Origin of the sequence: Xanthomonas sp. NCPPB 2922 (genome assembly GCF_041520885.1) — a bacterium.
Lineage (GTDB): Bacteria > Pseudomonadota > Gammaproteobacteria > Xanthomonadales > Xanthomonadaceae > Xanthomonas > Xanthomonas campestris.
Map to the genome: position 1 here is coordinate 1 of NZ_JBGOFY010000009.1, position 57671 is coordinate 57671.

Sequence of the window (57671 nt, forward strand, 5' to 3'; positions counted from 1 at the left end):
GCCGTCAGCCTGGCCGATGTAGTTGGGCTCATCCTCCGACGCCGTTGATCAGACCATCCTTAGGTCGCTTGAGACTTCAACATCATGACAACCGCGAGATAGAATAAGGTCATTGATTAATCTAATTTTTCCGCGCTTTCGCTCACTTCCCATCCAGCAATTTTCGCTGTCAATCCACGTCAAAGGACGGTGAATTATATGAATGGACTTCCCATACCGACTGTCCAGCTCATAATTTATTTCATCAACCCGCTTCGAAAGCTTTTCGAACAGTGCATATTCATCCGGATCTTGGAAATCTCGGAAACGATCAGGAAAATCGGATAAAATCACTAGAAAAACATTTGAATCGTTTGCCATCCGCACGTTCCACGCGGCGGTTTCTACAACGGCTTCGATTTGCTCCATAGAATGAAGCTGTACAGGCACAGCAATAACCACCTTAGATGAGTCTGGAAGTCCGGACTCATCGTAGTTCTTGACCTTTGGCACGTAATCACAAGTGAAACCACGGAGCATCAACTCACTAAGAGACACGAACACTTCGAGGATAACTATTGCAGATACTATCGCTAGTGCGCTTGCATGCTTAAATCCAGCGTATTGAAAGGCTAACTTCGCAATGAAAGCAAAGATGCCCGCACATAAGGAAACTGCGGCAACTTGTACCGTAATTCGTCGGCCAACTTTCAGCCCAACGCTATCATTTAAAAAATCCATTTTTAATTAGATCTCCCGACTTGAGACGGCGTTTTATCCCAACACCGAACACATAAGCACATCAACTAATTTCACGCAAGCTCTCTTTCACAATGGGCTCAATGCCCACCACCAGCCGCCGCACCACCGGCACCCGCACCAAACGGCGGCTTGGCCAGCCACAGGAAGAAGATGATCGCCAGGAACGTCCAGCCGAGCAGGTAGAAGATGTCGTTGAAGCCCATCTGCGAGGCCTGGTGATTGATCATGTTGTTGAGCGATGCCGCGCCGCGTTGCAGGTCGCCCTGCCCCATCGCGGCGACCTGCTCCTGCATGCCCGGCGTGTATACCGAGATGTGTTCGGTGATGTGCGCGTGGTGCACCTGGGTGCGCCGTGCCCATAGATACGTGGTCAACGATGCGGCGAAACTGCCGCCCAACGTGCGCAGGAACGTGGCCAGGCCGGAACCTGCCGCGATCTCGCGACCGTCCAGGTCCGAGAGCAGGATCTGCAGCACCGGCATGAAGAACAAGGCAACGCCCACGCCCATCACCAACTGGATGGTGGCCACATGGCTGAAGTCCACCTGCAGGTTGAAGTTGGAACGGAAGAAGCTGGTGAACGACATGAAGATGAAGGCAATGGTGGCGAGCATGCGCAGATCGAAACGCAACGCATACTTGCCCACGAACGGCGTCATCAACACCGGCAGGATGCCGATCGGTGCGGTGGCCAGGCCCGCCCAGATCGCGGTGTAGCCCATGTCGCGCTGCAACCACTGCGGGATCAGCAGGCTGACGCTGAAGAACGCCGCGTAGGCCACCACCATGGCGAGCGTGCCGGCGCGGAAGTTGCGGTGCCGGAACAGCTTGAGATCGACGATGGGGTCCTTGTCGGTGAGCTCCCAGATCACGAACACCACCAGCGCCACGGCCGCGACACAGGCCAGCACCACGATCTTGTCGGAAGAAAACCAGTCTTCGTCGTTGCCCAGGTCCAGCACCAGCTGCAGCGCGCCCACGCCGACCACCAGCAGGATCAGGCCGATGTAATCCATGCGCGGCCGTTCCAGCTGTTCCGGGCGATGCCGCAACTGCGAACCGACGATGCTGCTGGCGATGATGCCCAGCGGCACGTTGATCAGGAAGATCCATTCCCAGCTGTAGTTGTCGGTGATCCAGCCGCCCAGGATCGGGCCGGCGATCGGCGCCACCACCGTGATCATGGCCAGCAAGGCCAGCGCCTGCCCGCGTTTTTCGCGCGGATAGATCGACACCAGCAAACTCTGCGTGATCGGGTACATCGGCCCGGCCACGAAGCCCTGCAGCGCGCGCGCCACCACCAACATGCCCATGCTCTGGGCGAGGCCGCACAGCAACGAGGCAATGGTGAAGGCCAGCGTGGACCACACGAACAGCTTGGTTTCGCCGAAGCGACGGCTCAGCCAGCCGGTCAGCGGCAACGCGATCGCGGTGCTCACCGCGAACGAGGTGATGACCCAGGTGGCCTGCTGCGAACTGGCGCCGAGATTGCCGGCGATGGTGGGCAGTGAGACGTTGGCGATGGTGGTGTCCAGCACCTGCATGAACGAGGCCATCGCCAGGCCTACGGTGCACAGCGCCACGCTCGCCGGGCGAAAGCCCGCGGCGGGCGCCGGTGCCGAAGGGCCGCCGGGCGCGGTGGGAGCTTGCGAAGACATGGTGGCTTAGCCCGCCTTGGTGGCAGCCTGCGTCGGCAGGTTGTCCTGGATGATGCGATGGATGTCGGCGTCGGCGGCCTTGAGCTGCTGCGCGTAGACATCGGTGGAGAACACCGCGCCGCTGGCAAGCTTGGTCGGCAGCACGCTGCCCTGCTGGTCGCGCAGGTTGACGTCGGCCTTCATCGACAACCCCAGACGCAGCGGGTTGGCCGCCAGTTGCTTGGGTTCGATGGCGATACGCACCGGCACGCGCTGCACGATCTTGATCCAGTTGCCGCTGGCGTTCTGCGCCGGCAACAACGAGAACGCGCTGCCGGTGCCCAAGCCCAGGCTTTCGATCCGGCCGGTGTAATCCACGCCACCGCCGTAAAGATCCGAATGCAGTTCCACGGTCTGGCCCAGACGCATGTGCTTGAGCTGGGTTTCCTTGAAATTGGCTTCCACCCACATCTGTTCCGGCGGCACCACCGCCATCAGCACGGTGCCAGGCTGCACCCGCTGGCCTACCTGCGCCGAACGCCGCGCGACATATCCGGACACCGGTGCTACCACGCCGGTACGCGCATGGTTGAGGAAGGCCTGGCGCAGCTGCGCCGCGGCGGCCTGCACGTCGGGCTGGGTGGCCACTTCGGTATCGTCGATCAACGCGCGATTGCGCTCGAAGCTTTCGCGCGAGCCGCTCACCGCCGCTTCGGCGGCAGCGAGTTCATCGCGCGCATGGGCCAGTTCTTCGTTGGAAATCGCGCCGCTTGCAGCAAGGTCCTTGCGGCGTGCGAAGTCGGCACGTGCGCTGCGCAATGTCACTTCGCGTGCGGAGAGCTCGGCCTGCGCACCTTCCACGCTGCGGTACAGACCACGCACCTGGCGCACGGTCTTGGCGAGGTTGGCTTCGGCCTGCTGCAAGGCGACCGCGGTGTCGGACGGGTCGAGCTGCACCAGCAGCTGGCCGCGCTCCACGCGCATGCCGTCTTCGGCGCCGATGCTCACCACGGTGCCACCCACCATCGGGGTGATCTGCACCTGGTTGCCCTGCACGTAGGCGTCGTCGGTGTCTTCAGCCCAGCGCCCGATCAGGAAGTACCACACCACCAAGCCGATGACCGCAAGGATCACCAGGATGGCGACGATGCGCAGCAGTGTACGGCGCTTGCTCGGTGCGGCCGGCGCGGGATGCGAAGAGGTAGGAGTCGTCTGGCTCATCGTCGATGTCTCAGGAATGCGGTTGTGCGGAAGAGGTCGCGGTGTGTGCGGTGTCGTGCGCTGGTTCCGGCGTAAAGCCGCCGCCCAGCGCACGGCGCAACTTCACCGAGGCCATGAGTTGTTGGGAGTGCAGCCCGGCCATGCGCTGGCGCGCGGTGAGCAATTGCTCCTGCACGCTCAGCACTTCCAGATAGCTGCCGATGCCGGCGCGGTAGCGCTGCTGGGCCAGGCCAAAGGCGGCGCTGGCGGTCTGCACGGCGTCGTTCTGTGCGCGTGCACGCTGCTCCAGCGAGCGCACCGCGTTGACCTGGTCGGCCACTTCACGCAGGGCGTCGAGCACCTTCTGGTTGTAATCGGCCACCGCCAGGTCGTACTGCGCATCGCTGCCGGCCAAGCCGGCGCGCAGCCGGCCGCCATCGAAGATGGGCAGGCTCAAGGCCGGGGCCACCACACCGAGGACCGAGCCGCTTTCCAGCAGCTTGCCGACATCGGAGTTGATCACCCCGCCCAGCGCGGTGAGGTTGAGGCTGGGATAGAAGCGCGCCTTGGCGACGGCAATGTCCTTGTCAGCCGCTTCCACGCGCCAGCGCGCCGCCACCACATCGGGGCGACGGCCGAGCAGATCGGCTGGCAAGGCGCTGGGCAGTTGCGGCGGCAGGCTCTGGCTCAGCACCGGGCGCGCGATGTCCAGCCCGCGGTCCGGGCCCTGCCCGACCAGCGCGGCCAGGGCATTGCGTGCTTCGTCGATCTGCTGCTGCGCCGATTGCACCTGCTGCTGCGCGGCGGGCACGCGGGCCTGCGCCTGACGCACCTGCAATTCGCTGTCGATGCCGGCGCCGCGGCGGCGCTGGGTCAACTCCAGGGTTTTCTGCGCACGTGCCAGCTCATCGTTGGCCACGTCCTGCAGATCCCAGGCGTAGGCGAGCTGTGCGTAGCCTTCGGCGATGGCCGCCGACAGGTTGAGGCGTGCCGCCTGCGCGTCCACCTCGGCGGCATGCGCCTGGTCCACGGCTGCTTCCCACGCGGCGCGCTTGCCGCCCCACAGGTCCACGCCATAGCGGAAGTCCAGCACCACCTGCGCGCTGCCGGCATAGCTGCCGCCGCGCTCCTCGCCCACCATCGATTCGGGCAATTGCCAGCCGGCGTAGCCGCCGGAAACCGACAGGCTGGGGCCGCGATCGGCCTGGGCAGTGCCGGTGCGCGCCTGCGCCTGGCGCAGCCGTGTGTCGGCAGCGGCCAGGCTGGGGCTGTGCTGCAGGCCTTCGGCGATCAGCGCGTCCAGCTGCGGGTCGCCCAAAGCGCGCCACCAGTCACTGGCCGGCCAGGCGGCCGGGCTCAGCTGCGCCTGCCCGAAGGTGCGCTCGGCATGCACGGCGCCGGGCTCCAGCACGGTGCCTTGCGGCGCCAGGCCGCGGCTGCTGGCACAGGCGGCCAGCGCCAGGGCCAGCGTGGTCACAAGGATCGGCCGCAGCCTGCGCACTGCGCGCGGGTGCCGCCTCTGAAGGAAGGAACTAGCAGCGTTCATGAGTTGAGTGCATCGCGGACACGGATGAGAAGAGAGGTGAGTTGCTCGCGCTCAGGCGCCGACAGGTCGCGCAGGCCATGCTCCATGGCGCGTTCGCCGCGCAGCCGCAGGCGCTCCCACAGCGCTACGCCCTGTTCGGTCATGACGATCTGCAGCGCGCGGCGGTCCTGCGCATGTGGCTCGCGCCGCACTGCGCCCAGCGCCTCGAGCTTGTCGAGCAGGCGCGTGACCGCGCTCGGGGTCTGGTCCAGCGCCTGGGCGAGCTCGTTGGCGGTACACGGCGAGCGCACTGCCAGCACTTTCAGGCCGACGTAATGGCTGAAGCCGAAGTCGGGCAGCTCGCCCTTCATCTCGGCATCGAGCTGGCGCATCAGCGCGTCGCGCACCTGGCGCAACAGCAAGCCGAAGGTCGGCGGCGTGGTGGCTGTGGAGTCGATCATGGGGCTTTATTTTGTTCCGAAAAATATATTTGTCAACGCAAATATGTCATCCAGGATAAAGCCAATTGCAAGGATCGAGGACGATACGCGCCCCGCCAGCTGGCCCGGTAATACAATCTGGCCAATGAATAACGAAATCCGGCCAACCGAGATCGATGCGCTGCCGCCTGGCGCGCGGGCCAGCTTCGAATGGGCGGATGGCCCGGTGGTGGTCGCCTTCCGCGCCGACCTGCGCGCGGTGTGGGCGCCGGAGACCGCCTGGCATGCGCATATGCGCGGCCAGCTGATGTATGTCGAACAGGGCGTCTTGACCGTGCACACCGAACAAGGCACCTCCTCGCTGCCGCCCGGCTGTGCCGGCTGGATGCCGCCCGGCCAGCAGCACACCGTGGAGCTGGCCGGGCCGCTGCGTGGCTGGGGCGTGGTGGTGCGGCCGGATGCCTGCACCGGCCTGCCGGCGCGCAGCGGGGTGATCCGCCTGAGCGGGCTGGCCCGCGAGGTGATCATGCGGGCGGCCAGCTGGCCGCTGAGCGAGATGCTGGGCGAACCCGTCGATCCGGCCCGGCAGCGCCTGGCGGCGGTCCTGCTGGACGAGCTGTGCCAGGCGCCGATCGAGCACCTGCATCTGCCGATGCCAGCCGACCGGCGGCTGCTACGCATCGCCCGGCAGCTGCTCGACACCCCCGCCGACCCGCGCCCGCTCGAGGCCTGGGCCACCTGGGGCGGGCTGTCGCCGCGCAGCCTGAGCCGGCACTTCCGCGACGAGACCGGGCTCAGTTTTGCGCAATGGCGGCAGCAGGCGCGCCTGGCCGAGGGCCTGCGCCGGCTCAGCCAGGGCACCGCCGTGGCGCAGGTGGCCGACCAGCTCGGCTACAGCAGCCCCAGCGCCTTCGTCAGCGTCTTCCACCGCCATTTCGGTGCTCCGCCCGCCCGTTATCTGGCCGGCGGCCACGCGCGCGGCTTGGCATCCCCCGCCGCATCCGGATAATCGGCGCTCTTCGAGCCCGCGCGCTGGCGCGGGTTCTTCTTTCGTAGGACCTGGCTTCGCATGACCGATCTGACCCGCCCCACCTTCCATGGCTTCGAGCAGCTGCCGCTGCGCGAGTACGCCGAACGCGCCTATCTCGATTATTCGATGTACGTGGTGCTCGACCGCGCCCTGCCGTTCCTGGGCGACGGCCTGAAGCCGGTGCAGCGCCGCATCATCTTCGCGATGAGCGAGCTGGGGTTGAACGCGGCCGCCAAGCCCAAGAAGTCCGCGCGTACCGTGGGCGATGTGATCGGTAAGTACCACCCGCACGGCGACAGCGCCTGCTACGAAGCGCTGGTGTTGATGGCGCAGCCATTCTCCTACCGCTATCCGTTGATCGAAGGCCAGGGCAACTTCGGCTCCACCGACGACCCCAAGTCGTTCGCGGCGATGCGCTACACCGAATCCAAGCTCACCCCGATCGCCGAAGTGCTGCTGGGCGAAATCAGCCAGGGCACCACCGACTGGGCGGCCAACTTCGACGGCACCCTGGAAGAACCCACCTGGCTGCCGGCACGCCTGCCGCACCTGTTGCTCAACGGCACCACCGGCATTGCAGTGGGCATGGCCACCGACGTGCCGCCGCATAACCTCAACGAGATCGTCAGCGCGCTGCTGCACTTGCTCGACGACCCGGACGCCACTGTGGCGCAGCTGTGCGAACACGTGCTGGGCCCGGACTACCCGACCAGCGCGGAAATCATCACGCCCGTTGCCGATCTACGTGCCATCTACGAGACCGGCCACGGCAGCGTGCGCGCCCGCGCCACCTACAAGAAAGAACACGCCAACATCGTCATCGACGCGTTGCCCTACCAGGTCTCCCCGTCCAAGGTGATCGAGCAGATCGCCCAGCAAATGCGCGCCAAGAAGCTGCCGTGGCTGGAAGACATCCGCGACGAATCCGACCACACCAGTCCGGTGCGGGTGGTGCTGGTGCCGCGCTCCAACCGCGTGGATGCCGAGCAGTTGATGGGCCACCTGTTCGTCACCACCGATCTGGAACGCAGCTACCGCGTCAACCTCAATGTGATCGGCCTGGATGGCCGCCCGCAGGTCAAAAACCTCAAGCATCTGCTGAGCGAATGGCTGACCTTCCGCAGCGACACCGTCACCCGCCGCCTCAACCATCGCCTGCAGAAGGTCGAGCGCCGCCTGCACCTGTTGGAAGGTTTGCTGATCGCCTTCCTCAACCTGGATGAAGTCATCCGCATCGTCCGCAGCGAGGACGAACCCAAGCCGGTGCTGATCGCCCGCTTTGCGCTCAGCGAAGAACAGGCCGAATACATCCTGGAAACCAAGCTGCGCCAGCTGGCGCGCCTGGAAGAAATGAAGATCCGCGGCGAACAGGAAGCATTGGCCAAGGAACGCGCGCAGCTGATGGCGATCCTGGAAAGCAAGACCAAGCTGAAGAAGCTGATCAAGGACGAGCTCACCGCCGACGCCAAGAAGTTCGGCGATGCGCGCCGCTCGCCGCTGGTGCAGCGCGGTGCCGCCCAGGCGATCGACGAGACCGAGATGGTTGCCAGCGAACCGATGACGGTGGTGCTGTCGGAGAAGGGCTGGGTGCGTGCAGCGAAGGGCCACGAGGTGGATCCGGCCGGCATGTCGTACCGCGACGGCGACGGCCTGCTGGCCGCCGTGCGCAGCCGCAGCACCTACCACGTGGCGTTCCTGGATTCGGACGGCCGCGCCTATTCCACGCTGGTGCATACCCTGCCCTCGGCGCGCGGCAACGGCGAACCGCTGACCGGGCGTTTTTCACCGGCGTCCGGCGCCTCGTTCCAGGTGCTGGCCAGCGGCGAGAACAATGCCCGCTTCGTGCTGGCGTCCTCGCACGGCTACGGCTTCGTGACCCGTTTCGAAAACCTCACCGGCCGCAACAAGGCCGGCAAGGCAATGCTCAACCTGACCACCGGCGCGCATGTGCTGACGCCAGCGCAGGTGCTCAACCCGCAGACCGACCGCATCGTGGCGGTGACCAGCGCCGGCAACCTGCTGGCGATCACGGCCTCGGACCTGCCAGAGCTGGACAAGGGCAAGGGCAACAAGCTCATCGAGATCCCCAAGGCCAAGCTCGGCACCGAGCGCGTGGTCGCCGTGGCCGCGGTCGCCCCGGGCAACACCTTGCTGGTGCGCAGCGGCGCACGCGTGATGAGCCTGTCGTTCAAGGATCTGGACACCTATGTGGGCGCGCGTGCAAGCCGTGGCGCGTTGTTGCCGCGCGGGTGGCAGAAAGTGGACGGGTTAGAAGTGCAGTAAGGATGATTCACGCATTCGGCGCGCGGCGGCGCGTTCGACACTGTCAGCGCCTTGGTTTGACTGAGGCGCGGCAGAAAGTGGATGGACTGGAAGTGCAGTAAGGATGATTCACGCATCCGGCGTGCGGCGGCGCGTTTGATGCTGTCGTCGCGCCCTCGGTTAGTTCGGCCTGAAATATGTAAACGAGGCTGAAGCTCAAGCTCTGTGTCTCATTGAGCGGTCATCGAACGGTGTGGATGCGTCGGTTGTAGAGCAGATGATCTGCGGCTTGGCTGCAGGGCCCTTGCCGGCCACCATCGCGGGACACGCTGCAAGTACGTCCTTGTAAGCTCTTACGCAGCATCCATGCCGCGTAAGGTCCCGCGACGGTAGGCCGGCAAGGACCAGTCGAGAGGGTCGGTGTGCATGGTGCAAGCAGTGCACGTCGCGGCTGTCCGATGCGTTGCTGTTTGATCGGCTCCTTCTCGATCTGCAATGTCACTACCATCCCCGACATCACCTCACTCGTCAATGCAAGGCAACAAGACAACATCATGGATACAGATTTCTGGTTGCAACGTTGGCAGGACGGTCAGACCGGCTTCCATCAGGACGAGGTGATGCCGCTGCTGCAAAAGCATTGGCCGGCACTGCAATTGCCAGCGCATGCCCGTGTACTGGTGCCGTTGTGCGGCAAGACGCTGGATCTGCATTGGCTGGCCGCGCAAGGCCACCGCGTGCTCGGTGTGGAGATATCGCCATTGGCCGTCACGCAATTCTTCGATGACGCAGGCCTGCAACCGCAGCGACACACCAGCCGCGCAGGCGAGCACTGTATCGCCGGCCCGATCGAAATCATCTGCGGCGACGCCTTTACGCTGGATGCGAGCGTGCTGGGCGACTGCACCGCCGTCTACGACCGCGCCGCACTGGTCGCCTTGCCTGCGGCGTTGCGCCAGCGCTATCTGGAAACCGTTTATGCACGTCTGCCTGCAGGGTGTCGCGGTCTGCTGATCACGCTGGACTATCCGCAAGCCGAAAAAGCCGGGCCGCCCTTCTCGGTGGATGCTGCCGAGGTACACGCATTGTTCGGCACGCAGTGGAAAGTGCAGGAACTGGAGCATCGCGACATTCTCGATCAGGAGCCGCGCTTCCGTGCCGATGGCGTCACTGCATTGTCGACCGGTGTGTATCGCTTGCAACGCGATTGACTACCGCGAGTGAACATTGCACGCCGCTCCAGCAGGCGGCGACCTGTTTCGCGCGAGTGGTGCGCCGCTAGTCGATCAAACCACGCGGCATTGCGCCGCGCGGTGGTTTTACAGAACTGCGTAACGCGTCAGGCAACCAGCCGCAACGAACAGCCGGCGGGCGATGCAGACCACGCGCAAAAACCGCAGTACAAAAAACCGCAGTACATCCTTGCAACCCGTCGATTCCAGGCACACGCTGCGCCAGCATGGCGGCGGCGCAGCGTTGAGTCGCCCGGCTTCAGCCGGCCACGTGACCCTTGTCGATCTTCGAGGTCTGGTACAGCTCCAGGCCGATGCGCTTGATCAGGCCGAGCTGCTGCTCCAGCCACCAGGCATGATCTTCCTCGGTGTCCTGCAGCTGCTTGAGCAGCATGTCGCGGCTGACGTAGTCGCCGTGGTCTTCGCACAGCTTCATGCCGGCGGCCAGCGCAGCGCGCACTTCGTATTCCACGACCAAATCGCGCTCCAGCATCTCCACCACGGTCTTGCCCGGCGCAAACTCGGCAGGTCGCATGTCAGGGTCGCCTTCCAGGAACAGGATGCGACGCAGCAGCGCGTCGGCATGCTCGGTTTCCTCTTCCATCTCGTGATTGATGCGCTCGTACAGCGCCATCAGGCCCTGGTCCTCGTAGCGACGCGAATGCAGAAAATACTGGTCGCGTGCCGCCAGCTCGCCACGCAGCAGCTGCTTGAGGTAATCGACGACTTCGGGATGGCCTTTCATGGTGTGCTCCAGCAACGCAATGCGCGCATGGTGCCCGAAGCGGCCGGGCAATGATCTAATCGGAATCACTTTCAGTTGCGCTTGCAGGCGGACCGGCAACGGTCACGCACCGGCGCGACACTGGTCACAGATGAATCGCTCAAGGAATCGATGATGCGCAAATGGCTGCGCCGGCTGTTGCTGGCCCTGGTGGTGCTTACCCTGCTGGTCACGCTGGGGCTCTACCTGGCGGTGCGTGGCAGCCTGCCACGGCTGGACGGCGAGACTGCGCTGCGTGGCCTGGGCGCGCCGGTCAGCGTGCTCCGCGATGCCGGCGGCGTGGTCACCATCGACGCCACCAGCCAACGCGATGCGCTGCGTGCGCTCGGGTATGTGCACGCGCAGGAGCGCTATTTCGAAATGGACCTGATGCGCCGCGCGCCAGCTGGCGAACTGTCCGAACTGTTCGGCCCTGCTGCGCTGGATCTGGACAAACGCAACCGCGTGCACCGCCTGCGCGCCCGCGTGCACGCCAGCCTGGATGTGGCCGCCGGCAGCGAACGTGCGGCACTGCAGGCCTATACCGAGGGCGTAAACGCTGGGCTGGCGGCCTTGCGCGTGCGGCCATGGCCGTATCTGTTGCTGCGGCAGACCCCGCGCGCCTGGACCCTGGACGATTGCATCCTGACCGGCATGGCGATGTACGCCGACCTGCAGGACAACGACAACCAGACCGAACTGGCCGCTGCGCGCATCCGCGCGGTGGTACCGCCGGCACTGGCCGCCCTGCTCGATCATCAGGGCTCCAGCTGGGATGCACCGCTGTTCGGCCCGGCGCTCGGCGATGCGGTGTTGCCGGATGCTGACGCCGTCGACCTGCGCCGCCTCCCGCACCCGTCCACCGCGCCCGGCGCCGAGGCCCCCACGCCCGGCAGCAACAACTTTGCCGTGGATGGCAGCCTCACCGCCGATGGCCGCGCCATCGTCGCCGACGACATGCACCTGGGCCTGCGCGCACCCAATATCTGGTTCCGCGCGCGCCTGCGCTATCCGGATGCACGCGCGCCCGACGGCAAGGTGGACGTCACCGGCTTCACCCTGCCCGGCCTGCCCGCAGTGGTGGTCGGCAGCAACGGGCATGTGGCCTGGGCGTTCACCAACAGCTATATCGACACGGCCGACTTTGCGCGGATTCCGCCCGCCACACCGGGACATCCGCAAGCGCTCACCACGCATGTCGAAACCATTCGCGTGGCCGGCGCCGCGCCGGTCAGTTTTCCTGTCCGCGAGACGGCCTGGGGGCCGATACTGCACGAGAATGCCGACGGCAGCTTGCTCGCACTGCGCTGGGCCGCGCAGCTGCCCGGCGCGATCCGGCTGGATTTCGCGCAGATGAGCAGCGCGGCCGATCTGCAGGCGGCATTTGCGGTGGCGGATCGCTCGGGCATTCCTGCGCAGAATCTGCTGCTGGCCGATCGCAGCGGGCGCATCGCCTGGCGGTTGATCGGCGCGCGCCCGCTGCGCAATGCCGGGTGCAGCCCCAGTGGCATTGCCGAACTTGCAACGTCGCCGCAGGCGTCGAATCAGGCGTTGCCTGCGGCTGCCGGAGCGGCGGCATCAGAACCGGCGCCGACCGGCTGTCTGCCATGGCCCGTGCGCAGCGACGAGGCGCCGGCCCTGATCGATCCCCCATCGCATCGACTCTGGACCGCCAATAGCCGCATCGTCGATGCACAGCAGCTGGCAACGCTGGGCAATGCCGGCTACGACCTGGGCGCACGCGCGCAGCAGATCCGCGACGATCTGTTCGCCAGACAGCGCTTCAACGAACGCGATCTGCTCGCCATCCAGCTCGACGATCGCGCCGTGCTGCTCACGCGGTGGTGGCAGTTGTTGCGTAGCGTGGTCGAACACAGCAATGACCCTGCGCTGCAGCAGATCGAGATCGCCACGCGGCAGTGGGACGGGCACGCCTCCACCGGCTCGGCGAGCTATCGCATCGTGCGCGGTTTTCGCAGCATGACCATCGATGCCGTGCAAGCCGGACTGCTGGCGCCGGCCAAAGCTGCGCTGGGCGAGGACTTCCTGCCGCCGCGTCGCGCACAGTTGGAAGGCATTGTCTGGCCGATGCTGCAGCAACGCCCCGCCAATCTGTTGCCACCGAACGTGACAAGCTGGGAGCAACTGCTAGCCGATGCCGCACGCGATGCGCAGATGGATCTGGCCGCGCAAGGCGAGCAGCCTGCCGAACGCACCTGGGGCGCACGCAATACCGCCGCCATCTGTCATCCGATTGCGCGCGCCTTGCCCGCCCTCGCCAAGCACTGGCTGTGCATGCCGCCCGACCAACTCCCGGGCGATCGCGACATGCCGCGCGTGCAAGGCCCCGCCTTCGGCGCCTCCGAACGCATGGTGGTCTCGCCCGGCCACGAGCGCGACGGCATCGTGCACATGCCGGGCGGCCAGAGCGGGCATCCGCTGTCGCCGTTCTGGGGCGCCGGGCATGACGATTGGGTGCATGGCCGGCCCACCCCGTTTTTGCCGACTGCTACGCGCTATACGCTGGAATTGCGCCCGGAGTAGGCACGCCGGCGTTGTCTGCTCTGTCGGGTACAGGCATTGAAGAATTCGCCCTTCGGGCGCCTTCTCCCGATGGAAGAAGGACAGCGAGCGCGGGATGCCTGAGAAGCCCCTCTCCCGCCGGGAGAGGGGTTGGGGTGAGGGTACGGGTATCGAGCAATGCTGGATTGCGCGCGGCACGGCTCCGGCTCCATCCATTCGAGTCCAACAGCGCTAGGCGCGGACGAACACGAGGCTTCGCCCGTACCCTCATCCGCCCTCCGGGCACCTTCTCCCGGTGGGAGAAGGGATGCTCTGCATTTCTGCATTTCTGCATTTCTGCATTTCTGCACTTCTGCACATTTGCACGCGCATGCATCCATGCATCCGCAAGGCTGGCCATCCGTTCAACGACGCACGTATCGCATGCTAAGATGCATTTGATAACCATTCCCATTACTAACCAATGCGCCCCACGCTTCTTGTCACCGCGCTCGCCGTTGCGCTCGCCCTCCCCGCGCCATCCGCTTTCGCTCAGCAGACCAGCACCTCGCCTGCCGTCACCGAACTCGATGGCGTCAATGTTGTGGGCCGTGCGCAGACGCTCTACAAGTCCGAAGACGCAGCAGTCGCCACGCGCACCGATACGCCGCTGGCGCTGGTGCCGCAGTCGGTGCAGGTGCTGCCGCGCGAATTGATCGACGACCAGGCGGCACGGCAGATCACCGATCTGTATCGCAGCATCAGCGGCATCAGTTTCTTCAGCTATGCCGGCGTCACCTTGCGTGGCTTCCGCCAGGAAAACGTGTTGTATGACGGGCTGCGTGGCGACCCGTACGCCGGGTTTTCTGTGCCGCAGCTGTTCAATATCGAACGCGTGGAAGTGCTCAAGGGCCCGGCCGGCGCACTGTACGGCGGTGGTGAGCCGGGCGGCGTCATCAACTACGTGACGCGCAAACCCAGCCATCAGGCGTTGCGGCGGGTGGAGCTGCAACTGGGCAACCAATCGTTTGGCGCGGCATCGTTCGAAGCCACCGGCCCGGCGCGCGAGGATGGCCGCATCCGTTACCGCATCGGCGCCTACGCCGACGGCGAGGACGGGTTCCGCTGGAACACCGACAGCGAAAGCCAGATCGGCGATGCGTCGGTGGCATTCGATATCGGCGAGACCGGCGAGCTCACGTTGCAATACACCGACATCACCCAGAACCTGGGCGGCAACCGCCTGCGCGGCGTGCCGGTGGACGATGACGGCAACTTCCTGACCAACCTGCGCTGGAATCACAACGAGTCCACCGACTTCCTGGACATGCGCGCCAAGGTCGCCTTCGCGCAGTACAAATTCGCCCCCTCCAGTGCGTGGGACGTGGACATGGCGCTGCGTTGGTTCAAGAACGACGAGCACCAGATCTACCACGAGCCCATGGGCCTGATCGACCGCGATGGCGACGGCATCGCCGAGTGGATGACCCGCCAGTTGCGTAACCAGTACCGCGACAACGACGCGCTTTCCAGCAACGTCAACGCGGTGTTCCGCACCAGCACCGGTGCGATCGGCCACAAGCTGCTGATGGGCGCGGACTACTACCGCCTGGATGCGGATTTCCGCGCACAAACCGCCAACACCGCCGACACCGGGCGCACGCGCGGGCCGGTGCCCGGCATCGATCTGTTCAATCCGTTCTACGGCCGCAGCGGCTTTTACGACTACGGCCTGGACACGCTGCCCTGGCGCGCCACCAGCACCCGCAGCCAACGCTATGGCGCCTACCTGCAGGACGAACTCACCCTCACCGAGCGCTGGTTCGCGATGGCCGGGCTGCGCTGGGATGGCTTCAAGGACGACAACCGCCTGGATGGCTCGCGCATCACCGGCAACGACCTCAGCTGGCGCGTCGGCAGCACCGTGGTGTTGCGCGAGGGCATCAACGCCTACGCCAGTTACGCCAGCGGCTTCCTGCCGCAGGATGCGGCCAACCAGGACAGCAGCGTCGGCGGCCCGTTCGATCCCGAGCGCAGCACGCAGTGGGAAGTGGGCCTGAAGACCGCGCTCAACGACGGCGAGCTCACGCTCAACACCGCGCTGTATCGCATCGAGCGCAGCAATATCGTGCAGGCCAACGGCAGCATCGTCGATGGCGTCAACCAGCTCTCGGCGCTGGGCCTGGTCCGCAGCGAAGGCCTGGAAGTGGATCTGCTGGCCGACCTCACCGAGCGTTGGGTGCTCAACCTCACCTACGCCTACAACGATGCGCGCGTGCTGGATGCCGGCACCAACGGCATCACCAATGCCTCCGGCGATCGCTTTGCCAATGCACCGCGCAATACCTTCGGGTTGTGGACGCGCTATGAGCTACCGGCGTGGAACTCGGCCGTTGCGTTCGGCGCCGATTACGTCGGCGAGCGTCTGAGCCTGGAAGGTCAACGCGTCAAACCGTACGCCATCTTCGACATCAGCTGGCAGACCCAGTGGGATGCGTGGAAGCTGCAGGTCAACGTCAAGAACCTGTTCGACAAGGTGTATGCGGCCAGCGGTTTCACCGAACGCACCGGCCACTTCCCCGGCGAGCCACGTCGCATCTACGCGCAGCTGGCCTACAGCTTCTGAGCCTGGCTGCACAGCGCTGCTGCGCGGCCACGGAGCCGCGCAGCAGCGCGCTACGATCAACATCGCAGATGCGCTGCATCGCACGGCGCTGCAAGCGCATCGCTGCGCTGTGCTGCGTGGTGATCAATCGCGACCCTGCCGCATCACAGCGCCAACGGTGCCGCACAAGAGTGCGCAACCGCGCACAGTTGGCACGCCGCCACCTTGACCGCCATGAACCTGCGCCGACCATGCGGGCCGATGTCGGCTGGAACTTAACGCCTGGTGCGACACACTAGAGGCCGTCGCGATTGGACGCTGCCTATCGCCCTCCTCCCCTCACTGACCGGAATCCGCATGCCTCTGCTTGCCCGCTCCGTTTCCGCCCTGTTGCCCCTGGTCTTCGCGACCGCCTGCTCGGCTGCACCGCCAGCGCCTGCCGGCCCACCTGCGGCGCCTGTCGCCAGCTGCACCGCCAAGGTGCGGCCGGGCCAGGACCTGCAAAAAGCCATCGACAAGCTGCCGCAAAGCGATACGCCTGCCGTGCTGTGCCTGGAAAAAGGCGAGTTCCCGCTCAACGGTCTGGTATCGATCCACCGCGGCAACCTCACTCTGCGCGGCAAAGGCCCGGCCACCGTGCTGCGCATGGCCGATGGCGTGCAACAGCCGGTGCTGGTGGTTGGCGATTACGAGAACCAGCAGCCCACCGGTGTGATCCGCAACGTCAGCATCGAGGACATGCAGATCGTGGCCAGTACCGGCGACAAGGAATTCATGCCGGAGCGCCCGTACCTGAGCAACAGCGCGGTGGTGGTGCGTTCGGGCCAAGGGATTCGCCTGGCCGGTCTGCAGGTCAACAAGTGCCGCAGCGCGTGCCTGCTCAGCGAATACGACACGCGCGAGATCACCATCGAACGCAATGATGTCTCCGGTGCCATCTGGGACGGCGTGTCGTTCAATCGCACCGCCAAGGTGACGATGATGAATAACTACATCCACGACAACGTGGCTGCCGGCCTCACCACCGAACATCTGGAAGACAGCGAGATTCGCGACAACCGCTTCGAGCGCAATGGCAGCCAGGGTATCTATCTGTCGGACGCGCGGCGCAACCGCTTCACCAACAATCAGTTCGATGGCAACAAGGTGGCGGGCATCTTCCTGGCCTGCGCCATCCGCTATCGCACGCCGGAAATCCTGTGCTGGGACAACAGCATGAGCCAGGACAACCTGTTCGAGAACAACCGCTTCGCCAGCAACCCGTTTACCTACACCATCGGCGTGGACCGTGCGGCCAACTGCAGCGCGGCCGACTTCAAGCCCAACGTGTGGCGTAACAACCAGGCCGATGTGGCCGGCGTGGATATCGAGCCGCAGCGCTACGGCTACTGCGTGCGCCACGAGTAAGCGCAGCGATCAAAACCGCTGCGCAGCCACCAGGCGGGCGCGGCCGGTGCTCGGAATCCGCATGTACACGTAGGCTCTGGTTCCCCGCGCCGTCCGCACCTACTTGGCGATTGCTGACTACGTTTTCTAATCGGCCCGAAGCAACGCACTGGCATGGCCGGCGCCCTTGGGCTGCCGGCCATGCTGTAGCGCAGTCGTTTGATCAGGACGCCAACGCCTGCGCGTGCACGCCGGCAATCGCACGGCCGGACGGATCGGCCATCGCCGCAAAGCTCGCGTCCCAGGCAATGGCCGTCGGCGACGAACACGCGATGGATTTGCCGCCCGGCACCGTCTCCGCAGCGGCCTGGCTGGGGAAGAACTGCTCGAACAGACTGCGGTAGAAATACGCTTCCTTGGTCTGCGGCGGGTTCACCGGGAAGCGCCGGTCGGCCGCCGCCAGTTCGCGGTCGCTCACGTGAGCGGCGGCATGTGCCTTCAGGCCGTCGATCCAGCCATAACCAACGCCATCGCTGAATTGCTCCTTCTGCCGCCACAGGATCGATTCCGGCAGATAGCCGGCAAATGCCTCGCGCAAGATGCCCTTCTCGATGCGGGTGGCACCGGTGCTGGTCTTGTCGATCATCTTGAAGCGCGCGTCCATGCGCATCGCCACGTCCAGGAATTCGCGATCCAGGAACGGCACGCGCGGTTCCACGCCCCAGGCCATCATCGACTTGTTGGCGCGCAGGCAATCGTAGTTGTTGAGCGCATCGAGCTTGCGCACCAGTTCTTCGTGGAATTCGCGTGCGTTCGGTGCCTTGTGGAAGTACAGGTAGCCACCGAAGATCTCGTCGCTGCCTTCGCCGGACAGCACCATCTTGACGCCCATCGCCTTGATGCGCCGCGCCAGCAGAAACATCGGCGTGGACGCGCGGATGGTGGTCACGTCGTAGGTCTCGATGTGACGGATCACTTCCGGCAACGCATCCAGGCCTTCTTCAAAGCTGTATTCGAAGCCGTGGTGCACGGTACCGAGCGCGGCGGCGGCCACTTCGGCAGCGGCCAGATCCGGCGAGCCGGTCAGGCCGATTGCGAACGAATGCAGACGCGGCCACCAGGCTTCTGTGGTGTCGTTCTCTTCGATGCGGTGCCGCGCGTAGCGTGCGGCCACCGCCGCCACCAACGACGAATCCAGGCCACCGGACAGCAGCACACCGTAGGGCACATCGGTCATGAGCTGGCGATGCACCGCGCGCTCGAACGCCTCACGCAGCTCTTGCAGCGGCACCTGCACGTTTTCCACTTCGCTGTATTCGCGCCACGAGCGCTCGTAGTAGCGGCTCAATGCGCCGGTGGCGCTGTCGTACCAATGACCAGGCGGAAACTGCGCGGCATCGGCGCAATCGTCCACCAGCGACTTGAGTTCGGACGCCACGCGCAGGCGGCCTTCGCGGTCGTGTCCCCAGTACAACGGCACCACGCCAATCGGGTCGCGCGCGATGATCACCCGCCCCGCGGCCTTGTCCCACAGCGCGAAGGCGAAGATGCCATTGAGGCGGTTGAGATAGGAGGCCGGTGCATCTTCGCGGTACAGCGCGTTGATCACTTCGCAGTCCGAGCCGGTCTGAAAAGCGTACGGCTGCAATAACTCGCCCTTGAGTTCGCGATGGTTATAGATCTCGCCATTGACTGCCAACGCCAGACTGCCGTCCTCCGACAACAGCGGCTGTGAACCGCCCGCCGGGTCGACGATGGCCAGGCGCTCGTGCACCAGGATGGCACCGGCATCGACGTACACGCCGCTCCAGTCCGGCCCGCGATGGCGTTGCCGCTGCGAACATTCCAGGGCCTGCCGGCGCAGGGCCTGCAGGTCGTCGCCGGGTTGCAGGCCGAAGATACCGAAGATGGAACACATGGAAACACTCCTGGAAAAGTCGTGATGGGCGGCCGAAGGATCAACGCGGTGCAAGACGTCACCCATAAAAAAACCCGCATCGGCCGATGCGGGTTTTCTGGAAACTGGGCGTGTGTGTTGGTACTTCGCCTAGTCGCAGACCCGCATCGGCCGCGCACGATTATTCGCGCGCAGATTGCTGCGGTGATTGGCGTTGGCGACGTTGGACAGAAACGATGTCATGGGCCGACCGTATCCCGCTTTCAGCGGCGACGCAACTGTTGCGATGGCAACCAAGCAGGGCCGGCAAGCCCGGCATTCAAAGGCCGCCGCGCGATCGCGGACGCGTTGCGCGGATAATGTCGCCCCCCCGTCGTCGAAGGCCTCTGCAATGACCCCACGTATCGGACGCCTGGCGTTTGCGGCCCTTATCCCACTCTTGCTGCTGCAAGGGTGCAGCACGACGGCGCCGCGCACCGACCCTGCCAAACTGCGACAGCTGGAGCAGACGGCTGCCGATGGTAGTTTTGACAGCATCTGGGAGGTGGCCAGCCAACTGGAGAGCCGCAACGATCCGCGCGCCATCGGCTGGTACGAGCGTGCCGCCGCGACCACGCCGTGGACCTTCCGCAATGCCCTTGCCGAGCTGGCACTGGGGCGGATCTGGGCAAGCGGCACGCTTACGCATGCAGACAGCCCCTACATCGACCAGCGCGCGGCGTTGCGGGCATCGCAACGCAAGGGCGAGCGCTGGTATCTGGCGGCGGCCATGCACGGCAGCCCGTATTCCATTCGCGAGCTCGCCAAATTCCACCGTGATCGCGGCGAAGCGGCCGCCGCGTTGCGCTGGGATCTGCGCGTGGCGATCTACGAGCGCGCCGCCTCCGGACCGTCAGGGCTTCCCGAAGCCATCGCGCCACGCGACGGTGACATTCACCCACTGGTGCGCGACGTCCAACGCCGTGCGCGTGGCGGCGACGCCGAAGCGCAGGTCGATCTGGGCGCGCTCTACGAAAAGGGAATGGGCGGCGTGGACAGGGATGGTGCCGAAGCGCTGCGCTGGTATCGACGCGCGGCCGACCAGGGCAATGTGTATGGAGAATATTTCTACGCCCTATTGCTGGGACGCGGCAGCAGTGGGGTAACGCGCGACGAGGAAACCGCGGCGATCTGGTTTGCCAAGGCGTCCGCACAACGGTTCTACATCGCCGACGCATCGCATTGGCGCGAGGCGATCAAACCGCCGTTCTGGACCTTTGACTAGGCACTCTCGCTTATTAATTCGCGCGGCTCGGAAGCGTGGCGCTGTGTAACGAGATGTGCTGCACAATCGAGCTCGCAGCGCACACTTGCTTGACGCGCACCGGGATCAACCTGCCACGCATCGCTGCCGGCAGTGACGAGCGTCGCGCATGGCGTGCGTCAAATGTCGGCCTGAAGCGCCTGCAACACTTCAGACCAGCAGACGCTCGACGAGCGTGCGGTACAGCGCCGGCAGCGCTTCCAGATCGGCCACGCGCACGTGCTCGTCCACCTGATGGATCGATGCATTGACCGGGCCGACCTCGATGCACTGCGCACCCAGCGGTGCGATGAAGCGCGCATCGGAGGTGCCGCCGCCGGTGCTTTCTTCCGGCGGTGCACCGGCAAATGCGCCGAGCACTTCGCGGGCCACGCGTCGCAGCGTGCCTTCGGGCGTGTAGAACGGCTCGCCGCTGCGGTGCCAGGTCAGCGTGTAAGTCAGCGCATGCCGCTCCAGCAGCGCGACGATCTCGCGCTCGAGCGTCTCGGCATTCCAGTGCGGCGTGTAGCGCAGATTGAAGGCCACCTGCAGCTCGCCGGGAATCACGTTGTTGGCGCCAGTGCCGGCGTGGATATTGGAGATCTGCAGGCTGGTAGGCGGGAAGCTTTCGAAGCCATCGTCCCATTGCCGCGCGATCAATTCGGCCAGCGCAGGCGCCGCCAGGTGGATCGGATTGCGCGCCTTGTGCGGGTACGCCACGTGCCCCTGCACGCCTTTGACGATCAGGTTGCCGGACAGGCTGCCACGGCGGCCCACCCGCAGCAGATCGCCCAGCCGCTCGGTGGACGATGGCTCACCGGTGATGCACCAGTCGATCTGCTGGCCGCGCTCGGCAAACAGCCGGGCCACATGGCGCACGCCGTCGATGGCATCCCCTTCCTCGTCGCTGGTCAGCAGCACTGCCAACGTGCCCGGATGCTCCGGATGGGCAGCCACAAACTGCTCGGCAGCCACCACAAACGCAGCCACGCTGCCTTTCATGTCGGCCGCACCGCGGCCGTACAACACGCCATCGCGCACCTGCGGCGCGAATGGGTCGCTGGTCCAATCGCTCGCCGGCCCAGGCGGCACCACGTCGGTGTGCCCCAGCAACACCAGCACGGGCGCGCCACTGCCGTGCGTGGCCCACAGGTTATCGACGGCGCCCAGCCGCAGGTGTTCGCACGCGAAGCCGGCAGCGCTCAGGCGATCGGCGATGAGCGCCTGGCAGCCCGCATCGGCAGGCGTCACCGAGGCGCGTGCGATGAGGTCGCAGGTCAGTTGCAGGACGTCGCTGGTCATCAGGGTCTCTTGGCAAGGGACTGCATGCAGCGCATGCGTGAGGGGTGCAGCATGCGGCAACGCGCGCCACCGCGCGGGCCGCCAGGCGAAGCGATGTTGCCGCGCAGATTCAACCCACGGCGAAGCGCGCCTTGAAGCCGTTGTCGGAGAACCCCTGGCTCAGCGTGCCATCGTCGGTCAGCACCACCGGGCGGCGGATCAATTGCGGGTACTCGCGAAGCAATAGCTTCCATTCTGCCTCTGAGCCGGGCGTTTTCTTGTTGTCGGGCAACTGCCGCCAGGTGGTCGAGGACTTGTTGATCAAGGCATCGAATCCACCGGCTTTGCCGGCCCATTCCAGCAAGGTTTCCGGTGCGGGCGTGTGCTCGCGGTAATCCACGAACGTGTAAGCGACACCGAAGCGATCCAGCCACTTGGTGGCCTTCTTGCAGGTATCGCAGTTCTTCAATCCATATAGCGTGGTCATGTCATGCTCTCTTCAGCTGCCTGGCGCGCGCCTGCACGCGCCAGCAGGGTGGTGGCCAACACGGCGGGGTCTTGCCCGTGCGCAGGCAGGAACACCACCGGTGTGCGCTCACCGTGGAATTTCAATGCCAGCCGCACCGGCGGCATCACCCAGGCGGGATCGACCGCACGCAACTGCGCGAGATCCACACGCTGCGATTGTCCCTGCTGCACGATCTCCAGCGCATCGCCGGCATCGTGCACCTGCGCCCATCGCCTGCACAACACGAGGTACCGCACGGTCAGCCCCACCATTGCGACAGGCGCCAGCCAGCGCAATACATCCAATTGCTGCGGGACGCCGTCGCGCACCAGCGAGCCCGCCACGTAGACCGCAACCCAGCCCAGCCACAGGGCCGGGATGCCCCACCGGATCCAGCCACTGGCCGGACGCGACAGCAGGGTGCCGGCGTGTGCGTGTGCTGTACTCAATCGGCCAGACCGCGCAGCAATTCATTCACGCTGGTCTTGCTGCGCGTGCGCGCATCCACCTGCTTGACGATCACCGCGCAATACAGCGAATGCGAGCCATCCTTGGACGGCAGCTGGCCGGACACCACCACGCTGTACGGCGGCACGTAGCCATAGGAAATTTCGCCGGTGGCGCGGTTGTAGATGCGCGTGCTCTGGCTGATGAACACGCCCATGCCGATCACGCTGTGATGGCCGATCACCACGCCTTCCACCACTTCCGAACGCGCACCGATGAAGCAATGGTCTTCGATGATGGTCGGGCTGGCCTGCAGCGGCTCCAGCACGCCACCGATGCCGGCACCGCCGGACAGATGGCAGTGCTTGCCGATCTGCGCGCACGAGCCCACCGTGGCCCAGGTATCGACCATGGTGCCTTCGCCGACGTACGCGCCGATGTTGGTGAAGCTCGGCATCAGCACCACGTCCTTGCCGAAATAACTGCCGCGCCGTGCGACCGCCCCGGGCACCACGCGCACGCCGGCCTGGCGGAACTCGGCCTCGTGGAAGCCGGCAAAGCGCGACTCCACTTTGTCCCAGAACGGCGCCGGCTGCGCATCGATCACGGCCATCTCGTTGACGCGGAAGTACAGCAGCACTGCCTTCTTCAACCACTCGTTGACGGTCCAGCCGCCCTGCCCGTCCGGCTCGGCAACACGGAACTCGCCGCTTTCCAGGCCATCGATGACACGATTGACGATTGCGCGCGTGGAGCCTTCGATCTCGTCGATGGTCAATGCCGCACGGCGTTCAAACGCGCTTTCGATACCGAACTTGAGTTCGTCACTGCTGACCTGCGCGGTGGGCTGCACGGCCTTCTTGGCGATCGGCAGCTTCTTGGCAGCTGCGGCCTTCTTGGCGGCCGGTGCAGCCACCACGGTGGTCGCCTTCTTGGCAACGCGCGGCGCCTTGGCGACCGCTTGCTTCGGCTGCGCTGGCGCAGCGGCCGCGTTACCGCGCGCGCTCTGCTTGGCGACGGCGGCGGTGCTGGCGGCCGGCTTGGTTGCCGGCTTTTTGGGGGCTGCAGCTTTGGACGCGGCCGCGCGCTTGGGCGTTGCGGAAGATGCGCGCTTGGCGGCTGCGCTGGCGGGAGTCGCGCGCGGCGTACGCGCAGGCTTCTTGGTGCTCATGGGGGCTCTCCGGGAGGAACTCAGGTGGGGTCGAGACAGGCGCACAGCGCATCGCGTAGCGCCTGCCGGGCAGCATCAGGCAACGGGCGATCGTGCTCGTCGGTAATCTGGAACTGGTCTTCGGCGCGCTCGCCGAAGGTGGCAATGCGGGCGTCGTGCACGCGCAGGTGCTGCATGCGCAACACGTGCGCCACGTCGGCCAGCAGGCCCGGGCGGTCAGGCGCCACCAGGCTGATGCGGGTGCGCCTGCCACCGGCACTTTCGCTGAATTCCACCCGCGGGGCGAAGCGGAAATGCCGCAACTGACGCGGCACCGCGCGCCGTGACGGGCGCACTTTGAGCAGATCGCCCGCCAGTACCTGGCGCAGGGCGGCGGCCAGGCGCTGCGGGTCGCCATCGGCGGAACTGTCCTGCGGCAGCACTTCGAACACGTCGAAGATCGCATCGTGTGGCGCGTCCAGCACGCGGGCGCGATGAATGCCGTAGCCCTTGCGGTCCAGCGTGGCCACGATCGCCGAAAATAATCCATCGCGGTCGGGCGAATACACGAACACTTCCAGCGCGTCGTTGTCGGGCACCGCGCGGCGCGCCTTGACCAACGTCTGGCCGATCTGCACCTCGATCAACGAGGCCGCTTGCCAGGCCAGTTGCTCGGGCCGGAAACGCAGGAAATTCTCGTCCGGCATGCCCGCAAACTGGCGATCGATGGTGGCATCGTCATGGCCTTGCGCCTGCATCAGCGTGCGTGCGGATTCGCGCGCTTCGCGCAGGCGTTCCTCACGCGGCGGCGGGTGTTCCAGACCTTCGCGCAAGGCGCGGCGTGCGGCGAAATACAGATCCGCCAGCAACCGGTCCTTCCAGGCATTCCACAGTTTGGGGCTGGTGCCGGCGATGTCGGCACAGGTCAGCAGATACAGGTAATCCAGGCGCTCGCGCGTGCCCACCAACGTGGCAAAGCGGTGAATCACCTCCGGGTCGGAGATGTCCTGCTTCTGCGCGGTGACCGACATGCGCAGGTGCTGCTCCACCAGCCAGGTGACCAGCTCGGTATCACCTTCGCTCAACCGATGCGCCAGACAGAACGCGCGCGCGTCCACCGCGCCGAGTTCGGAATGGTCGCCGCCGCGGCCCTTGGCAATGTCATGGAACAAGCCCGCCAGCAACAACAGCTCCGGCTTGCGCAGGCGTGGCCAGACTTCATGGGTGATCGAAAAACGCTCGTCGGCGCGGCCGGCGGCAAACAGCGCGATGTTCCGCAGGACCATCAAGGTGTGCTGATCCACCGTGTAGACATGGAACAGGTCGAACTGCATGCGCCCGGACACACTGGCGAACGCGGGAATCCACTGACCAAGCACGCCCAGCCGCGCCATGCGGTTGAGCGTTTCCACCGCACGCGGGCCGCGCAGCAGCGCCATGAACCGGTCGCGCGCGATGGCGTCGGCAACGTCGTACGCAGGTAGATCGCGCAACACTTCGGCCAGCGCGCGCGCAGTCAACGAATGCAGCCCACGCACCTCGCGGTGGGCCGCCCATTGCGCGAACAACGCAAACACCTGCAGCACATCGCCATCCGGCCAGGTGTCGGCATCGGCGGTGAGATAGCCGCGGCGCAGGCTGAAACCGGCGTCCAGTTGCACCGGCACCGCCTCGCCATCGAACTGTTCTTCGAAGCGCTGCAGCAGGCGGTCGCTGATCCGGCGAATCAACGCGGCGCTGCGATAAAAGCGCTGCATCATCTTTTCCACGCCCAGGCTTTCCGGGTCGTCGGCAAAGCCCAGCCGCTCGGCCAGGGTCTTCTGGTAATCGAAGCGCAGGCGTTCTTCCGGCCGGTTGGCGACCAGGTGCAAGCCGTAGCGCAAGCGCGCGAGTTCTTCGCGTTCGCGCCGCAATGCGGCCGCTTCGTCCATGCCCACATGGCCCAGCCCGACCAGCGCTTCCAGGTCCTTGACCCCGAACGCGCGCAAGGCCATCCAGCCCAACGTCTGCAGGTCGCGCAGGCCCCCGGGGCCGTCCTTGATGTCCGGTTCCAGGTTGTCGGCGGTGTCGCCGAAGCGCTGATGCCGCGCGTGTAGTTCCTCGCGCTTGGCCTGGAAGAATGCGCGCGGCGGCCATACCTGCTGCGGCGCGATCGCGGCGGCCAGCGCCGCACGCGCCTGCGCATCGGCCACCAGCGGGCGCGATTCGATCAGTGCGGTGAGCACGGTCTGGTCGGCGGCCGCACTCGTGCATTGCGCGGGGGAACGCACCGCATGGCTGATTGGCAGGCCCACGTCCCACAACAACGCGAACAAGCGCGCCAGCGCCTGCTCGTGGCGTTGTTGCGCAGCGGTCTCGCCTAGCACCAGCAGGTCCACATCCGAACGTGGAAACAGTTCACCGCGCCCGTAGCCTCCCACCGCATGCAAGGACAGCCTGGCGTCGGCAGGGATACAGCGCGTCCACGCATTGCGCATCAATTGATCGACCGCGCGCGCGCGCAAGGCGAGCAGACGCTCGGTCGGCTCGCCCTGGTCGAAGCGCTTGCACAGCCGCATGTCCGCATGCACCAGCAGCGGACGGGCCTCGGCGGCCCAGTCGGCGTCGCCGGCGACGCCCGGATCGGGTCGGTCCGCCGGCGTTGCGGTCATGCCGGCGCGGAGGCGTTGGGCGACAGCGTCAGCACATCCACGCCGTCTTCGGTCACCGCCACCATGTGTTCCCACTGCGCGGACAACTTGCGGTCCTTGGTCACCACGGTCCAGCCGTCCGGCAGGGTCTTATGGTGATAGGTGCCTTCGTTGATCATCGGCTCGATGGTGAAGGTCATGCCCGGCTTGAGCACCAGGCCCTCGCCCGGCCGGCCGTAATGCATCACCTGCGGTTCGTCGTGATAGACCTTGCCGATCCCGTGGCCGCAGTAATCGCGCACCACGCTGAAGCGCTCGGCCTCGGCGAATTTCTGGATGGCATGGCCGACATCGCCCAGCGTCGCGCCCGGCTTGACCGCACGGATGCCGCGCCACATTGCCTCGTAAGTGGTTTCCACCAGGCGCTTGGCCATCACCGACGGCGTGCCCACGTAATACATGCGGCTGGTATCGCCATGCCAGCCGTCCTTGATGACGGTGACATCGATATTGACGATGTCGCCTTCCTTCAGGACCTTGGCCGCGCTCGGGATGCCGTGGCAGATCACGTTGTTGACCGAGGTGCACACGCTCTTGGGAAAGCCGCGGTAGCCGACATTGGCCGGGATGGTGCCCTGCACATTGACGATGTGGTCGTGGCAGATGCGGTCCAGCTCGGCAGTGGTCACGCCTGGTTTCACATGCGGGGCCACCACGTCGAGCACCTCGGCGGCCAGACGGCCGGCGACGCGCATCAGTTCGATTTCTTCTTTGGTTTTCAGATTGACGCTCATGTGGCGGATTATCGCCGATTCCGAGCGAATCTGAATGACTCCACGCTTTGCGCGGCACGCTCGCGCTCGCCGGCGGAAATCCGGCGCAATGGCCCCGGAACTGTGACGAAGGTCTTCACGCGTCAAAACTGCGTGAAACGGAGTCATCCGTAAGACATCCCATTTTTTGCTAAAGACCCAAAAAAAACAGCGGGATAGCTAACCGATTCATGGTTATCTTTGGCACGGGCGATGCATTACGAGGAGGGCGACGACTTGGTCGCGTCATCAATGACCTATTCGGTCAAGGAAATGTCCATGCGTAATGTCCGCCCTGTCTTACTCTCTCTCGGCCTGCTCTCGACCGTCGGCATCGCGACAGCAGCAGACACCACCACCTTCAACGTCAAGATCGCGGTCACCAAGGCCTGCACCATCACCGCGGCATCGGCCACGGACGTCGACTTCGGCTCGGTGCTCTCCACCTCTACCGCAAATGCCGATGCGAACGGCAGCGTCACCGCCCAGTGCACCGCATTGACGCCTTACAACATCGCCCTGAGCGCAGGTAGCAACGCCGGGACGGCCAACGATGTGACCACCCGCCGCATGAAGAACACCGATGCACTGGTCACCACCAACAACTTCGTCGCTTATCAGCTCTACCAGGACCTGGGCCGCAGCACAGTGTGGGGCAGCACCAGCGGCACCAATACGCTGAGCCGCACCGCCACCGGCATCAATCAGATCTACCCGGTGTACGGCCGCGTGACCAACCCGTCCGCCGGCAACCCAGCCACTGGTACCTACCAAGACACCATCACCGCCACGATCATCTATTGAGCCCACGCATGCCGCTATCGCTGCCTTCGCCACTGCGTCCGTTGTTGTTGCTGGCTTTGTCCGGCCTTTGCCTGGCTACCCAGTCGACCACAGTGCGCGCTGCCAGCCTGCAATTGGCGCCCACCTCGCTCACGCTGACCGCCCAGCAGAGCGCCGATGGATTGTGGCTGAGCAACAGCGGCAGCGCGCCGGTGCAGGTGCAGACCCGCGCCTACCGCTGGACCCAGCGCGAGGGCCAGGATCAGCTCGATCCCACCCAGGAACTGCTGATCAGCCCACCCATGCGCACGCTGGCCGCTGGCGAGCGGCAGTTGATCCGCGTGATCCGCGCCGGGCCGCCGCCACGTGGTGAAGAGGTGTGCTACCGCATCATCGTCGACGAACTGCCCAGCGTCGACGCAGACCGCAACGGCATGCAGTTCGTGCTGCGTTACTCGGTGCCGATTTTTGTCCAGCCACCCGGCATCGCCGTGCCCACGCCGCGGCTGGACACGCAACTGGTGGCCGGCAGCGACGGCAACGCGCAGATCCAGATCCGCAACACCGGCAACGGCCATGCACAGGTGGCCGATCTGCGGCACCTGATCGATGGCAAGGCCAAGACGGAGTTGAACGGACTGGTGGGCTACGTCCTGCCCGGCCAGACCATGCGCTGGTCGCTCGGCGCGCCGCTGGCACAGTTTGGCCGCGGCGCCATCACCGCAAGGATCAATGGTGAGGCTGACGAACGCACCCTGCTGGCCGCGCCGTGATGTGGCGCGGCTGACGATGACGCTGCTTGCCGCCGCCATTGGTCTGCAGAACGCTGCAGCCGCCGATCTGGCAGATGTGGCGTCCTTGCCGGATCCTGCACCGCAGACCGGCGTCTTGGCCGCGCAGACCTTGTATCTGGATGTCAGCGTCAACCAGGCCGATCGCGGCCTGGCGCCGTTCGAGCTGGTGGACGGAAATTTGCGTGCGTCGGTGCAGACCTTGCGCAAACTCGGCTTCATCCTGGACGATCAAGCGCCCGAGGCGCTGGTCGACCTGGACCGCATGCCCGACGTCGAAGTGCGTTATGACGCCGCCCTGCAGCGGCTGGCCCTGCAGGTCCCGCTGGCGCAGCTCTCGCTGTCCACCACGGTGTTGAAGAGTGAGGAAGTCGCTCCGCCCAGTGCCACCGCCTCGCCGGGCGCGCTGCTCAACTACGACCTGTATGCCAACCGCAACGCGGGGGCCAGCAGCGTCTCGCTGGCCACCGAACTGCGCGGCTTCGGTCTGGGCCGGGGCATGGTCGAAAGCACGGCCGTGTTCCAGACCTACAACCGCGCGCAAGACCGCGGCTGGCGGGGCGAAGCCGTACGCCTGGACAGCGCCTGGCAGATGGATTTCCCCGACACCGCCACCAGCCTGCGGGTGGGCGATTTCTATAGCGGCTTCGTCGACTGGAGCCGGTCGATCCGCCTGGGCGGCATCCAGATCGGCCGCAACTACGCCCTGCAGCCGTATCGCGTACTGACCCCGACGCCCAGCTTTCTCGGCGAAGCCGCGGTGCCGTCGACGGTGGAGCTGTACGTCGATGGCCTGCGCCAATACAGCGGCCAGGTCCCGGCCGGCCCGTTCCAGCTCGCCGCACAGCCCGGCATCAGCGGCACCGGCCAGGCGCAGATCGTGGTGACCGATGCGTTCGGCCGCGTGCGCCGGCTGGATTTCGCGTTCTACGGCACCCCGCAGTTGCTGGCGCGCGGTATCTCCGAGTGGTCGGCCGGCATCGGCCACCTGCGTCGCGATTACGGTGTGCGCTCGTTTTCTTACGACAGCCGGCCGGTGGCCAGTGCCAGCCTGCGCAAGGGCGTGCGCGAGGATTTCACCATCGAGGCGCATGCCGAAGCCGGCGGCAGCCTGGTCAATGCCGGCGCCGGAGGCATCTGGTTGCTCGGTGTCGGCGGCGTGTTCAACGTGGCCTACGCGCACAGCCAGATGGGCGGCTTGCGCGGCGGCCAATACGTGCTGGGCTACGCCTGGAACAACCGCCGCTTCAATCTCAACTTCGCCACCCAGCGTACCCATGGCGACTATCGCGACCTGGGCGTCCTGCAGGGCAGCTTGCCGGCGAGCGTCAGCGACCGCGCGGTGTTCGGCGTCAACGTCAACCCGCTCGGCTCGCTCGGCACCAGCTACGTCCGGCTGAGCTATCCGCAGGGCGACACCTCGCGCTACGCCAGCGTGTTCTGGTCGCGCAGCTTCGGCCGCAACTGGGCCGCCAACCTGTCCGGCAACCAGAACCTGGATCTGCGCCGCGACCGCAGCCTGTATCTGTCGCTCTCCACCACCTTCGGCGGAATCCGCCAGGCCAGCGCTTCGATGCAGCGCAACGGCAACCGCACCGGCTTTGTGGCCGATGTCAGCCAACCGCTGCCAGGTGACGGCGACCTGGGCGGCGTAGGCTGGCGCCTGCAGGCGCGCGCCGGCGACGACGCCAGCGGCGGGCTGGCGGAACTGGGCTGGTTGAACCGCGTCGGCCGCTACAGCCTGGGCGCTGCCACGCAAGACGGCGACACCTTCGGCTATGCCAGCGCCAGCGGCAGCCTGGTCTGGATGAACGGGCGCGGTTTCGCCGCGCGTGACGTGCAGGATGCGTTCGCGGTGGTCTCCACCGATGGCCAGCCCGGCATCCCGGTGCGCCTGGAAAACCGCCTGATCGGCGTGACCGACGCCAAGGGCATGTTGCTGGTGACCCCGCTGCAGTCGTGGCAACGCAATCAGCTGTCGATCGATACGCTGGCATTGCCGGCCAACCTGCGTGTGGACCGGGTCGACACCACGGTGACCCCGCGCCAGCAATCCGGCGTGGCGGTGCGCTTCGGCATTACGCCCGTGCGTGCAGCCATGATCGTGCTGCATGACGCGCAAGGTGTGCCGTTGCCGGTCGGCAGCGTGGTGTGGCGCGAGGGCGATGCCGAACGCGTGGTGGTCGGGTACGACGGCGAAACCTATCTGGACAATCTGCAGCAGGAGAACCGCATCCTGGTCGACCTGCACGACGGCCGCTGCAGCGCGCAGTTCACCTACCCGGCCAATCCCACCGACATCCCGCGCGTCGGCCCGCTACTGTGCATCGCCGAGCCGGCGCCATGAGCCTGCCAGGCCTGGGCCGTTTGTTGTTCGCGCTGGCGATTGCCACGCTGTGGCTGGCCCCAAGCCAGCGCGCGCACGCGGACACAAACTGCACCGTCACGCTCGGCACGCCGCTGGCGTTTGGCAACGTGGCCGCCAACGGCACCACCGACGCGGTGGCAACGCTCAACGTGTCTTGTGCAACTGCCGCGCTCAGCGTCCTGGGCTATGCGCACGTGAGCCTGTGCCTGGATCTGGGCCCCGGCAGCGCCAGTGCCGGACTGTATACGCCGCGCCGCATGCTCAACCCCACCAGCGACAGCCTGGATTTCCAGATCTACTCCGAGGCGACCCGTACCCAGGTCTGGGGGGCCACTGGCTCGACGACGCCCTCGCCGCGCGTACTGACACTTTCGTACGGGGTACCGCTGATCACCGGCGGCTCGCAGACCACGTCGGTCACGCTGTACGGCCGCATTCCAGCCAATCAGACCCTGTCGGTGGGCAACCACACCAGCACTTTCAGTGGCGCCGACACCGTGCTGCGGTATGCCTATACCGAAAGCCTCATCGGCATTCCGCCGGCCCCCAGCAGTTGCACGGCCGGCGGGAGCGGCGCCAAGACCGCCAGCAACGCCTTCCCGTTCACCGCCTCGGCCAACGTGCCCGCCCGCTGCAATACCTACGTCACCACCGACCTGGACTTCGGCACCATCGCCGGCAGCATTACCAGCAACATCGACCGCACCTCCACCGTCAGCCTGTCGTGCACCAACCGGACCGCGTGGAACATCGGCCTGGGCAACGGCGTGAATGCCAGCGGCAGCACCCGCCGAATGCGCCAGGCCAGCAGCAGCAACTACATCACCTACGAGCTCTACCGCGATGCGGCGCGCAGCAACCGCTGGGGCACCACAATCGGCACCGACACCCTGAATGGCACCGGCAACGGCGTCGCCCAGACGGTCACCGTCTATGGGCGTGCGCCGTCGCCACAGCTACCGGCCGCTGGCGCCTATACCGATACGGTGACCGTCTCGATCACTTACTGATGGTTAATTAAGTTCGCATCGGGCACGTCGTTATTGGCTACGTCTCCAATGCAAACGATTGCCTTCATGACGCCGTTCAACCTTCTGAAGTGCTCTGCATTACTTGCGCTGGCCTGCGCCGCCTCCACTGCCGAGGCGGCCGGCACCAGCCAAGGCCTGGAAAATTCCACCCTGCATATCGGCTTGCGCGTGCTCAGCGGCTGCGAACTGCGCACCTCGCCGGCACGCGCCAACTGCTCCAAGGGCACCCCGGCGGCGATCGAACCGGCTGCCAGTGCTGCCCCCGGCACCGCTGGCACTGCCGCCAGCGCAACCGGCCAGGTCGCCAGCGCCTTGGCCGGCCCGGCGCCGACCGGTGCTGCCCGTATCACCACGGTGGCTTTCTGAGATGGCCGGCGCCTGGCCACTGACGCGTTGGCTTGCCACGGTTCTGGCCGCTGGCATGCTTCTGGTCATGTCCACCCCAGCCCTTGCTGCCGAGATCACAATCGCGCCGACCACGGCGCGCATCCCCGCCGATGCCGACCAAGCCACCGTGTGGCTGTACAACCAGGCCGGCAAACCGTGGCGTGCAGAAGCAAAGCTGTATCGCTGGCGTCAGGACGGCGAGCGCGAGGTGCTTGAACCGGCCATCACTGCCACCGTCAGCCCCAGCCAGTTCGAAATTCCCAGCCAGGGCCGCCAGCTGCTGCGGGTGATCCGGCTCGGCCCCAGCCCGGCCACCACCGAAGACAGCTATCGCTTGGTAGTGACACAGCAGGCGAGCGCCGAGGAGCCCGAACTGCTGCGCTATTCCATTCCCGTCTTCACCCTGCCCAGCCAGGCCAGTGAGGCAAAACCGAAGCTGCACGCTCACTTACTCCAGTCCGGCACCGAAAGGGCATTGACGCTGCACAATGCCGGCCTTGGCCACGCCCGCCTGGCCGACCTGGCCTACATCGGTGCCAGCGGCACCCGGCTGAACATCCGCAACGACCTGGCCGGCTATGTTCTGCCCGGGCAGACCCGACGCTGGACGCTGCCGGCCAGCCTGCCCGCCGGCAAGGGCCGCTTCGTGGCCCGTATCAATGGCGACACCGAGAGCACCCTGGTGCTGGAGCCATGATCCGGCGCTGCACGCACCGCGGCCCCTGAGTCACATTGCATCGCCCTGCCCCGGCGGATATACTCCGCCGGCTGTTTTGCGTTTCATGCGCAGCGCGCCGTCCACGTCGGACGTCATCGACGAATTCACACCTGCCGCCGCCATCCGTGCCGGGGTGCCCCGCAAGGGGTTCGTCACGGAGGCGACAGGGAAGCCCAACCCCGGAATTACGTGCGTCCCCGCCAGGGCTCGCACAGTCATGCGCAGGTTTTCAAACCACAGCCGCGCACGGCAATTCCGCTATCAGGAGTTTTTTCAATGCCTCAGGTCACCATGCGTCAGATGCTGGAAGCCGGCGTCCATTTCGGCCACCAGACCCGCTACTGGAACCCCAAGATGGCGCCGTACATCTTCGGCGCGCGCGGCAAGATCCACATCATCAACCTCGAGAAGACCGTTCCGCTCTTCAATGACGCGATGAACTTCCTCTCCTCGATCGCGCAGAAGCGCGGCACCGTGCTGTTCCTGGGCACCAAGCGCAGCGCGCGCGAGTCCATCAAGGAAGAAGCCGAGCGCTGCAACATGCCGTTCATGACCCAGCGCTGGCTGGGCGGCACGCTGACCAACTTCCGCACCGTGAAGCAGTCGGTTGCCCGCCTGAAGGAACTGGAAGCCGCTGAAACCGACGGCACCTTCGAAAAGCTGGTCAAGCACGAAGTGCTGGGCCTGCGTCGCGAGCGCGAGAAGCTGGACGCGTCGCTGGGCGGCATCAAGGAAATGAACCGTCTGCCCGACGCGATCTTCGTGATCGATATCGGCCATGAAGACATCGCCATCAAGGAAGCCAAGAAGCTCGGCATCCCGGTGATCGCCGTGGTCGATACCAACTACGATCCGGCCCTGGTCGATTACGCCATCCCGGGCAACGACGACGCCATCCGCGCCGTGCAGCTGTACGCACGCGCCGCTGCCGACGCCGTGCTGGAAGGCAAGGCTGCTGCGCCGAATTCGGCGTCGGTTCGCGAAGAAGAGTTCTCGGCTGAAGCCGGCGACGAAGGCAAGGGCCGTCGCGCTCCGGCCAAGAAGGCCACCGAGAAGAAGGCCGACGCACCGGCCGCTGCACCTGAGGCACCGGCTGCCGAGTAATCGGCATGCAATGCGGCCGCACCATGCTGTGCGGCCGCAGCCCCGACAGGACCCTCGCGTCCCGTCGCTCGGGCCATTGAAGACACCCACGGGGGCGGCCAGCACGCTGCACCGTCTCCTCATTGGCGGAACACTTCCGCCGCACGTATTCGTCCATACGAGGTAATTCCATGGAAATCACTGCTTCCCTGGTTAAAGAACTGCGCGAGCGCACCGGCGCCGGCATGATGGAGTGCAAGAAGGCACTCGTCGAAAACGCAGGCGACATCGACGCCGCGGCCGAATGGCTGCGCAAGTCGGGTCTGGCCAAGGCTGACAAGAAGGCCGACCGCGTTGCCGCCGAAGGCCGCATCGCCACCGCACAGGCTGGCGGCAAGGCCGTGCTGGTCGAAGTCAACTCCGAGACCGACTTCGTCGCCAAGGACGAGAACTTCCTGGCCTTCACCGACGTCGTCGCCAACGCTGCGCTGAACTCTGACGCGGCCGATGCCGACGCCCTGAAGAGCGTCAAGCTGGACAGCGGCGAGACCATCGAAGAGCGTCGCGCTGCGGTCATCGCCAAGGTTGGCGAGAACCTGCAGGTACGTCGCCTGGTCCGCATCGACAGCGCCAACAACGTCGCGGCCTACGTGCACGGCGGCCGCATCGGCGTGCTGGTCGAGCTCAAGGGCGGCGACGCCGAGCTGGCCCGTGGCATCGCGATGCACATCGCTGCCATGAACCCGCCGCACGTCAAGGCCTCCGACGTCCCGGCCGAGTTCGTTGCCAAGGAAAAGGAAATCGAGCTGGCCAAGATGTCTGAGAAGGACAAGGCCAAGCCGGCCGAAATCCTGGAAAAGATCATCAGCGGCAAGATCAGCAAGATCGTCAACGAAGTCACCCTGTATGGCCAGCCGTACGTGCTGAACACTGACCAGACCGTCGAGCAGGCGGTCAAGGCCGCCGGCGCCGAAGTGATCGGCTTCCAGCGTCTGGCCGTTGGCGAAGGCATCGAGAAGGTGGTGGAAGACTACGCTGCCGAAGTGATGAAGCAGGCCGGACTGGCCTGATTCACCGCGTTCGATGACGAAAAAAGCCGCGGCATGCCGCGGCTTTTTTTTGCCCGCACTGCGCGCTGGCGCAGCGCTGTTTGCCGCCAGGCCGCCTGCATGCGCGGCGTATGCAACCGGCCGCAACGCTACAGATGCGCGTGCCGCTTCCGCTAAAAACGAGATGCCGACCAGGCTTTCCAGCGCCCATTGCGCCTGCGTTGCAGCGCGGCGACTGCACTGCGTGGCGTGCCCAACTCAACGACCGCGGCTGTATGCTTGCGATCACTGTCGGCGATGAACCATGCAACCAGACCTCCAGGCCGCCCTGCACTACTGCCGCAACCTGCCCTCGCCGCCGGGCGTGGCGCTGCGCATCATCGAGCTGGCGCAAGACCCCGACGTCGACATGACCACCACGGCCAACGTCATCGGCATGGACATGGCGTTGAGCGCACGCATGTTGCGCGTGGCCAATTCCCCGCTGTACGCCAGCCGGCGCCGCATCGACAACCTGGGCCAGGCACTGACCATGCTCGGCCTCAATGCGACCTTGAGCCTGGCGCTGGGCTTTTCGATGGTCCACGGCGTGCGCAGCACGTTCAAAACGCATCCGCTGCACGAGCGCATCTGGCGCCGCGCCGGCCTGTGTGCGCTGGCCAGCCGCATCCTTGGCCAGGCCTATGGCATCCGCAAGCCGGAAGAGCTGATGCTGGCCGGCCTGCTGCAGGACATCGGCAAGCTGGCGCTGCTGCAGGGCACGCCGGAGATATACGCCCCACTGCTGGAACAGGCCCCCGATAACGCCGCACTGCTGGACGCCGAACGCGAGCATTTGGGCGCCACGCATGCCGAGGTCGGCGCCTGGCTGGCGCATCAATGGCAGCTGCCGCCGTACCTGCAGAACGCCATCGCCCAGAGCGAAGAAGAGCCGGCAAGCCTGGAACCCTTCATGGCCTGCGTGGCGCTGTCCGGGCGGCTGGCCGATATCTGGCTGTCGGCCAGTGCGGCCACCGCTACCGAGCGCGCGCAACAGCAGGCGCAGGATGTGCTGGAGCTCGATGCCGAGCGCTTTGAAAAGGTGATCGAGCGCATTGCCGAATCGCTGCCCGAACTCGAAGCCCTGTTCGATATCCGTGTGCCGCAGCCCGAGCACATCCAGCTGATCTTCGAACAGGCACGCGAGCTGGCCATGCTGCGCAGCCTGCGCGAGCTGCAGGACGTGGCCGAAGCACGCCGGCATGCCGACGAATCGGAAAACCGCATGCGCCACCTGGCCGAACAGGCCAGCCGCGATGCACTGACCGGCGTATTCAACCGCCACCAGCTCGGCACCGCGCTCGCGCATGAGTTCGAACTGGCCACCCGGCAGGCGTGGCCGCTGTCGATCGCCTTCATCGACCTGGACGACTTCAAGCGCGTCAACGATGCGCATGGCCACCTGGTCGGCGACGAGGTGCTGCGCAACTTCGCGCAGACCCTGCAGCGCATGGTGCGTACCAGCGACCTGGTGGCGCGCTATGGCGGCGAAGAATTCCTGGTGATACTGCCCAACACCACCGCCGAGGCCGCGCTGATGGTGATCGAGCGCATCCTGGCCGAAACCGCACGCACACCGATGGCGCAATTGCCCGGCGGGCCGCTGCACATCACGTTTTCTGCGGGATTGGCCACGCACGGTGGCGGCGACCGCCAGTTCGAAAGCATCGAGCATCTGTTGCAGGCCGCCGACACCACGCTGTATCGCTCCAAGCATCGCGGCCGCAACCGCGTCACCGCCTACGATGCGACCGAGGTGCCGGCGCAACCGACACCACGCGCGCACTGAGCAACACGGCACGCATCGCGCAACAAAGGAATTTTTACCACGCCCGGTGACAGGCTTCCGCTAGAATTGCCGGCGTTTGCCGATCCCCCACCCCCGAGGCCTGCCCCATGTCTGAACTTTCCTATCGCCGCATCCTTCTCAAACTTTCCGGGGAGGCGCTGATGGGGGATGGGGATTACGGCATCGACCCCAAGGTCATCAATCGCCTCGCGCATGAAGTGATCGAAGCCCAGCAGGCCGGCGCGCAGGTGGCGCTGGTGATCGGCGGCGGCAACATCTTCCGCGGTGCCGGCCTGGCTGCCAGCGGCATGGACCGCGTCACCGGCGACCACATGGGCATGCTGGCCACCGTGATCAACGCGCTGGCCATGCAGGACGCGCTGGAAAAGCTCGGCGCCAAGGTGCGCGTGATGAGCGCGATCAAGATCAACGACGTCTGCGAAGACTTCATCCGCCGCCGTGCGATCCGTCACCTGGAAAAGGGCCGCATCGCGATCTTCGCCGCCGGCACCGGCAACCCGTTCTTCACCACTGACTCGGGCGCCGCGCTGCGTGCGATCGAGATCGGCGCCGATCTGCTGCTGAAGGCGACCAAGGTCGATGGCGTGTACGACAAGGATCCGAAGAAGCACAGCGATGCGGTGCGTTACGACAGCCTGACCTACGACGAAGTGATCATGCAGGGCCTGGAAGTGATGGACACCGCCGCCTTCGCACTGGCCCGCGACAGCGATCTGCCGCTGCGCATCTTCGGCATGAGCGAGCCCGGCGTGCTGCTGCGCATCCTGCACGGCGCGCAGATCGGCACGTTGGTACAGGGCCGCAGCTGAGCGACACGGTCGGGCCCGGCTGAGACGCCGCGGCTCGCCAGACAGTGACCACACAGCCGCCTCCGGGCGGCTGTGCTGCATTTTCACCATGCAAACTGGGTCAGCCCCGCCCGCCCGGGCCGTGCGCGCCCATGAATCCCGGCGGGCGCCTGCCGGGCTTTTTGCTGCGCTGCGCCGGCTGTCGGCGCCGCTGGCGGCTATAATCGATCAATTACGATTCACCAGGACGTTCGGCGATGCTCAACCAGATCAAACAAGACGCGCAGACGCGCATGACCAAGAGCATCGATGCTCTGCGCCATTCCCTGACCACCGTGCGCACCGGCCGCGCCTCGCCGGCGCTGCTCGACAACATCAAGGTCAAGGCTTACGGCACCGACACCCCCCTCAATCAGGTCGCCAGCATCAGCGTCTCCGAAGGCCGCTCGCTGGTCATCAGCCTGTTCGACAAGGGCATGATCAAGGACGTCGAGAAGGCAATTTACGCCTCCGACCTGGGCCTGACCCCGACCGTGGTCGGCACCGTGATCCGCCTGAACCTGCCGCCGCTCACCGAAGAGCGCCGCAAGGAGCTGAGCAAGTCGGTGCATGGCGAAGGCGAAGACGCCAAGGTCGCCATCCGCAACATCCGGCGCGATGCCAACCAGCAGGTCAAGGATCTGCTCAAGGACAAGCAGGTCACCGAGGACGAAGCGCGCGGCGCCGAAGACGATATCCAGAAGCTCACCGACAAGGCCATCAAGGACGTGGATGAGGTCGTCAAGGGCAAGGAACAGGAATTGATGACGGTCTGACCGTGGCGTCCACTGCCATGCATTCGGAGCCCTCCGCTGCCGCGGTGCCGCGCCACCTTGCCATCATCATGGATGGCAACGGGCGCTGGGCGCAGCGTCGGCGGCGTCCGCGCGTGATCGGCCACCGTGCCGGCGCGCGGGCGGTCAACCGCACCATCGATTTCTGTCTCGACAAGGGCGTGTCGGCACTGACCTTGTTCGCGTTTTCCAGCGAGAACTGGGGCCGCCCGCAGGACGAAGTCGACGCACTGATGAAGCTGTTCCTGCATGCACTCGATCGTGAGGTCGAAGAGTTGCAGCGGCGTGGCGTGCAGGTGCGTTTCATCGGCGACCGCAGCCGCTTTACCGCGCCACTGCGCGACCGCATGGCCGGTGCCGAGCGCATCACCGCGGCTAACACGCGGCTGGTGCTGAGCATCGCCGCCAGTTATGGCGGCCGCCAGGACATCGCCATGGCCGCGCGTGCGCTGGCCGTCGAGGTCGCGGCAGGCCGGTTGCAGCCGGAGCAGATCGACGAAGCCTTGCTGGCCAGCCGGGTCGCGCTGGCCGACCTGCCTGCACCGGACCTGTTCATCCGCACCGGCGGCGACACCCGGATCAGCAATTTCCTGTTGTGGCAGCTCGCCTACACCGAGCTGTGGTTCACCGAAACCCTGTGGCCGGAGTTCGACGCCGGCGTGCTGCAACAGGCTCTGGACGACTATGCCGGGCGCGAACGCCGCTTCGGCCTGACCAGCGCCCAGATCGCCGAGAAGGCGACGGAGACGTCTTCCGCATGACCCAGACCCGTGTGATTGCCGCGCTGATCATGGCGCCGCTCGCCATCTGCGCGATCGTGCTGCTGCCCACCCAGTGGCTGGCGGCGCTGGCGGCGATCCTGTTCCTGACCGGGCTGTGGGAGTGGCTCAAGCTGTCCGGCATCGACGACAGCCTGCCGCGCACCGTGCTGCTGATGCTCAACCTGCTGCTGATGGTGCTGATGGTCTGGGCATCGGTCGGCTCGATGGTGCTGTTCCAGATCGCTGCCCTGGTGGGCGTGGGCTGGTGGCTGGTGGCGCTGCTGTGGCTGCGGTTCTTCAACTTCGGCGCCGACCACGGCAATGGCCAGGCACGCGCGCTCAAGCTGGCCGCCGGCACGCTGGCGGTCCTGCCGGCCTGGGCCGCGCTGGTGCTGCTGCACGCCAATCCCGACAAGGGCAACCTGTGGCTGCTGACCGCGCTGACCATGGTCTGGGCGGCCGACTCGGGCGCGTATTTCGCCGGGCGGCGGTTCGGCAAGCACAAGCTGGCACCGCGGATCAGCCCCAACAAGACCATCGAAGGCCTGCTGGGCGGGCTGGTCGCCGGTATTGCAGTGGCCTGCGCCTTCGGCTGGCTGGCCGGGCTGACCCTGGCGCATGTGCCGCAGCTGGTGCTGGTGGCCGCAGTCGCAGTCCTGGCCTCGGTGCTGGGCGATCTGTTCGAAAGCCTGCTCAAGCGGCATGCCGGCGCCAAGGATTCGGGCACGGTGATTCCCGGCCACGGCGGCGTACTGGATCGGATCGACGGCGTGCTCGCCGCGCTGCCGGTGTTCGCGCTCGGCAAGGAAATTCTCGGATTCTAGGCATGTCAGGTTCTTCTCTTCGTCGGGTCGCGGTGTTTGGCGCGACCGGCTCCATCGGTGCCTCGGCACTGGACGTGATTGCCCGGCATCCGGATCGGCTGCGTGCCAGCGTGCTGTCGGCCGGCAGCAAGGTCGATGCGCTGCTGGCGTTATGCGTGCGGCACCGCCCCGCCCATGCGGTGATCGCCGACGCCGCGTTGTATCCGGCATTGCGCGATGGTTTGCGCGCCGCCGGCCTGACCACCCAGGCGCATGCCGGTGATCAGGCGCTGGACGCGCTGGCGGCCAGCGATGCCTGCGACACCGTGGTGGCGGCGATCGTCGGCGCCGCCGGCCTGTCGTCCACCCTGGCGGCCGCGGCCGCCGGCAAGCGCCTGTTGCTGGCCAACAAGGAATCCCTGGTGCTGGCCGGCGAGCTGCTGACCCGCACCGCGGCTGCGGCCGGCGCGGAGATCATTCCGATCGACAGCGAGCACAGTGCGATCTTTCAGTGCCTGCGCTCCTGCGACGCCAGCCGCGGGGTGCGGCGAGTGATCCTGACCGCCTCCGGCGGGCCGTTCCGCGGCCGCCAGCGTGCGCAATTGGCCGAAGTGACGCCCGCGCAAGCAGTGGCGCACCCAAAATGGTCGATGGGCCCGAAGATCTCGGTCGACTCGGCCACGCTGATGAACAAGGGCCTGGAAGTGATCGAGGCGCACCATCTGTTCGGCCTGCCCGGCGAGCAGATCGACGTGCTGGTGCACCCGCAGAGCCTGGTGCATTCGTTGGTGGAATTCGTCGACGGCTCTACCCTGGCCCAGCTCGGGCTGCCGGACATGCGCACCGCCCTGGCGGTCGGCCTGGCCTGGCCGGAGCGCGTCGAGTCCGGCGTCGGCGGCCTGGATCTGCTGCAACAGGGCCGGCTGGACTTCGAAGCTCCCGACACCGAGGCGTTCCCGTGCCTGCGCCTGGCCTGGGACGCCTTGCGCGCCGGCGGCACCGCGCCGGCCATCCTGAACGCGGCCAACGAAGTGGCTGTTTCAGCGTTTCTTCAGGGCAAGGTGGGTTTCCTAGCCATCCCTGCGTTGGTCGAACACACGCTGACAACGCTTCAGCGGCAGAATGCCGATACCCTGAATACTCTCCTTTTCGCCGATGCCGAAGCACGCCGAACCACTGAACGCGCCCTCGCCCATCATTCCCTTCATGCCTGATCGAACCACGCTGCCGAGTTGCATCCATGGGTGATTTCATCGGTTCGGTCTGGTGGATGATCGTCAGCCTGGGCGTGTTGGTGACCTTCCACGAATTCGGGCACTTCTGGGTCGCGCGCCGCTGCGGCGTCAAGGTGCTGCGCTTTTCGGTCGGTTTCGGCAAGCCGCTGTGGATGCGCCGCGACCGCCACGGCACCGAGTTCGCGATCGCCGCGATCCCGCTGGGCGGCTACGTGAAGATGCTCGACGAGCGCGAAGGCGAGGTGCACCCCGCCGAGCGTGAGCAGGCCTTCAACCGCAAGACGGTGTGGCAGCGCATCGCGATCGTGGCCGCCGGGCCGATCGCCAACCTGCTGCTGTGCATGGTCATGCTGTGGGCGATGTTTGTGATCGGCAAGCAGGATTACTCGGCCACCGTCGGCCGCGCCGATGGGCTGGCCGCCGCTGCCGGGCTGGTGCCGGGCGAGCGCATCGTGCGCATCGACGGCCGCAGCGTCAGCAGCTGGAGCGATGCCGGCATGCAGTTGACCACCGCGGCCATGGACCGCCGCGACGTGCAGGTGCTGACCGCAGCGGAGGAAGGCGGCAACAGCGAGCACACGCTGCGCCTGTCGCAGCTGCCAGTGGGGTTCGACGAGCGCCGCGTCGCCACGCTGGCCGGCATCGGCTGGCAGTTCATGCTGCAGCCGCCGGTGGTGGACAAGGTGGTCGCCGGCTCGGCGGCCGACGGCGTCCTGAAGCCGGGCGACCGGATCGTGGCCATCGACGGCCAGCCGATTCGCTCGGCCGGCGAAGTGCCCGCCCAGCTCCAGGCGCTGGGCACGCAGGGCGGCACCGGCATGATCGAGGTCGCGCGCGAAGACGACCGGCTGGCGCTGGAAATTGCCCCGCGCAAGTCGCCCGAAGGCCAGTGGATGCTGGGTGTGGGGTTTGCGGCCACCGCGGCGCCGGCCTACGACAGCCGCCAGCAATACGGGGTGTTTGCCGCGGTACCTGCCGCGATCCGCGAAACCGGCAAGATGACCGCCGATTCGCTGGGCATGATGAAGCGCATGCTGACCGGCCAGGCCTCGGTGAAGAACATTTCCGGCCCGGTCACCATCGCCCGCGCCGCCAACGCCTCGGCCGAACGCGGCGTGGACTGGTTCCTGTATTTCCTGGGCCTGCTCTCGCTCAGCCTGGCCATCATCAACCTGATGCCCATCCCAATCTTGGACGGTGGGCACCTGCTGTATTACCTTATTGAGTTGGTCAAGGGCAGCCCGATCAGCGAACGGGCCATGATCGCCGGGCAATATGTCGGCCTCGCGGTCCTGGCAGGCTTGATGGGTCTGGCGTTCTACAACGACATCCTCGGCCTGGTTCCACGATGAAGCTGCTCCACTCTTTCCGCCTGTTGTCGTCGTCATACGCCGGCACCCAGCAACACCCGCAATCGACTCCAACCGGATGTGACATGACGCGTCTTCCCACTCGCCGCCTGCTTGCCCTCGCTCTTGCCGCCGGCCTCAGCCTGCCAGCCGCCGCAGCCCTGGCCGCCGAGCCGTTCGTCGCCAGCGACATTCGCGTGGACGGCCTGCAGCGCATTGCATCCGGCACCGTGTTCACCTACCTGCCGGTGAACCGTGGCGATACCGTGGACGATGGCAAGGTCGCCGACTCGATCCGCGCGCTATACCGCACCGGCTTCTTCGAAGACGTGCAGCTGGATCGCCAGGGCAACATCCTGGTCATCACGGTCAAGGAACGCCCGGCGATCAACAAGCTCACCGTGACCGGCAACAAGGACATCAAGTCCGAAGAGCTGCTCAAGGGCCTGGGCGACATCGGCCTGACCGAAGGCGGCACCTTCGACCGTCTGAGCCTGGACCGCGTGACCCAGGAGCTGACCCGTCAGTACAACAACCGCGGCAAGTACAACGTCGAGATCACCCCGACGGTCAGCCCGCTGGACCGCAACCGCGTCGATGTAGCCATCGCGATCAAGGAAGGAAAGGCGGCCAAGATCCGCCACGTCAACCTGATTGGTACGGAAAAGTTCGCCAACGAAGACATCCTGGAAAACTGGGAATCCAAGGAGCACAACTGGGCCTCGTGGTACCGCCGCGACGACCAGTACTCCAAGGAAAAGATGTCCGGCGACCTGGAGAAGCTCAACTCCTGGTACCTGGACCGTGGCTATGTCGACTTCAGCGTCGACTCCACCCAGGTGTCGATCAGCCCGGACAAGCGCGACATGTTCGTCAGCGCCGGCGTGACCGAGGGTGAGCAGTACAAGATTTCCGAGATCAAGGTCACCGGCGACACTGTATTGCCGCAGGCCGACATCGAGCGCCTGGTGATCCCCAAGGCCGGCGACATCTTCTCGCGCGCCTTGCTGGAATACACCTCCGATGCCATCACCAACACGCTGAGCAACGTCGGCTACGCCTTTGCCAAGGTCAACCCGATCCCCACGCCGAACCGCGAAGACCGCACCGTTGCAGTGAACCTGCAGGTCGTGCCGGGGCCGCGCGTGTCGGTGCGCCGCATCCTCTACAAGGGCAACAGCCGCACCTCCGACGAGGTCTTGCGCCGCGAAATGCGCCAGTTCGAGAACACCTGGTACTCGCAGGCCGCGATCGACCGTTCCAAGATCCGTCTGCAACGCCTGGGCTACTTCGAGAGCGTGGACGTGGAAACCCCCGCGGTGCCGGGCAGCAACGACCAGGTGGACGTGGTCTACAACGTCAAGGAAACCACCTCAGGCAGCTTCGTCTTCGGCCTGGGCTTCTCGCAAGCGTTCGGCGTGACCACCTCGGTGCAGCTGTCGCAGAACAACTTCCTGGGCGGCGGTAACCGGGTGGCAGTGGAAGCCTCGCGCAGCACCTTCCAGCAGCGCTATGCATTCTCCTACACCAATCCGTTCTTTACCGACGACGGCGTGTCGCTGGGCTACAACCTGTCGTGGCGAGAGCTGGACTATTCTGACTTCAATACCGCCCAGTTCAACAGCACGAATGGGTCGGCACAGGTGGTGTTCGGCGTGCCGATCACCGAGAACGATACTGTCTCGGCGATGATCGGCGTCGATAGCAATCAGATCACTACCTTCCCGGGTACGACGCCGCAGGCAATTGTCGACTACATTCAAGCGATCGGCACCGATACTTTCAAGGCCGTGCGGACTGAGTTCGGTTGGGCGCGTGATACTCGCAACGACTTCTTTATGCCGACGCGCGGCATGTATCAGCGTGTTGGCCTGGAAACCACGCTTCCTGGTTCCACCGTGGAGTACTACAAGCTTAATTATCAGATTTCGAACTACTGGCCGATCATTCCTGCGATTGTTCTCAATACGCGGTTTGAGTTGGGCTATGGCGACAGCTACGGCAAGGACAGTTCTGGCGTAATCACCAACGCCGACGGCACCACGCGTCCGGTCACCGCCACCGGCCTGCCCTTCTACGAGAACTTCTACGCTGGCGGTACCAATTCGGTGCGCGGCTTCGAAGACAACACGCTGGGACCGCGCTCGGAGGCGATCAACGGATTCAACCGTGGTCAGCCACTCGGCGGCTCGTTGAAAACGGTGGGCTCGGTGGAAATGTATTTCCCGAAGTTGTTCGACAGCCCGTCGGCGCGCATCTCGGCGTTCTTCGACTTCGGCAACGTTTACAGCGACGTGGATGCTTTCAAGGCCAATGAGCTGCGCGCCTCAACCGGTGTCGCACTCCTGTGGCGCGCCCCGGTCGGCCCGATTTCGATCAGCTATGCGTTCCCGCTGAAGAAGGAAGACAACGACGAAATCGAGCGTCTGCAGTTCACCTTCGGCGGCCAGTTTTAAATCGTACGCAGCAAAACAATGGCGGCCCGACTACTCGGGCCGCCATTGTTTGTTTACACCAGGTCTGTTTTCGGCACTGACTCAGTAGGTGCTGAGGTAGTTGCTCCACACGGTGCCCAGGCAGTCGGCGGTGCCGCTCCAATCGGAGCTGTTGACGCACTGGACCTGCTGGTCCCACAGGCTCTGCGCATTGGCTTGCTGTTCCGAGAAGTCATACGCGGAGGCGGTGCTGACCGCACCCAGCAGGACCAGGCTTCCGAAGACGGAGAGGACAGTTTTCATATGCTTCTTCCCAGGTGTGCCGCACGATTGCGACCACGCAAGGGATACGCCCGGAGTTTTAGTCAGTTGTTGGTTGCGTTTTCTTTTCGTAAAACCAGTGCCTTCATGTTTAGAAGAGGTTCACCTGATGCGTTTGACCGCCAGTGAGATTGCCGCGCAATTTGGTCTGACCGTTGTCGGCGATGGCGCCACCGAAGTCAGCGGTGTCGCCACCCTGGCGCACGCGGGAACAGGGCAGCTGAGCTTCCTGGCCAATCCGCGCTATCGCCCGCAGTTAGCCGAAACGCAGGCGTCAGTGGTGATCCTGCGCGCTGACGATGCCGAGTCTGCGCAGGGCACAGCCCTGGTTGCCAAGGACCCGTACACCGCATTCGCCAAGATCGCCGCGCTATTCGATGTCGCGCCGGTGCGTGCGCCCGGCATCCATGCCTCCGCAGTGATCGACCCGACCGCCACCGTGTCGCCAACTGCGCATGTCGGCCCGTTTGTGAGCATTGGCGCGGGCAGCCGCGTGGGCGATGGTTGCGTGATCGGCGCCGGCAGCATCATCGGCGAAGACTGCGTGGTCGATGACGGATGCGAACTGATTGCCCGCGTTACCCTGGTGACCCGTGTTCGCCTGGGCAAGCGCGTGCGCCTGCATCCCGGCGCGGTGCTCGGCGCCGACGGCTTTGGCCTGGCGATGGACGCTGGCCACTGGATCAAGGTGCCGCAGCTGGGCGGCGTGGTGATCGGCGACGATTGCGAAATTGGGGCCAACACCTGCATCGACCGCGGCGCGCTGGAAGACACCGTACTGGAAGAAGACGTGCGCGTGGACAACCTGGTGCAGATTGCGCACAACTGCCGCATCGGCGCGCACAGTGCGATCGCCGGCTGCACCGGTATCGCCGGCAGCGCAAAGATCGGCCGCTATTGCCTGCTGGGCGGCCACGTTGGCGTGGTTGGCCATCTGGAGATCTGCGACAAGGTGGTCATCACCGGCAAGTCGGTGGTGCGCAATTCCATCCATGAGCCCGGCGAGTACTCGTCCGGCACCCCTCTCACCGACAATCGCACGTGGCGCAAGAATGCCGCGCGCTTCAAACAACTCGATGCGCTGGCAAGGCGCATTCTGGCTGTGGGCAAGGAGAACCAATGAGTCACCCCATTTACGAGCTGCCGATCGACGTCAATCAGATCCAGACGCTGATCCCGCACCGCTACCCGTTCCTGCTGATCGACCGCGTCATCGAGCTGGACCTGGAAGCCAAGCGCATCGTCGGGCAGAAGAACGTCACCATCAACGAGCCGTTCTTTCAGGGGCACTTCCCGACCCGTCCGGTGATGCCGGGTGTGCTGATCATCGAAGCGCTGGCGCAGGCCGGCGGCGTGATGACCCAGCTCGGCCTGGGCCGCGATGCGCTGTCCAAGCTGTTCTACATGGTCAAGGTCGACAACGCCCGCTTCAACAAGCAGGTGGTGCCGGGGGATGTGCTGATCCTGGAGGTGCAGATGAAGCGCCTGATCCGCAACATGGGATGCTATTACGGCGAAGCCAAGGTCAACGGCGAAATCGTGGCCAGTGCCGAAGTCATGTGCGCCGGCGCCAGGGAATAACCCGTTTTTGGAGGTGAGACGATGCGTGATCAGGCACCCTTGATTCATCCCACCGCTGTCATCGACCCTGCGGCGCGGCTGGCCAGCGATGTGCGCGTCGGCGCGTTTTCGCTGATCGGCGCAGACGTGGAGATCGGCGCCGGCACCGAGGTGGGGCCGCATTGTTCCATCCACGGCCCTAGCCGGATCGGCAGCAACAACCGCTTCATCGGCCACGCCGCGATCGGCGGCGAACCGCAGGACAAGAAGTACGCCGGCGAGCGCACCGAACTGGTGATCGGCAACGGCAACGTGATCCGCGAGTTCGTCACCATCAACCGTGGCACCGGCGGCGGCGGCGGCATCACCGTGGTCGGCGACGACAACTGGATGCTGGCCTACACGCACGTGGCGCACGACTGCCATGTCGGCAATCACTGCGTGTTCTCCAACAACACCACGCTGGCCGGCCATGTCACCGTGGGTGACTACGTGATCATCAGCGGGTTTGCCGGCGCGCATCAGTTCTGCCGCATCGGCGCACACGCCTTCCTGGGCATGGGCGCGCTGACCAACGGCGATGTACCGCCGTTCACCATGGTGGGCAGCGACTCGCTGGGCCGCCCGCGCGGCATCAACAGCGAGGGGCTCAAGCGCCGCGGCTTCGATGCCGAGCGGATCTCCGCGATCAAGCGCGCCTACCGCACGCTGTATGTGGCCGGCCTGCCGCTGGCCGAAGCAAAGCTGCAGCTGGCCGAACAGGCGCGCGACAGCGACGACGTGCGAGGGCTGCTCGAGTTCATCGAGGCGGCGGAACGGCCGCTACTGCGATGACCGGAATCGGGAATCGGAAACCGGAACACGCTGCAGGCGCGCACGTTGGTGCGGCCGTCACCGTCCCGGATGCCGCATCGATTCCCCATTCCCCACTCCCGATTCCCGGCGCGCGCATGCGCGCTCCACGTATCGCCCTGATCGCCGGCGAAGCATCCGGCGACATCCTCGGTGCCGGCTTGATCGACGCACTGCGCCGCCGCTATCCCGATGCCGAATTCGTCGGTATCGGTGGCGATGCGATGCGCAGTGCCGGATGCCAGACCTGGTTCGACGCCAGCGAGCTGGCGGTGATGGGCCTGACCGAAGTGCTGCGGCATCTGCCGCGCCTGCTGAAATTGCGCAGCGCCTTTCGCGAGCGCGTGCTGGCGTGGAAGCCGGATGTCTTCATCGGCATCGACGCGCCCGACTTCAATCTGCCGGTGGAACGCTGGCTCAAGCAGCGCGGCGTGCGCACCGTGCATTACGTGAGCCCCTCGGTGTGGGCCTGGCGCGAGAAGCGTGCCGAGAAGATCGGCGTCAGCGCCGACCTGGTGTTGTGCCTGTTCCCGATGGAGCCGCCGATCTACGCCAGGCATGGCGTGGATGCGCGCTTCGTCGGCCACCCGATGGCCGACGCCATTGCCTATCAGGCCGACCGCGAGGCCGCACGCGCCAAGCTGGGGCTGTCGACGTCCAGCACCGTGCTGGCGGTGCTGCCAGGCAGCCGGCATGGCGAGATCAGCCGGCTGGGCGACACCTTCTTCCAGGCGGCCTGGCTGGTCTCCGAGCACCTGCCCAACCTGCACGTGCTGGTGCCGGCCGCCAATCCGGGCTGCAAGCAGTTGCTGGCCGAGCAGTTGTCGCGCAGTTCGCTGCCGGTGATGCGCTCGCACCTGCTCGATGGCCAGGCGCGCACCGCGATGCTGGCCGCCGACGTGGTGCTGCTGGCCTCCGGCACCGCCACCCTGGAAGCGATGCTGGTCAAGCGGCCGATGGTGGTCGGCTACAAGGTTGCGCCGCTCACCTACCGCATCGTCAAGACGCTCGGCCTGCTCAAGGTCAACCGCTATGCCCTGCCCAACATCCTGGCCAACGAAGACCTGGCGCCGGAGCTGATGCAGGACGACTGCACCCCCGAGCGCCTGTGCGTGGCCCTGCTGGACTGGTTCAAGCACCCCGAAAAAGTCGCCGGCCTGCAGTCGCGCTATCTGGCCCTGCATGCGCAGCTGCGCCAGGACGCCTCGACGCGCGCGGCCGAGGCGGTGGCTGAGCTGCTTGAAGGCAGGGAATCGGGAATCGGGAATCGGGAATCGGGAGGAGCGGGGTCATGACGCGCTCAAGCTCGGACCGCGTGATCGTCGTTCCGGCGGCGCAGAACGCGCTGTTTACCGATTCCCCATTCCCGACTCCCGATTCCCGCCTCATTGCCGGCGTCGACGAAGCCGGCCGTGGTCCGCTGGCCGGGCCGGTGGCCGTGGCTGCGGTGGTGTTCGACCCGGCCAAGCCGCGCATCAACGGGCTGGACGATTCCAAGCAGCTCAGCGCCGAGCGCCGTGAGCAGCTGTATGCCCGCATCGTCGACCGCGCGCTGGCCTGGTCGGTGGTGCTGATCGACAGCGAAGAGATCGACCGCATCAACATCTACCAGGCCACCATGCTGGGCATGCGCCGTGCGGTGGAAGGCGTGGCGCATGTGGCCGGGTTTGCGCGCATCGACGGCAACCGGGTGCCCAAAGGGCTGCCCTGCCCGGCCGAGGCATTGATCGGCGGCGATGCACTGGACCGCGCCATCATGGCGGCCTCGATCGTGGCCAAGGTCACCCGCGACCGGCTGATGCGCGAGCTGCATGCGCAGCACCCCCAATACCGCTTCGACCTGCACAAGGGCTACAGCACTCCGGCCCATCTGGCGGCCCTGCAGACCCACGGGCCGTGCCCGCAGCACCGGCGCAGCTTTGCCCCGGTGCGCCGTGCGCTGGGGCTGGAGACCGCCCAAACCGCCTGGGACGTGCCCTGCGCGCCTGCCGATGGACTGCTGCTGGCCGAGTAAGCCGATCCATTGCCGTCTGCAGGTCGCCGGGTCGCCGGGTCGCCGGGTCGCCGCTACAAGGCTCTCGCGCTCGCCACGCAGCTTGCGCATCCACCCGCCTGCACACCGGCGCAACCCGCCGCCGCCTGAACCACCCGCGCCGCCCAGCCCCTGCCCCGCCTGGGCGCGGCGCGTGAACCATGCTGTCAAGCCTTGTTCCACCCGCCCGCCGTCGCTACCCTGACCGCGCATTATTCCGGTCTCGCATGTCCACTTCCCGCTTCGTCCATCTGCACGTCCACACCGAGTTCTCGTTGGCGGATTCCACCATCCGCGTGCCCGAGAAACCGGATCAGGCTGACCCGAAAAAAGCCAAGCAGGCCAACCTGCTGAGCCGCGCGGTCGAACTCGACCTGCCCGCGCTGGCGGTCACCGACCTGAACAACCTGTTCGCCCTGGTCAAGTTCTACAAGGCCGCCGAAGGCGTGGGCATCAAGCCGATCGCCGGCGCCGACGTGATGATCGCCACGCCGGACATGACGCCCTGGCGCATGACCCTGCTGTGCCGCGACCGCGAAGGCTACCTGAGCCTGTCGCGGCTGCTCACCCGCGCCTGGATGGAAGGCCACCGCCCTGAAGGCGGCGTGGCGATCCACCCCGAATGGCTGCAGGCCGGGCATGCCAACCTGTTCGCCCTGGCCGGCCGCGACAGCCTGGCCGGGCGGCTGTTCGCCGAAGGCCGCGCCGACCTGGCCGAGCAGCAGCTCGCCGACTGGCAGCGTGTGTTCGGCGACGGCCTGCACCTGGAACTGACCCGCACCGGCCGCGAGGGCGAGGAGCGTTTCAACCAGTTCGCGCTGCATGCGGCTGGCGTGCGCGGCCTGCCGGTGGTCGCCAGCAACGATGTGCGCTTTCTGTATGCCAGCGACTTTGCAGCGCACGAAGCGCGCGTGTGCATTTCCTCCGGCCGCGTGCTGGACGACCCCAAGCGCCCGCGCGACTACAGCGACCAGCAATACCTCAAGTCCAGCGAGGAAATGGCCGCGCTGTTCGCCGATGTGCCCGACGCCATCGACAACACGCTGGCGCTGGCGCAGCGCTGCAACATCGAAATGCGCCTGGGCACTTACTTCCTGCCCGCCTACCCGGTGCCGGAAGACGAAACCCTGGACAGCTGGATTCGCAGCCAGTCGCGCGACGGTCTGGCCGCGCGCCTGGAAAAGAATCCGATCGCGCCCGGCAAGACCCGCCAGGACTACGTGGACCGGCTCGAATTCGAGCTGGACACCATCATCAAGATGGGCTTCCCCGGCTACTTCCTGATCGTGGCCGACTTCATCCAGTGGGGAAAGAACCAAGGCATCCCGATCGGCCCGGGCCGCGGTTCCGGCGCTGGCTCGCTGGTGGCGTGGGCGCTGCAGATCACCGATCTGGACCCGCTGCCGTACAACCTGCTGTTCGAGCGCTTCTTGAATCCTGAGCGCGTGTCGATGCCCGACTTCGACATCGACTTCTGCATGGACCGCCGCGACGAGGTGATCGACTACGTCGCGCGCAAATACGGCCGCGAGCGGGTCAGCCAGATCATCACCTACGGCACCATGGCCGCCAAGGCGGTGGTGCGCGACGCCGGGCGCGTGCTTGGCTTCACTTACGGTCTGGTCGACAGCGTTGCCAAGCTGATCCCCAACATCCTGGGCATCACGCTCAAGGACGCGATGGGCGAAGGCAAGGACTCGGAGATGGCTTCGCCGGAGCTGATCCAGCGCTATCAGGTCGAGGACGATGTCCGCGACCTGATGGACCTGGCGCGCCAGCTCGAAGACCTCACCCGCAACGCCGGCAAGCACGCCGGCGGCGTGGTGATCGCGCCCGAACCGTTGAGCGAATTCTGCCCGCTGTTCGCCGAACACGACGAAGGCGGCCGCGGCAAGAATCCGGTCACCCAGTTCGACAAGAACGACGTAGAAGAAGTCGGCCTGGTGAAGTTCGACTTCCTGGGCCTGCGCACGCTGACCATCATCGATTGGGCGGTGAAGGCGATCAACGTGCGCCACGCACGTGCCGGCATCGACCCGGTCGACATCACCGCCATTCCGCTGGACGATGCGCCCACCTACAAGGGCGTGTTCGCCTCGGGCAACACCGGCGCGGTGTTCCAGTTCGAATCCTCGGGCATGCGCCGCCTGCTCAAGGACGCGCGCCCGGACCGCTTCGAAGACCTGATCGCGCTGGTGTCGCTGTACCGGCCCGGCCCGATGGACCTGATCCCGGACTTCAACGCGCGTAAACACGGCCAGCAAGAGATCATCTATCCCGATCCGCGCACCGAAGCGATCCTGAAAGACACCTACGGCATCATGGTGTATCAGGAGCAGGTGATGCAGATGGCGCAGATCGTCGGCGATTATTCGCTGGGCGGTGCCGACCTGTTGCGTCGTGCGATGGGCAAGAAGGTGCCGGCCGAAATGGCCAAGCACCGCGAAATTTTCCGCGAAGGCGCGGCCAAGGGCGGGGTGAGCGCGCAGAAGGCCGATGAAATCTTCGACCTGATGGAGAAGTTCGCCGGCTACGGCTTCAACAAGTCGCACGCCGCCGCCTATGCGCTGGTCAGTTACCAGACCGCCTGGCTCAAGCGTCACTATCCGGCCGAATTCATGGCGGCCACGTTGTCCTCGGATATGGACAACACCGACAAGGTGGTGGGCTTTCTCGACGAGGTGCGCAACCTCGGCCTCACCGTGCTGCCGCCGCGCGTCAATGAGTCGGCCTACATGTTCGAGGCCGCCAGCCCCGACACCATCCAGTACGGCCTGGGCGCGATCAAGGGCGTTGGCCAGGGCGCGTGCGAGGCCATCGTCGAAGAGCGCCTGCGCAACGGCCCCTACACCACGCTGCTGGATTTCTGCATGCGCGTGGGCACCGCAAAGCTCAATCGCCGCACGCTGGAAGCGATGATCAACGCCGGTGCGATGGACGGGCTGGGCAAGAACCGCGCTTCGTTGATGCTGCAATTGCCGGAGGTGATGAAGGCCACCGAGCAGATGGCACGCGAACGTGCCTCCGGCCAGAACTCGCTGTTCGGCGGGCCCGACCCGAGCGCGCCGGCGATGCGCCTGGACCTGCCCGAAAGCAAGGAATGGCCGCTGGGCCAGTTGCTCACCGGTGAACGCGAAACACTGGGCTTCTACCTCAGCGGGCATCCGTTCGATCCGCATCGCGAAGAAGTGCGAGAGCTGGTCGGCTGCGACCTGAGCGCGCTCGACAAGATCCTGGCCTCGCAGCAGCGCGGCGGCGGTGGTGGCGGCGATGGTGAAAAGCGCGCCTGGCGTCCTGAAGTCAGCGCCATCCTGGCCGGCCAGGTGGTGGGCGTGCGCCGCAAGGGCGACAGCCAGGTGTTCGTGCAACTCGAAGATGGCCGCGGCCGGGTGGAATGCAGCGCGTTTTCCGATGCGATGGCCGAGTTCGGCCACCTGCTCACCCGTGACCGCATCCTGATCATCAAGGGCGGCCTGCGCGAGGATGAGTTCAACGGCGGCTACAGCCTGCGCATCCGCCAATGCTGGGACTACGAGCAGATCTGCGCCGACCACGCGCAGCGGCTGTCATTGCGCCTGGATCTGCGCGAGAAACAAGCCTGGTCCCGTATCGACACGTTGCTGGCCAAGCACCGCCCCGGCAAGACGCCGCTGCGCCTGGATCTGCTGCTGCGCTCGCCGGCCGGCGGCGTGGCCGGCATGCTCGACCTCAACGGCAGCCACTCGGTGCGCATCGACCAGCAACTGATGGACAGCCTGCGCGCCGACCCTGCCGTGCGCACGCTGAAGGTCAAGTACAGCCCGCCGTGGGCGCAGTGAATCGGGAATCGAGAATGGGGAATCGCAACAGCAGAGCAGCCAGCCGCCCTGCTTTGATTCCCGATTCCCCATTCCCGATTCTCCCAACGCCCCCGTACGGGCCGCAGACACCGCTTCAGCTACACTCCCCGCCTTACGTTGACGACGCCATTGCATGAATCCTAACTACCTCGACTTCGAGCAACCCATCGCCGATCTGGAAGCCAAGATCCAGGAGCTGCGCAAGGCCAGCACCGGCCCTGCAGTGAATGTCGATGCGGAAGTGCGTGCCTTGCGCGACAAGCTGCGCGTGCGTACTGCGCAGATTTTTCGCGACCTGTCGGCCTGGCAGGTATCGCAGCTGGCGCGCCATCCGCAGCGCCCGTACACGCTGGACTACATCAACACCATGTGCGACGAATTCCAGGAACTGGCCGGCGACCGCGCCTATGCCGACGACAAGGCGATTGTCGGTGGCCTGGGCCGCATCGATGGCCGCCCGGTGGTCATCATCGGGCACCAGAAAGGCCGCGATACCAAGAGCAAGGTGGCGCGTAATTTCGGCATGCCGCGCCCGGAGGGCTACCGCAAGGCGCTGCGCCTGATGAAGCTGGCCGAACGCTTCCGCCTGCCGCTGCTGACCTTCATCGACACACCCGGCGCCTACCCCGGCATCGGTGCGGAAGAGCGCGGCCAGTCCGAGGCGATCGCACGCAACCTGATGGAAATGGCCGAGCTGAAAGTGCCGGTGATCTGCACGGTGATCGGCGAAGGCGGCTCCGGCGGCGCGCTGGCGATCGGCGTGGGCGACCGCACCCTGATGCTGGAATACGGCACCTATTCGGTGATTTCGCCCGAAGGCTGCGCGTCCATCCTGTGGAAGGATGCCGCCAAGGCCAAGGACGCCGCCGAACAGCTCGGCCTCACCGCCAAGCGCTTGAAGGGCCTGGGCCTGGTCGACAAGGTGATCCGTGAACCCACCGGCGGCGCGCACCGCAATCCGGAACAGATGGGCAAGCGGCTCAAGGCCGTGTTGCTCAACGAACTGGACGCGCTGGAAAAAGTGCCGGTGGACGCGCTGATGCAGCAACGCTACGAGCGCCTGCGCAGCTACGGTGCCTACGAAGGGCATTGAGTCACTGGTCATGATCGCCGCGCGAATGCGCGGCCACGGAATGGAATCCTTGCACCGATGAGCCCTCTCCTGCTGCTGTCGCTGGTTCTGCAAGCCGCCTGCTGCGTACATGTCGTGCGCAGCGGCCGCCCGCTGTACTGGATCTTCCTGCTGCTGGCGTTTTCGTTGCTGGCGGTGCTGGTCTACGTGTTCGTAGCGGTGATTCCAGACCTGCGCAACGACCCGAGTGCGCGCCGCAGCCTCAAGCGCGTGCGTAGCAAACTGGACCCACAACGCGAACAGCGCGACGCCTCGCGCCGTCTGGACGTGGCCGACACCCCGGAAAACCGCCGCCAGCTCGCCGAAACGCTGCTGGCCCAAGGCGATTACGCGCAAGCCGCCGACCACTTCCAGGGCGCGCTGCGCGGCTTGTATCGCGACGATCCGCACCTGATGCTCGGGCTGGCCAAGGCGCAGTTCGGGCTCGGCCAGCCGGCCCAGACACGCCAGACCCTGGACGCGTTGATCGCAGCCAATCCCACCTTCCGCTCGCACGATGGGCATCTGCTGTATGCCCGTGCGGTAGAAGACAGCGGCGACATCGACGCCGCCCTGCATGAGTACGAAACGCTGGCGCAGGGCTACCCGGGCGAAGAAGCGCGCGTGCGGTATGCACAGCTGCTGCAGCGCACCGCGCGTACCGACCAGGCCAAGGCAATGTACGAGCAGGTGCTACGCCACGCTGGGGCCTCGCCCAAGCATTACCAGCGCGAACAACGCGGTTGGGTCGAGCTGGCGCGCAAGGGCTTGAGCGAGTTGGGCCCCACGGCGTAAGCGCTGCGTTGCACTTTCCGCCGCAGTGATTGCAAGGCGATGCGTTGTGATCGCCCCTACGCATCTGTTTTCTCGCAAGATCGATCGCCACGCCCGATGGCCTGGCGACGTCGCCGCCAGAGTGGCCCTCAGAACGGCTTGGCCAGCACCAGCCAGATCACGCCCACCAGCAACACCACCGGCACTTCGTTGAACAGGCGCAGCGCGCGCCCGCTGGGCAGTGCCCGGCCCTGGTCCACACCCTTCAACCAACGCCCGGCCACGATGTAGTGCGCCAGGATCAGCGCGACGGCAAACAGCTTGGCGTGCAACCAGCCGCCAGCCACCATCGTGGGGAAATCCGGGATCACCCGGTAGCCTAGCCACAGCACCGCGCCCAGCAGCAGCGCCAGCCCGAGCATGCTGTGACCGAATTTATAGAGCCGCCGCCCCATCAGCACCAGGCGCGCACGCACGGCGGTGTCGGTGTCGGTGCCGGCTTCGGCGATGTTGACCAGGATGCGGGGCAGATAGAACACCGCGGCCATCCAGGCGATGACGAACAACAGGTGGAAGGTCTTGATCCACAAATACAGGGTCATGCGCTGGCTCCGCTGGCTCGCGTAGGATGGCCCGCATTTTCACCTATCCGCTGGCGCGAAAGCGCATCCGCATGCACAAGCCCGACGACAAACAGTACGACGCCACCTATTTCACCCGCTGGTACCGCGATGCGGGGCTGGCAGACCCTGCGCGCCTGCGGCGAAAGGTCGCACTGGCCGTTGCCCAGGCCGAGTACTACCTGGAGCGCCCGATCCGCACCGTGCTCGATGTGGGCTGCGGCGAAGCCGCCTGGCGTGCACCACTGCTGGCGCTGCGCCCGAAGCTGCAGTACCTGGGGTTCGATAGCAGCGAGTACGCGGTGCAGCGCTACGGGCGCAGCCGCCAGATCCACCCGGCCCGCTTCGGCGACTTTGCCTGGTTGCGTCCCTGCGCGCCGGTGGATCTGCTGATCTGCTCGGACGTGCTGCATTACGTGCCCACGCGCGAGTTCAACCAGGGCCTTCCCGGCCTGGCCGAGATGTGTGCCGGGGTGGCCTTTCTGGAAACCTTTGCCGAAGAGGACGCCTTCGAAGGCGACCATGAGGGCTTCCAGGCGCGGCCGGCACGCTGGTACCGGCGCCGCTTCGCCAGCGTCGGCTTCACTGCGCTCGGCTCGCATTGCTGGCTGTCGCCGCAGCTGCGGGGCGAGGCAGCGGCGCTGGAACACAGCTGAGCAGGGCCGCCGCGCGCTCCACCCGACCGCACGCTGTCCGCGTCGCGTTAGCGCAGTTGACTTGACGGCCTCTACCGTCCGCAGCCCCATTAAGGTGCAAATGCGCCAAACCGGGTATGCTGCGCGGCAGCAAAGAGCCGCACGGATGGGTGGAATGCTTTATCAACTGCATGAGCTGACCCGCAATCTGCTAGCCCCCTGGGTGCATCAGGCCCAGGCGAACGCCAAGATGTTTTCCGACCCCGACAGCCTGTGGGCCTCGCTCCCGGGCGCCGAGCGCATGGCGGCCAGCAACGAGCTGTTCCATCGCCTG

General features: G+C 65.7%; 48 protein-coding genes (1 of these 48 running past the window's edge). 33 read left to right on the forward strand and 15 right to left on the reverse strand.

Translation table 11 applies throughout. The annotated features are described in order from the left end of the window. Nucleotides 1-48 precede the first annotated feature (48 nt). The 5 genes from ACD584_RS11645 to ACD584_RS11665 all read right to left on the reverse strand — a co-directional run bounded on the left by ACD584_RS11645 (nt 49) and on the right by ACD584_RS11665 (nt 5564). Nucleotides 49-720 carry a hypothetical protein gene (locus ACD584_RS11645; RefSeq protein ID WP_175611526.1) on the reverse strand — a complete coding sequence of 224 codons (672 nt, stop codon included), beginning with the start codon at nt 718-720 and terminating at the stop codon, nt 49-51. A gap of 98 nt (nt 721-818) precedes the next feature. Further along, on the reverse strand, nt 819-2399 hold the full coding sequence (locus tag ACD584_RS11650; protein ID WP_076036069.1) for a DHA2 family efflux MFS transporter permease subunit: 1581 nt from the start codon (nt 2397-2399) through the stop codon (nt 819-821). A 6-nt stretch (nt 2400-2405) separates the two neighbouring features. Then, nucleotides 2406-3599: an HlyD family efflux transporter periplasmic adaptor subunit gene (locus ACD584_RS11655; protein WP_057672909.1), complete on the reverse strand. Its 1194-nt coding sequence runs from the start codon at nt 3597-3599 to the stop codon at nt 2406-2408. A gap of 10 nt (nt 3600-3609) precedes the next feature. Continuing rightward, the gene (locus tag ACD584_RS11660; protein ID WP_076036070.1) at nt 3610-5124 is read right to left on the reverse strand and encodes an AdeC/AdeK/OprM family multidrug efflux complex outer membrane factor; all 1515 of its coding nucleotides are present in this window, start codon (nt 5122-5124) and stop codon (nt 3610-3612) included. Beyond that, the gene (locus ACD584_RS11665) at nt 5121-5564 is read right to left on the reverse strand and encodes a MarR family winged helix-turn-helix transcriptional regulator (RefSeq protein ID WP_011036589.1); all 444 of its coding nucleotides are present in this window, start codon (nt 5562-5564) and stop codon (nt 5121-5123) included. The genes ACD584_RS11660 and ACD584_RS11665 overlap by 4 nt, the downstream gene beginning before the upstream one ends. Nucleotides 5565-5688: 124 nt before the next feature. Between ACD584_RS11665 and ACD584_RS11670 the strand changes: the two genes are divergently transcribed. The 3 genes from ACD584_RS11670 to ACD584_RS11680 all read left to right on the forward strand — a co-directional run bounded on the left by ACD584_RS11670 (nt 5689) and on the right by ACD584_RS11680 (nt 10046). After that, nucleotides 5689-6552 carry a helix-turn-helix domain-containing protein gene (locus ACD584_RS11670; RefSeq protein WP_076036071.1) on the forward strand — a complete coding sequence of 288 codons (864 nt, stop codon included), beginning with the start codon at nt 5689-5691 and terminating at the stop codon, nt 6550-6552. A gap of 60 nt (nt 6553-6612) precedes the next feature. Next, on the forward strand, nt 6613-8856 hold the full coding sequence (gene parC, locus ACD584_RS11675) for a DNA topoisomerase IV subunit A (protein WP_012438801.1): 2244 nt from the start codon (nt 6613-6615) through the stop codon (nt 8854-8856). 533 nt (nt 8857-9389) lie between these two features. Next, nucleotides 9390-10046, forward strand: a complete 657-nt coding sequence (locus ACD584_RS11680) for a thiopurine S-methyltransferase (RefSeq protein ID WP_011036586.1) — start codon at nt 9390-9392, stop codon at nt 10044-10046. Nucleotides 10047-10326: 280 nt separating this feature from the next. On the opposite strand, the gene bfr is transcribed toward ACD584_RS11680, so the two are convergent. Next, a complete protein-coding gene (bfr, locus tag ACD584_RS11685; RefSeq protein ID WP_042599086.1) occupies nt 10327-10812 on the reverse strand; it encodes a bacterioferritin in 486 nt (161 codons plus the stop codon). Nucleotides 10813-10965: 153 nt separating this feature from the next. On the opposite strand from bfr, the gene ACD584_RS11690 reads away from it, so the two are divergent. The 3 genes from ACD584_RS11690 to hpaM all read left to right on the forward strand — a co-directional run bounded on the left by ACD584_RS11690 (nt 10966) and on the right by hpaM (nt 17344). Continuing rightward, a complete protein-coding gene (locus ACD584_RS11690) occupies nt 10966-13374 on the forward strand; it encodes a penicillin acylase family protein (RefSeq protein WP_175611527.1) in 2409 nt (802 codons plus the stop codon). Between the two features lie 442 nt (nt 13375-13816). Then, on the forward strand, nt 13817-15958 hold the full coding sequence (locus ACD584_RS11695; RefSeq protein WP_076036073.1) for a TonB-dependent siderophore receptor: 2142 nt from the start codon (nt 13817-13819) through the stop codon (nt 15956-15958). Between the two features lie 264 nt (nt 15959-16222). Continuing rightward, nucleotides 16223-17344, forward strand: a complete 1122-nt coding sequence (hpaM, locus tag ACD584_RS11700; RefSeq protein ID WP_175611528.1) for a type III secretion-associated outer membrane-bound protein HpaM — start codon at nt 16223-16225, stop codon at nt 17342-17344. A 202-nt stretch (nt 17345-17546) separates the two neighbouring features. Here hpaM and asnB read toward each other — a convergent pair whose 3' ends face one another. After that, nucleotides 17547-19241: an asparagine synthase B gene (gene asnB / locus ACD584_RS11705; RefSeq protein WP_076036074.1), complete on the reverse strand. Its 1695-nt coding sequence runs from the start codon at nt 19239-19241 to the stop codon at nt 17547-17549. 370 nt (nt 19242-19611) lie between these two features. On the opposite strand from asnB, the gene ACD584_RS11710 reads away from it, so the two are divergent. Then, nucleotides 19612-20484, forward strand: coding sequence for a tetratricopeptide repeat protein (locus ACD584_RS11710; RefSeq protein ID WP_076036075.1), 873 nt, complete (start codon nt 19612-19614; stop codon nt 20482-20484). 189 nt (nt 20485-20673) lie between these two features. Here ACD584_RS11710 and dapE read toward each other — a convergent pair whose 3' ends face one another. The 6 genes from dapE to map form a co-directional block, all read right to left on the reverse strand. Beyond that, nucleotides 20674-21804, reverse strand: a complete 1131-nt coding sequence (gene dapE, locus ACD584_RS11715) for a succinyl-diaminopimelate desuccinylase (RefSeq protein WP_076036076.1) — start codon at nt 21802-21804, stop codon at nt 20674-20676. A gap of 109 nt (nt 21805-21913) precedes the next feature. Next, nucleotides 21914-22270, reverse strand: a complete 357-nt coding sequence (locus ACD584_RS11720; RefSeq protein ID WP_070692715.1) for an arsenate reductase — start codon at nt 22268-22270, stop codon at nt 21914-21916. Then, on the reverse strand, nt 22267-22740 hold the full coding sequence (locus tag ACD584_RS11725) for a hypothetical protein (protein WP_162277181.1): 474 nt from the start codon (nt 22738-22740) through the stop codon (nt 22267-22269). The genes ACD584_RS11720 and ACD584_RS11725 overlap by 4 nt, the downstream gene beginning before the upstream one ends. Next, nucleotides 22737-23909: a 2,3,4,5-tetrahydropyridine-2,6-dicarboxylate N-succinyltransferase gene (gene dapD, locus ACD584_RS11730; protein WP_070692710.1), complete on the reverse strand. Its 1173-nt coding sequence runs from the start codon at nt 23907-23909 to the stop codon at nt 22737-22739. The genes ACD584_RS11725 and dapD overlap by 4 nt, the downstream gene beginning before the upstream one ends. Before the next feature lie 20 nt (nt 23910-23929). Next, nucleotides 23930-26539: a [protein-PII] uridylyltransferase gene (locus ACD584_RS11735; RefSeq protein WP_076036077.1), complete on the reverse strand. Its 2610-nt coding sequence runs from the start codon at nt 26537-26539 to the stop codon at nt 23930-23932. After that, complete coding sequence (gene map / locus ACD584_RS11740; protein ID WP_011036574.1) at nt 26536-27312, reverse strand: type I methionyl aminopeptidase; 777 nt, start codon at nt 27310-27312, stop codon at nt 26536-26538. The genes ACD584_RS11735 and map overlap by 4 nt, the downstream gene beginning before the upstream one ends. A 270-nt stretch (nt 27313-27582) precedes the next feature. Here map and ACD584_RS11745 point away from each other — a divergent pair, with 270 nt between their 5' ends. From ACD584_RS11745 to bamA, 16 genes are all read left to right on the forward strand, one after another. Next, entirely contained in the window at nt 27583-28134 is a 552-nt protein-coding gene (locus ACD584_RS11745) for a spore coat U domain-containing protein (RefSeq protein WP_029216855.1), read from the forward strand. Nucleotides 28135-28142: 8 nt separating this feature from the next. Continuing rightward, entirely contained in the window at nt 28143-28886 is a 744-nt protein-coding gene (locus ACD584_RS11750; RefSeq protein WP_175611529.1) for a molecular chaperone, read from the forward strand. 16 nt (nt 28887-28902) lie between these two features. After that, nucleotides 28903-31251 carry a fimbria/pilus outer membrane usher protein gene (locus tag ACD584_RS11755; protein WP_076037739.1) on the forward strand — a complete coding sequence of 783 codons (2349 nt, stop codon included), beginning with the start codon at nt 28903-28905 and terminating at the stop codon, nt 31249-31251. Further along, nucleotides 31248-32282 (forward strand): spore coat U domain-containing protein, encoded by a 1035-nt coding sequence (locus tag ACD584_RS11760; protein WP_175611530.1) that lies wholly within the window; start codon nt 31248-31250, stop codon nt 32280-32282. Before ACD584_RS11755 ends, ACD584_RS11760 begins: the two co-directional genes overlap by 4 nt. A 48-nt stretch (nt 32283-32330) precedes the next feature. Continuing rightward, nucleotides 32331-32669, forward strand: a complete 339-nt coding sequence (locus ACD584_RS11765; protein ID WP_016944177.1) for a hypothetical protein — start codon at nt 32331-32333, stop codon at nt 32667-32669. 1 nt (nt 32670) lies between these two features. Next, entirely contained in the window at nt 32671-33387 is a 717-nt protein-coding gene (locus ACD584_RS11770) for a molecular chaperone (RefSeq protein WP_070692700.1), read from the forward strand. A 297-nt stretch (nt 33388-33684) separates the two neighbouring features. Then, complete coding sequence (gene rpsB / locus ACD584_RS11775; protein ID WP_011269915.1) at nt 33685-34512, forward strand: 30S ribosomal protein S2; 828 nt, start codon at nt 33685-33687, stop codon at nt 34510-34512. 170 nt (nt 34513-34682) lie between these two features. Continuing rightward, the gene (gene tsf, locus ACD584_RS11780) at nt 34683-35561 is read left to right on the forward strand and encodes a translation elongation factor Ts (RefSeq protein ID WP_012438814.1); all 879 of its coding nucleotides are present in this window, start codon (nt 34683-34685) and stop codon (nt 35559-35561) included. A 283-nt stretch (nt 35562-35844) separates the two neighbouring features. Then, nucleotides 35845-37368 (forward strand): GGDEF domain-containing protein, encoded by a 1524-nt coding sequence (locus ACD584_RS11785; protein WP_070692698.1) that lies wholly within the window; start codon nt 35845-35847, stop codon nt 37366-37368. A 107-nt stretch (nt 37369-37475) separates the two neighbouring features. Further along, nucleotides 37476-38198, forward strand: coding sequence for a UMP kinase (gene pyrH, locus ACD584_RS11790; RefSeq protein ID WP_011036563.1), 723 nt, complete (start codon nt 37476-37478; stop codon nt 38196-38198). A gap of 236 nt (nt 38199-38434) precedes the next feature. Beyond that, on the forward strand, nt 38435-38992 hold the full coding sequence (frr, locus tag ACD584_RS11795; protein ID WP_011036562.1) for a ribosome recycling factor: 558 nt from the start codon (nt 38435-38437) through the stop codon (nt 38990-38992). A gap of 17 nt (nt 38993-39009) precedes the next feature. Then, nucleotides 39010-39771 carry a polyprenyl diphosphate synthase gene (gene uppS / locus ACD584_RS11800; RefSeq protein ID WP_029629000.1) on the forward strand — a complete coding sequence of 254 codons (762 nt, stop codon included), beginning with the start codon at nt 39010-39012 and terminating at the stop codon, nt 39769-39771. Continuing rightward, nucleotides 39768-40595: a phosphatidate cytidylyltransferase gene (locus ACD584_RS11805; protein WP_011036560.1), complete on the forward strand. Its 828-nt coding sequence runs from the start codon at nt 39768-39770 to the stop codon at nt 40593-40595. Before uppS ends, ACD584_RS11805 begins: the two co-directional genes overlap by 4 nt. A 2-nt stretch (nt 40596-40597) precedes the next feature. Then, nucleotides 40598-41788, forward strand: a complete 1191-nt coding sequence (locus tag ACD584_RS11810) for a 1-deoxy-D-xylulose-5-phosphate reductoisomerase (protein ID WP_076036081.1) — start codon at nt 40598-40600, stop codon at nt 41786-41788. Nucleotides 41789-41814: 26 nt separating this feature from the next. Continuing rightward, nucleotides 41815-43161: an RIP metalloprotease RseP gene (gene rseP, locus ACD584_RS11815; RefSeq protein ID WP_076036082.1), complete on the forward strand. Its 1347-nt coding sequence runs from the start codon at nt 41815-41817 to the stop codon at nt 43159-43161. Nucleotides 43162-43244: 83 nt separating this feature from the next. Beyond that, nucleotides 43245-45614 (forward strand): outer membrane protein assembly factor BamA, encoded by a 2370-nt coding sequence (bamA, locus tag ACD584_RS11820; protein WP_019237827.1) that lies wholly within the window; start codon nt 43245-43247, stop codon nt 45612-45614. An 81-nt stretch (nt 45615-45695) separates the two neighbouring features. On the opposite strand, the gene ACD584_RS11825 is transcribed toward bamA, so the two are convergent. Next, nucleotides 45696-45896: a hypothetical protein gene (locus tag ACD584_RS11825; protein WP_011269917.1), complete on the reverse strand. Its 201-nt coding sequence runs from the start codon at nt 45894-45896 to the stop codon at nt 45696-45698. A gap of 127 nt (nt 45897-46023) precedes the next feature. Here ACD584_RS11825 and lpxD point away from each other — a divergent pair, with 127 nt between their 5' ends. The 8 genes from lpxD (at nt 46024) to ACD584_RS11865 (ending at nt 56103) form a co-directional block, all read left to right on the forward strand. Continuing rightward, nucleotides 46024-47037, forward strand: a complete 1014-nt coding sequence (gene lpxD, locus ACD584_RS11830) for a UDP-3-O-(3-hydroxymyristoyl)glucosamine N-acyltransferase (protein ID WP_076036084.1) — start codon at nt 46024-46026, stop codon at nt 47035-47037. Next, on the forward strand, nt 47034-47495 hold the full coding sequence (fabZ, locus tag ACD584_RS11835) for a 3-hydroxyacyl-ACP dehydratase FabZ (protein WP_011036554.1): 462 nt from the start codon (nt 47034-47036) through the stop codon (nt 47493-47495). Before lpxD ends, fabZ begins: the two co-directional genes overlap by 4 nt. Before the next feature lie 21 nt (nt 47496-47516). Continuing rightward, nucleotides 47517-48308: an acyl-ACP--UDP-N-acetylglucosamine O-acyltransferase gene (gene lpxA, locus ACD584_RS11840; protein WP_070692692.1), complete on the forward strand. Its 792-nt coding sequence runs from the start codon at nt 47517-47519 to the stop codon at nt 48306-48308. Beyond that, a complete protein-coding gene (gene lpxB, locus ACD584_RS11845) occupies nt 48305-49621 on the forward strand; it encodes a lipid-A-disaccharide synthase (protein WP_175611531.1) in 1317 nt (438 codons plus the stop codon). The genes lpxA and lpxB overlap by 4 nt, the downstream gene beginning before the upstream one ends. After that, nucleotides 49618-50340: a ribonuclease HII gene (locus tag ACD584_RS11850; RefSeq protein ID WP_070692689.1), complete on the forward strand. Its 723-nt coding sequence runs from the start codon at nt 49618-49620 to the stop codon at nt 50338-50340. Before lpxB ends, ACD584_RS11850 begins: the two co-directional genes overlap by 4 nt. Nucleotides 50341-50585: 245 nt before the next feature. Continuing rightward, on the forward strand, nt 50586-54176 hold the full coding sequence (gene dnaE / locus ACD584_RS11855) for a DNA polymerase III subunit alpha (protein WP_076036086.1): 3591 nt from the start codon (nt 50586-50588) through the stop codon (nt 54174-54176). A gap of 154 nt (nt 54177-54330) precedes the next feature. Next, nucleotides 54331-55290: an acetyl-CoA carboxylase carboxyltransferase subunit alpha gene (locus ACD584_RS11860; RefSeq protein ID WP_011036549.1), complete on the forward strand. Its 960-nt coding sequence runs from the start codon at nt 54331-54333 to the stop codon at nt 55288-55290. 57 nt (nt 55291-55347) lie between these two features. After that, a complete protein-coding gene (locus tag ACD584_RS11865; protein ID WP_040941560.1) occupies nt 55348-56103 on the forward strand; it encodes a tetratricopeptide repeat protein in 756 nt (251 codons plus the stop codon). A 128-nt stretch (nt 56104-56231) separates the two neighbouring features. Here ACD584_RS11865 and ACD584_RS11870 read toward each other — a convergent pair whose 3' ends face one another. Next, entirely contained in the window at nt 56232-56684 is a 453-nt protein-coding gene (locus ACD584_RS11870) for a CopD family protein (RefSeq protein ID WP_012438822.1), read from the reverse strand. A gap of 71 nt (nt 56685-56755) precedes the next feature. Between ACD584_RS11870 and ACD584_RS11875 the strand changes: the two genes are divergently transcribed. Continuing rightward, the gene (locus tag ACD584_RS11875) at nt 56756-57358 is read left to right on the forward strand and encodes a class I SAM-dependent methyltransferase (protein ID WP_029216852.1); all 603 of its coding nucleotides are present in this window, start codon (nt 56756-56758) and stop codon (nt 57356-57358) included. 154 nt (nt 57359-57512) lie between these two features. Then, nucleotides 57513-57671, forward strand: partial view of a polyhydroxyalkanoate depolymerase gene (locus ACD584_RS11880; protein WP_012438824.1) — the 5' portion only. It continues 1149 nt past the right edge of the window; the window shows 159 of its 1308 coding nt (coding positions 1-159); its start codon is at nt 57513-57515; the stop codon falls past the right edge of the window.

Bases quoted from the DNA above. Each gene is read 5' to 3' on its own strand.
- ACD584_RS11765 (WP_016944177.1), top strand. From the start codon at position 32,331: ATGCAAACGATTGCCTTCATGACGCCGTTCAACCTTCTGAAGTGCTCT.
- lpxD (WP_076036084.1), top strand. From the start codon at position 46,024: ATGCGTTTGACCGCCAGTGAGATTGCCGCGCAATTTGGTCTGACCGTT.
- dnaE (WP_076036086.1), top strand. From the start codon at position 50,586: ATGTCCACTTCCCGCTTCGTCCATCTGCACGTCCACACCGAGTTCTCG.
- ACD584_RS11755 (WP_076037739.1), top strand. From the start codon at position 28,903: ATGACGCTGCTTGCCGCCGCCATTGGTCTGCAGAACGCTGCAGCCGCC.
- ACD584_RS11850 (WP_070692689.1), top strand. From the start codon at position 49,618: ATGACGCGCTCAAGCTCGGACCGCGTGATCGTCGTTCCGGCGGCGCAG.
- ACD584_RS11695 (WP_076036073.1), top strand. From the start codon at position 13,817: ATGCGCCCCACGCTTCTTGTCACCGCGCTCGCCGTTGCGCTCGCCCTC.
- ACD584_RS11720 (WP_070692715.1), bottom strand. From the start codon at position 22,270: ATGACCACGCTATATGGATTGAAGAACTGCGATACCTGCAAGAAGGCC.
- map (WP_011036574.1), bottom strand. From the start codon at position 27,312: ATGAGCGTCAATCTGAAAACCAAAGAAGAAATCGAACTGATGCGCGTC.
- lpxB (WP_175611531.1), top strand. From the start codon at position 48,305: ATGACCGGAATCGGGAATCGGAAACCGGAACACGCTGCAGGCGCGCAC.
- dapE (WP_076036076.1), bottom strand. From the start codon at position 21,804: ATGACCAGCGACGTCCTGCAACTGACCTGCGACCTCATCGCACGCGCC.
- ACD584_RS11650 (WP_076036069.1), bottom strand. From the start codon at position 2,399: ATGTCTTCGCAAGCTCCCACCGCGCCCGGCGGCCCTTCGGCACCGGCG.
- ACD584_RS11870 (WP_012438822.1), bottom strand. From the start codon at position 56,684: ATGACCCTGTATTTGTGGATCAAGACCTTCCACCTGTTGTTCGTCATC.
- ACD584_RS11710 (WP_076036075.1), top strand. From the start codon at position 19,612: ATGACCCCACGTATCGGACGCCTGGCGTTTGCGGCCCTTATCCCACTC.
- ACD584_RS11825 (WP_011269917.1), bottom strand. From the start codon at position 45,896: ATGAAAACTGTCCTCTCCGTCTTCGGAAGCCTGGTCCTGCTGGGTGCG.
- ACD584_RS11805 (WP_011036560.1), top strand. From the start codon at position 39,768: ATGACCCAGACCCGTGTGATTGCCGCGCTGATCATGGCGCCGCTCGCC.
- pyrH (WP_011036563.1), top strand. From the start codon at position 37,476: ATGTCTGAACTTTCCTATCGCCGCATCCTTCTCAAACTTTCCGGGGAG.
- bamA (WP_019237827.1), top strand. From the start codon at position 43,245: ATGACGCGTCTTCCCACTCGCCGCCTGCTTGCCCTCGCTCTTGCCGCC.
- ACD584_RS11875 (WP_029216852.1), top strand. From the start codon at position 56,756: ATGCACAAGCCCGACGACAAACAGTACGACGCCACCTATTTCACCCGC.
- ACD584_RS11680 (WP_011036586.1), top strand. From the start codon at position 9,390: ATGGATACAGATTTCTGGTTGCAACGTTGGCAGGACGGTCAGACCGGC.
- fabZ (WP_011036554.1), top strand. From the start codon at position 47,034: ATGAGTCACCCCATTTACGAGCTGCCGATCGACGTCAATCAGATCCAG.
- ACD584_RS11770 (WP_070692700.1), top strand. From the start codon at position 32,671: ATGGCCGGCGCCTGGCCACTGACGCGTTGGCTTGCCACGGTTCTGGCC.
- rpsB (WP_011269915.1), top strand. From the start codon at position 33,685: ATGCCTCAGGTCACCATGCGTCAGATGCTGGAAGCCGGCGTCCATTTC.
- ACD584_RS11655 (WP_057672909.1), bottom strand. From the start codon at position 3,599: ATGAGCCAGACGACTCCTACCTCTTCGCATCCCGCGCCGGCCGCACCG.
- ACD584_RS11860 (WP_011036549.1), top strand. From the start codon at position 54,331: ATGAATCCTAACTACCTCGACTTCGAGCAACCCATCGCCGATCTGGAA.
- bfr (WP_042599086.1), bottom strand. From the start codon at position 10,812: ATGAAAGGCCATCCCGAAGTCGTCGATTACCTCAAGCAGCTGCTGCGT.
- ACD584_RS11810 (WP_076036081.1), top strand. From the start codon at position 40,598: ATGTCAGGTTCTTCTCTTCGTCGGGTCGCGGTGTTTGGCGCGACCGGC.
- ACD584_RS11735 (WP_076036077.1), bottom strand. From the start codon at position 26,539: ATGACCGCAACGCCGGCGGACCGACCCGATCCGGGCGTCGCCGGCGAC.
- uppS (WP_029629000.1), top strand. From the start codon at position 39,010: ATGCATTCGGAGCCCTCCGCTGCCGCGGTGCCGCGCCACCTTGCCATC.
- ACD584_RS11660 (WP_076036070.1), bottom strand. From the start codon at position 5,124: ATGAACGCTGCTAGTTCCTTCCTTCAGAGGCGGCACCCGCGCGCAGTG.
- ACD584_RS11750 (WP_175611529.1), top strand. From the start codon at position 28,143: ATGCCGCTATCGCTGCCTTCGCCACTGCGTCCGTTGTTGTTGCTGGCT.
- ACD584_RS11760 (WP_175611530.1), top strand. From the start codon at position 31,248: ATGAGCCTGCCAGGCCTGGGCCGTTTGTTGTTCGCGCTGGCGATTGCC.
- parC (WP_012438801.1), top strand. From the start codon at position 6,613: ATGACCGATCTGACCCGCCCCACCTTCCATGGCTTCGAGCAGCTGCCG.
- asnB (WP_076036074.1), bottom strand. From the start codon at position 19,241: ATGTGTTCCATCTTCGGTATCTTCGGCCTGCAACCCGGCGACGACCTG.
- ACD584_RS11785 (WP_070692698.1), top strand. From the start codon at position 35,845: ATGCAACCAGACCTCCAGGCCGCCCTGCACTACTGCCGCAACCTGCCC.
- ACD584_RS11670 (WP_076036071.1), top strand. From the start codon at position 5,689: ATGAATAACGAAATCCGGCCAACCGAGATCGATGCGCTGCCGCCTGGC.
- lpxA (WP_070692692.1), top strand. From the start codon at position 47,517: ATGCGTGATCAGGCACCCTTGATTCATCCCACCGCTGTCATCGACCCT.
- dapD (WP_070692710.1), bottom strand. From the start codon at position 23,909: ATGAGCACCAAGAAGCCTGCGCGTACGCCGCGCGCGACTCCCGCCAGC.
- ACD584_RS11690 (WP_175611527.1), top strand. From the start codon at position 10,966: ATGCGCAAATGGCTGCGCCGGCTGTTGCTGGCCCTGGTGGTGCTTACC.
- ACD584_RS11645 (WP_175611526.1), bottom strand. From the start codon at position 720: ATGGATTTTTTAAATGATAGCGTTGGGCTGAAAGTTGGCCGACGAATT.
- ACD584_RS11865 (WP_040941560.1), top strand. From the start codon at position 55,348: ATGAGCCCTCTCCTGCTGCTGTCGCTGGTTCTGCAAGCCGCCTGCTGC.
- tsf (WP_012438814.1), top strand. From the start codon at position 34,683: ATGGAAATCACTGCTTCCCTGGTTAAAGAACTGCGCGAGCGCACCGGC.
- frr (WP_011036562.1), top strand. From the start codon at position 38,435: ATGCTCAACCAGATCAAACAAGACGCGCAGACGCGCATGACCAAGAGC.
- rseP (WP_076036082.1), top strand. From the start codon at position 41,815: ATGGGTGATTTCATCGGTTCGGTCTGGTGGATGATCGTCAGCCTGGGC.
- ACD584_RS11745 (WP_029216855.1), top strand. From the start codon at position 27,583: ATGACCTATTCGGTCAAGGAAATGTCCATGCGTAATGTCCGCCCTGTC.
- ACD584_RS11665 (WP_011036589.1), bottom strand. From the start codon at position 5,564: ATGATCGACTCCACAGCCACCACGCCGCCGACCTTCGGCTTGCTGTTG.